Genomic DNA, 57,671 nt, shown 5'->3' on the forward strand with positions numbered 1-57,671 from the left:
TTTGCCATCCATCATGGAAGGCTTGCTCGGCCTCTTTTTTAGAACTAAATGACTTATACTTTGCATCAACATATTGATTGGTTTGTTCCTGACATTCGGCCCACGTATGATATATTCCAGGTTTCCTGCCTGCCCAGACCACATAAAATTTTTGCTTTGACACAATTCCACCTTCTCAACTTCAAAATTTGAAAATAAACTATTGCAGGCTTAGCTTCGACAGAAATCTGCTTAACTCCTTTTATTTTATAATATGAACGGTCTATATCTATCTATATACATCCCGATTGAACGAGAAAAGAGCCGCTATGATATAATTTAGTTATATTTATTCACTGGCGGGAGGATAAAACTTGAAAATGGCTATATTGAAGAATGACTGGGCGTCTGAACTGGAGCAGGAATTTTCTGAGCCATACTATTTAAACCTACGGCATTTTCTGAAGGACGAGTATCAGTCAAAAACTATTTTTCCGGATAAATACGATATTTTTAATGCTTTGCACTATACATCGCTGGCTGATACGAGGGTGGTCATCTTAGGGCAGGATCCGTATCATGGACCGGGACAGGCTCACGGCCTAAGCTTCTCTGTGAAAGAGGGTGTAAGCACACCTCCATCCTTGCAAAATATGTTCAAAGAGCTTCGCGATGATCTGGGCTGCTATATCCCTAACAACGGTCATCTGGTGAAGTGGGCGCAGCAAGGAGTACTGCTACTAAACACGGTGCTTACGGTAAGGGCGCATGAGGCGAATTCTCATAAAAGCCAGGGTTGGGAGAGCTTTACGGATAGAGTTATTGAGACAGTTAACCGGAAAGAAGAGCCTGTCGTGTTCCTATTATGGGGAAGTCATGCTCAGAAGAAGGCGGAGCTTATTACAAACCCACGGCATAAGATTTTTCGTTCGCCGCATCCGAGTCCGCTGTCTGCCCATCGGGGATTTTTTGGCAGCAAGCCGTTTTCTCGTACTAATGAATTTCTACGCGAGATGGGGCTTCCAGAAATTGATTGGCAAATACCGAACTTGTAAGAATAGGCCTCTTCTAAAAACCAACAACACTCTGACCGCAGAAGGTCAGGGTGTTGTTTTTTGTAGAGCAGAACGGAATGGTGTTCATTTCCTGGTAGATTAGCAGAAGCAGCTGGGATGGTTAGGATGTTCAGGATTTATTGGTGTTTCCTGATTCTCCGGCTTGGCCTCGTCAAATGACGGCAACAAATGAGTTGCATGGCTTAAGATTGCTCCAGCGCGAGTAGAGGTTGCAACCAGTACGGCCTCAAAGGCCTCCTCCCGTGTACCTCCAAGGGCTTTTAATCTTTTTGCATGTTCATCAATACAATAGGGACAACCTGTGACATGAGCAACGGCCAGTGCAATCAGTTCTTTCGTTTTTAAGGAGAGGGTGTTCATTTCCTGGTAGATCTCATTTTCAAAAGCTAAAAATAATTTGGAAGCTGACGGAGCAAGACGAATGAGTTCAGGTAATCTCTTAAGGTTGGAGCTCTCGTAGTAATTCATACAAGTTCACCTCAAAATTAAGATTTGTTTGTATTCATCGTAGCAGTGTCTCGTCATGTCTTCCGTAACAAAGTCACATTGCTTCGTCGCTCAGGATTTGAAGCAGGCGGCCTCGATCTACAATTTGTAGATAGCCTCTTCGTGAGACGAGGATATTTTTGTTGGCGAAATCTTTCAGGGCACGGCTGATTACCTCTCGAGCGGTTCCTAATTCGATGGCTAATTGTTCGTGAGTTATTTTTATGATCGCATCATGTGCAGTAGATTGATTTATCAGAAAATCTGCGATTCGATAGGATATGGACCTAAACGCAACATTCTCTAATAGATCCATAACACTAGTTATTCTTTGAATAATTTGCTTGAAGACAAACTGTTTCGGCGGCTCGTATGTATCGATCCATCTCTTAAATAGTTGCACTGGAACTAGAAGGACCTCGGTTTCGACCTCGATGGATGCAGAAGCTTCATAGGTGACCTCGCCTAAAATGCTGGCCATCATAAGAACACAGCTCTGTCCGTCTTGCACACGGTATAGGGTTACTTCTCGCCCCTGTTCGCTGACCTTGTATATTCGCACCGAACCTTTCAGAATGAACATGGCATGCTGCAGCAAATGCCCCTCGCGTATAGAGTGGGGAGTATTGGAAGTTACAGTTCTTATTTCGGCTTGTGACCAATCTTTTTCAGGGATGGAGGATAAGAACGGAAGGATAAGGGAAATCCGTTGGATGTCGGAAGGTAGCATCATATAACCTCCTAACTGTGGGTTCTCTGAAGAAGAAATTCAATTATAATGAACGCGAGTACCCATAATAGTGGCAGATTTGCCATAACATAAGCCCATCTAAAGGAGAGACGTTTGTAAAACATCCAGCAAAAATAAGACAGAAATGGACCGAGCGGATAACTGACTATAATCAGCAAATAGGCATTCACGTACCATTTCAGGGCTGGATCGATGGGAGCACCGGATGAAAAGGCAGCGCCGATGAGCATCATAGGATATAACAGTAGAGCCAGGCTATAGAAGATGTTTAGAATAAGCAATATCGTAAATGCTTTTTGATTTTTCAACAAGAGTCCTCCCGGTGGGAATATATATTTTAATGTTACATGCTATTATAGGGTTGCTTGGAAAATTTGACAATCCGTGCAAATATCTTAAATAAGCCATATAAAAACCACTAAACTTAGCGTTTAGTGGTTCTTTTTCGGGCAGAGATACGGCCGTAAGTTTGACTTTGTGGGAAAAGGTACGGGGCGAGTCGCGATGCAATAACTCGATGTCCCCGATCATTGGGATGGATAGGCAGCTGTCCGCTTAACGCGTCTTCTATTTTTCCATTTTGATATCCGTAGATAAGTTCTGCCTGTCTTCCTTCAAACCACTTATGGGCGGGGGCTACAGTGACATTAAAGTGCTGGGCCAGTTCGGTTATGATTTGGTTGAGCCCACTGATCGATTCGACTGCAAGAGGGCTGTTCGGAAATGGATTGTACTGCGTGCAGCAAATGACCCGAGCGCGGCATCCTTTTCTGATATAAGTAAAAATGGCGCCTAAATTACGTCTATAGCTGGTAACAAATTGTTTTACGGCTAGTGGTTTGTTGCTTTTGAGCGAAGACAGTGCCGCATTGGCCAAGTCTACGCCTCCAATCCATACAGATACGACAGAGGCAGATTGGATGATAGGGCCTCCCCGCCATATCACAGCGTCCAATAGATCATGGCTGTTCCAGCCAGGATGGGCAAGAACGAACCCGCGAACCTTGCATGAATCTGAATTCATTGCAGATACGGCCAATCTGGGATAAGCCTTAGCCAGTGAAGAGGCATTCTCCCCATAGGTGATGGAATCTCCAAGAGCTGTATAGATCATAAGAAATCATCAACCCCACTCTTAATCATATATGCAACGTGATTAGTACATCTTGGAGATATTATATTGCAACAATGAACCGGTTGTTTGGACTAACGCGAGCTTTTACCATTGTGGTGTTTGGCCTCGGAACAAGGGGATGACTATATATTGAACAGCAAAAGCGACCAATAAGGTCGCTTAGGTCACCAGCCGAAAGTTATACATATTATTAACGCGAGCAACCATAGTAGTGGTAGATTCGCGATGATACAACGGATAACTGATTAGAATGGTTGCAAAGGCATAGTCGGCCCAGCTCAAGGTTCTACCGACGGTACCATCACCTGAAAAGACAACGATGATGAGCATTATAGGATATGACAATAAAATTTGTTATTTTACATGACTTGGAGGCTCACTTGGAATTGATATTAAATCAGTCCTCGTTAAGACGGCTCGGTCCCGGGATCCAGGACTGTTGAGGAGATGCCATGCGGTGTACTGTTCGGGGTATAGATTGGCCGCAGACATTCCATCAACGGGAACCGCAACATTGTATCCACGGAATGCAGCGGCTACCGCTGTATGGAGAACAGCTCCGTTCGCTGCGAAGCCAGTGACAATGACATTCTGAATATGGTGTTTACGTAAAATATCTTCTAAGTCAGTCCCGTAGAATTTATCTACGTTCGATTTTACGATGGGATCTGTAGTGTAAGGACTTAATTGCTGATTAATGTCAGAAACATTCCCTGTATGGGTAAGACTATAGACAACTAACATTCCTGCCTGACGTGCCTTATTCAATAAGCTCTTGATTCTAGGAATGGACGCGATACAGCGATGCTTGTTACATATCGAATTCTCCATATCTAAGATAAGGAGTGCAGTACTTTTGGGATCAACGTAGATGGATTTTAACTCCGGTGCAGGTGGGGGGATTACGGCATTCCATTCGTCGATGATGGTATGGTCAACTCTCCAATTGCCGCATAAGGAACAATGATACCTCATAACAATCCTCCTAGATCGTTCTATGCATTAGCCTATGTGGCGAGTGAGAAAAGGTGTCTGGAAGGTGAACAATAGGTCTCAACGTAGCGAAGGACTCGCCGACCATATTGCTCGTTTGGATTAAGCCAATATCATATTGACCATTATAGGACCACCATTATGGTGGTCTTTTTGCGCTCTAAGAGGCCATTTTTGTGCGATTTTGAGTAGTAAATTGTTTTATTTTGGAAATAAAATCCAGTAAAGCGAAGTGGTTTTTGGTTTGTTATGTTACTTAATATATGTTAAACTTCAGTTATGTAACATTATTTCGGGGGGATACCCAGTGCAATATGTAAATCCGATTCGAGACGTTGAGATGATTCAAGCGATGAAAGAGGAGCTGAGAAAGAGTTCAATAAGAGACCTGTTGCTGTTTGTATTAGGAATTAATACAGGTATTAACCTTTTTGATTTACTGCACCTTACTGTACAGGATGTCTGGGACGGCCAGAGTGCTAAACAGTATCTTTATGTTAAGGATGAGAAGACTGGGGAAGAAAAGGCCTATTACCTAAACAGCAAAATTGCAGAGATTTTAGTGGAGTATCTGTCCAGTATGGATTGGAAGGCAGCGGATTACTTGTTCAAGTCGAAGAAAGATTCCCAACCCATTACTCGCCAGCAGGTCTACCGTATTATTAATCATGTAGCTAGGGAGGTAGGAATTTCAGAGAAGATGGGGGCGCATACGCTGAGGAAGACATTTGGTTATCATGCGTATCATAAGGGCATTGCCATTTCCATCATCAAGTCGATTTTGAATCATCATTCTACAGCGGAAACATTGAAATATTTAGGAGTCGATCGTAGCGAGAATCTGCCTATTAAAGTAGATGTGAACTTATAAGGGGTCCGTCTTTCGACATAATAAAAACTCCCCACATTGAATGATGCGGAGAGCTTGAACACAATTCCTTTTTTATTCCTCTACATTGTCTAGATTCATCGCTGGTTGGACATCCACATTTTTTAATTCGGTAACCGTTCCATCGGTAACCAGAACTTGCAGCGTTTCAGCGTCTTTCATAAAGCGGAATATTCCATTATCGAAGTCAGTATCAACTTCTTTGAAGAAGATGCCTTCATATACGGTATCTTTGTCATGATTGAAGCTAAGCTGATATTTATCTCCATCCTTCATCAAATAAGCACGAACACCCTTTTCGTAAATCCCTTCTTCATCCCGGATGTAACGGGCAACAGAAATAATGTGCAAGTCAACGAACGGGATATCACGTACTAAGGAATTGATAATCGATCCTTTTGTGATTTGTTCCCAACGACTATGGGCCGTCTGGCCGAGAACGATCTGTGTAATGTTATGGTCTCTAGCTACTTCTGCAATGACTTTGGAAATAGGGCGACTTTCATTATCCTTGATAATAAATTGTGCGGATTCATGAGAATTAGCGAACTTCTTCCATTGTTCAATATAAAGTACCTTCTCGGCATCGAGTTCATCGAACGGCTTTGGATCAATTGTCAGTATATAGAGTGGGGCCTGGAGCATGTTAGCGATCTTACAACCACGCTTGATTAGCCTCTCTCCATTTGGTCCATAATAAACGCAGACAAGAATACTTTCGTTATACAAATTATTCATTTTTGACTATTTCACCTCAAGTTTAATAGTAAGGCTCCTTTAAACTATGTAAGACTATAATTGATGTTAACCAAAGAGTCAAACCCTAATTAAGACAATAAGATTGATAAAACTCATTAGTGGGGAGGAGTACTTTGATTACGTTCTATAGCTTTGTTTTTCTTCCGTTTATTTTCGCGTTGCTTGTCCCCTTCTTGTATAAGTATTTGAATCGCCAAGTACACACGGGGTGGTTTGTATTATTAGTACCACTAACCATCTTTATCTACCTGCTGAAATATATACCTGGCGTAGCATCTGGGACAACATTTGAATATACCTTGTCATGGATTCCGAGCTTCGGGATTAGTATTACGTCCTACATTGATGGTCTCGGATTACTATTCGCTCTACTTATTACGGGTGTCGGAACCTTAGTTATCATTTATTCTATCTTCTATATGTCTAAGGTTCGGGAGGCTCTCCATAACTTCTATGTATACCTGCTCTTGTTCATGGGCGCGATGCTGGGGCTAGTATTCTCGGATCATTTATTGGTTCTGTATGGGTTCTGGGAATTAACCAGTGTCTCCTCTTTCTTGCTCATTGCCTATTGGTATGAGCGGAAGAGTTCGCGTCAGGGCGCATTGAGGGCGCTATTGATTACTGTATTGGGCGGCTTCGGCATGTTAGCCGGGTTTATTATGCTCATCATGATGGGAGATACCTACAGTATTCGGGAGATCATCGCGAATATGGATGTCATACAGGGGCATGCACTGTTCATTCCTGCGCTGCTTTGTATTTTGTTAGGAGCTTTTACGAAGTCAGCTCAGTTTCCATTTGGAATATGGCTGCCGGGTGCGATGGAGGCACCAACTCCTGTAAGTAGTTATCTCCATTCTGCGACGATGGTCAAAGCAGGCATTTATTTAGTAGCGAGAATGACTCCGATTTTTGGCGGCAGCGCTGTGTGGTTCTGGCTTGTATCTGGAATTGGACTCGTTACGCTTCTCTATGGTTCATTGACAGCGCTGAGACAGACGGATTTGAAGGCGCTACTGGCCTATTCTACAATTAGCCAATTAGGGCTGATCATGAGCTTATTGGGTATTGGCTCTTTAGCGGTCTATTTTGGACCCGGAGAGACTGGAAAGGTGTTCATGGTGGCTACATTCGCTGCCTTATTCCATTTGTTCAATCACTCTACCTTTAAAGGCAGCTTGTTTATGGTCGTCGGGATTATTGACCATGAGACGGGTCGTCGGGATATTCGCTATTTAGGCGGTCTCATGCAAGTGATGCCGATCACGTTCACGATTGCACTGGTCGGTGGCTTGTCTATGGCAGGATTACCGCCATTTAACGGATTTTTGAGTAAGGAAATGTTCTTTGCCGCGGTGAATGACGTATCCCAAGCCGGCATTTTCGGATTGAGCAAGATCGGTATGTTGTTTCCGATCATTGCCTGGGTAGCCAGCATATTTACGTTCGTCTACTGCATGATCTTCATTTTCAAAACCTTTGGCGGGGTGTATCGTCCCGAGAAGCTGACGCGACAAGTGCATGAGGCTCCTCTCGGTATGTTGATCTCTCCAATCATATTAGGCTTGTTAGTTATATTCATTTTCTTCTTCCCGAATGTGTTGGGGGAATACATTCTTACCCCGGCTTTGACTGCGATTTTACCTATGATTCCAATTTCTGACTATGATGTAAAAATAAGCGCATGGCATGGACTGAATATAGAGCTCATCATGACAATCGGGGTAGTGGTTATCGGCCTCCTTCTCTTCAAAACAGCGAAGCGGTGGATTCAGACCATGCGAAATTACCCTCATGGGCTAACGTTGAATCATTTATACAATGTGAGCTTATCGGGTACTGAGAGGCTGTCGGCTTCTCTAACCAATCGATATATGACAGGATCGCTGAGACATTATTTGATCTACATCTTTTCGTTCTTCGTCATATTACTGATGGGCTCGCTTCTGCTGCTCCATGGCATCCAGTTTGATTTCTCTAATGACGCTGCGATTAGTATTTATGAAGCTGGCCTCGTGATCGCAATGATTATCGCCTCATTAACCGTATTGCTTGCCGGTAATCGAATACTGGCGATTGTTGCATTAGGCGCTTTGGGATATATGGTTTCTATGTTCTTTGTGATCTTCCGGGCACCGGATCTGGCACTGACACAAATGGTTGTCGAGACAGTAACAACGGTACTGTTCTTGCTGTGCTTCTACCATCTGCCGAAGATGACGAAGAGGATCGAACGTATTCCTTTTAAGCTGACGAACCTGATCATATCGATCGCTGTGGGATTAACAGTAACCTTATTGGCCTTGTCCGCGAATGGGCATAAGCTGTTTGAACCTATTACATCATTTTTTGAAAATGCGTATGAGTTGGCAGGGGCCAAAAATATTGTTAATGCGATATTAGTGGATTTCCGCGGCTTTGATACGATGCTGGAGATATCCGTTCTAACGATTGCTGGTTTGGGGGTATATATCCTGGTTCACCAGCGCTCTAAAAGGAGGGAACAACGTGAAACCGAATAATGTGATTTTGAGAAGTGTAACCCGAGTCGCTGTCGTCATCATTTTAACCTTCTCATTTTACTTGTTTATGAACGGTCACCATAATCCCGGAGGTGGATTTATTGGCGGGCTGAGCACCGCAGCGGCGATTGTCCTAATGTATCTTTCCTTTGGAGTCGAGAAGGTCAGGGAGAATATACGGATGGATTTCAAGAAGCTTGCTGCCATCGGCGTGCTTATAGCCATTGGAACGGGAACAGTAAGTGTACTGTTTGGCAAGCCGTTCCTGACCCAGACCTTCGGTCATGTTGATTTGCCCATTTTTGGAGATACTGAGCTTGCTTCTGCTTTAATCTTTGATACCGGGGTTGCTCTAGCTGTTATAGGGACCGCAGTCAACATTATTCTAAGCATAAGTGAGGACCGCTAATATGGAGACGCTCATTGTCATACTTGTCGGTATTTTAGTATCCATTGGAACCTATTTAATTCTGTCGAGGCAGTTACTTCGAATTGTGCTTGGATCATCTATTTTGAGCCATGCCGTGAATTTATTGATTATCACTTCAGGAGGTCTGAAGACGGGGAGTCCCCCTCTTCTTGGAGAGAAGGTGGCCACCTATACGGATGCGATCCCGCAAGCATTGATTCTAACAGCCATCGTCATCAATTTCGCTGTGACAGCGGTAGTACTAGTTTTGTGTTATCGTACCTATCAGAACTTCGGGACGGATGACATGGAGCAATTAAGGGGAAATGAGCATGAATAATTTATTGATTACTCCCGTCGTCATTCCTCTGTTTATAGGAATGGTGCTCATCATTTTTCAGAGAAATATTAAGCTTCAGCGGGTGCTTAGCTTGGTTGCCTTACTAGCGACAAGTGTTATATCCGTTCTGTTAATGAATCAGATTAGAAATGACGGTATCCAAACCCTACAGCTGGGTGGTTGGGAAGCGCCGTTTGGCATTAGCTTCGTCGGTGATATGTTCAGCGCGTTGCTGCTGTTGGCAACCTCGGTTGTCTCGATATGCTGTCTGATCTATGCCTTCTCATCGATAGGCCGCAAGCAAGAGAGGCTGTATTTCTATCCGTTATTTCTGTTCTTGGTTACAGGCGTCAACGGCTCGTTTTTAACGGGAGACTTATTTAATTTATATGTCTTTTTTGAAGTGTTCCTGGTTGCCTCTTATGTGTTAATCACGATGGGTGGAGATAAGAGACAGCTTGGGGAGTCGCTCAAATATATTTTTACGAATATTATTTCGTCGGCCTTCTTTCTAATAGGTATTGCTTATTTATACTCTATGACAGGTACACTCAACCTCGCCCATTTGTCGATCCGGATCGCTGAGGTGGGCCAGGACGGGTTAATTACAACCGTCGCCTTTCTATTCTTGATTGTTTTCGCTTTAAAAGCCGGGTTACTGTTGTATTACTGGCTGCCAGGATCTTATAGTGTGCCGCCAACGGCCATTGCGAGCATCTTTGCTGCGCTGCTCACCAAGGTTGGGATCTACGCCATTTTCAGAATGTTCACGCTGATCTTCTATCACGAGCCTCAGATCACTCATCTCCTAATAGGGATATTGGCCGCGATTACAATGGTTTTAGGCGGGCTCGGAGCGATTGGTTATTGGGATTTGCGAAAAATATTAACGTTCAATGTGGTCATCAGTGTCGGATTTATTATGGCTGGACTCGTCACATTAACACCGGCCGGCATCACGGGATCTATCTATTATTTGATTCACGATATGCTGATTAAGGCACTTGTATTTTTGATCGGCGGAACCATTATCCATTTGACGGGAACAAGTAATCTGAAGGATATTAGCGGCTTGATTCGCCTTCATCCCCAGCTAGGCTGGATGTTCTTCATTGCCGCATTGTCCATGGTAGGGATACCGCCGTTAAGTGGGTTCCTGGGTAAAGTGTTTATCACGCAAGGGACCTTTGAAGCCGGTTATTTCTGGCTCGGTGGAATCGGTCTGCTGGCAAGCTTGTTCATTCTGTACTCCATGATCAAGATCTTTATGAATGCTTTCTGGGGGGAGACAACCCTGAGTGCAGAGGAAGAGAAGGGGACAACGAAAGGCTTGCTGCTTCCCATTGCTCTATTGACCATTGCCAGTCTTACTTTAGGAATTGGTGCCGAAGGCCTTGCCGGATATGTGGCTCAAGCCGCAGAGGAATTGTTGAATCCGAGTCTCTATATCAATGCAGTGTTTGACTAAAGGGGGGAGATCACTTTGCCCGTTCAGGTTCTACTCAATATATTTATAGCCTACTTATGGATGTTTCTTCAGGATAGCACGAGCATTATTAACTTTATCAGTGGCTATTTTGTCGGTTTGTTAGTTCTGTTCTTCATGCGTCGGTTCTTTCAAAAGCCGTTCTATCCCTTCACACTGGCTGCGGTCGGCAAGCTGTTAATTATTTTTATTCATGAACTGGCTACTTCCTCGTTGATGGTTATGAAGCATGTACTCCGTCCTAAACTCGATGTTAAACCGGGGATTTTCAAAGTGGAGACGGATTTGGAAGGGGATTTGGAGATTACACTCCTGTCCTTATTGATCTGCTTAACGCCAGGCTCGGTCGTTATGGAGATCACCCCTGATGAGAAAGTGTTGTACGTTCATGGCCTGAATATGCCTGAGTCCAAGGATTCGGTGTTAAAGTCAAAATTAGTGTTTGAGAAAGCGATAAAGGATGTGACGAGAAAATGATCTTTGAAATCATATTAACAATCGCTTTATGTCTGTTAATGCTGGCGATTATGGCTAATTTATATCGGGTTATCAAAGGACCGTCCAGTGCGGATCGGGTTCAAGCCTTAGATTCGATCGGCATTAATCTAATCGCTAGTATTGCCGTGTTCTCTGTGCTATTGCATACCCATGCCTTCTTTGATCTTATTTTGTTGATCGGAATCCTGTCATTTATAGGAACGGTGGCCTTTGCCAGGTTCATTGAAAGAGGTGTTGTCATTGAGCGGAAGCAGTGAAGTCGTCGGTGCGGTCTTTATTCTGATCGGGGCCATCATTAGCTTGATCAGCGCCATCGGGAATGTTCGACTGCCGGATGTGTATACGAGATCTCATGCTGCATCTAAAAGTTCTACGCTTGGGGTGCTATGTACGTTGGTTGGAACATTGTTGTACTTCTTGATTTCCGACGGTTATTTCAGCATCCGCCTTATCTTGGGTATCTTCTTTGTATTTCTAACAGCTCCGGTGGCGGCTCATGTGATCTGCCGGGCAGCCTATCGCCATAAAGTGCCGTTGGCAGAGGAGTCCGCTCAAGATGAATTGAAGGACTATTATATGGAGAATGAGAATCTGGGTACAGATCATAAGGCGAAGTTGATCGAGAAAGAGGCTGGGGTGTAACGTTATAAAAACCACTAAACGTAAAGTTTAGTGGTTTTTATATATGTGCGCCCGACGTCGGCGCCCCGGTGGTGCTACTTCTTCATCCACTCCTGCACATTCCATACTTGCGTGACCCAGTCCTCGTAGAAGTCTGGCTCATGAGAGACGAGCAGGATCGTGCCGGCGTATTTCTTGAGCGCGTCCTGAAAGGCGTCCTTCGCGCGAACGTCAAGATGGCTGGTCGGCTCATCCAGCACGAGCACATTGCTGTCGGTCAGCATCAGTTCGCACAGCCGTACCTTGGCCTGCTCCCCGCCGCTCAGGAGGCGGATTTCCTTCCGGATATGCTTCTCGGTCAGCCCAGACTGGGCGAGCAGGCGCCGGAAGTCCTTCAACGTCATATCCGGGCGCAGCGCCGATAAATGCTCCAAAGGGCTATGATCGGAGGGCTGCTCCTCCTGGGCGAAATAGGCCGTCTTGACGCGGTCCCCGAATTGCACGGTGCCGCCCAGAGCCGGAATATGGCCGAGCAAGGTCTTGAGCATCGTCGACTTGCCGATTCCGTTATAACCGACAATGGCAATCTTCTCTCCGCGCTTGACCGTCAGATCGACCGAAGCGAATAACGGCTCACGATAGCCGATCTGAAGCCGTCTTGCTTCAATGACCGTGCCTGCCGGATCAGCATGCACCTGGAAGGCGAAGCGCGGCTGCAGCCCGGAGGACGGCCTGTCGATCCGCTCCATTCGCTCCAGCATTTTTTCCCGGCTCTTGGCCTGCTTTGCCTTGCGAATGCGGTTCTTCTGAATGAATTCCTCCATCCGTTCGATCTCCCGCTGCTGCCGCGTGTAAGCGGCTTGCAGCTGCTCCTGGTTCAATTCATAGCTGCGCTTGAACTGCTCGTAATTGCCGGGGTATCGCCGAATCGATTGGTGATCCAGGTGAAAAATCGCCGTCGTGATCGCGTTCAAAAACCGTTCGTCATGGGACACGACGAGGTAGGCCTGCTCGTACCGGGTCAAATACCCGGTAAGCCATTCGATATGCACGTCATCCAAATAGTTGGTCGGCTCATCGAGCAGCAGGACATCGGGCTGCTCCAGCAACAGCTTGCCCAGCAGCAGCTTAGTGCGCTGTCCGCCGCTCAGTTCGTTCACGTCGCGATCCGGGTCGAGCGCAAGAATGCCTAATCCGGCGGCGACCTCCTCAATCTTCGTATCGATCAGATAGAAGCCGGAATGCTCCAGCTGCTGTTGCAGCTCGCCGTAGCGGGTCAACAAGGAATCGAGATCATCCCCGCCCTCGGCCATCTGGGCAGCGAGCTGATTCATGCGGGTCTCCATCGTATACAGATCCGCATAAGCAGTGCGCAAATACTCGATAATGGTCATTCCCGCCTGCAGATCGATATGCTGCTGCAGGTAGCCGGCGCGGATGCCCGGCAGCCAATCGATGGTTCCTCGATCGGGAAGCAGTTCACCCGACAGGATGCGGAGCAGCGTGGACTTGCCTGCGCCGTTGCCGCCGACCAGGCCAGCACGCTCTCCCCGCACGAGGCGGAAGCTAATATTGTAAAATACGTTTTTGTCCCCGTACGTATGGGACAGTTGTTCAACCGTAACAATGCTCATATAGGTTCTCTCCTTTGTTCGCTTCAAGATAGGAAGCCAACCGAGAGAACAGCAAAATAAAGACAGTTTTCAATTGTGGCTGTGAAGGAAAAATATACAAAAAATGGGTGGGGCCAACGTGCACCTCACCCATACAGATCTATATGCATGAAAGGAAATCGGCTCTTTATCTTCTGTTCTTCGGTTGGCTTAGAGCTAAAAATGGGCAGACTTCTCCCGTCTTAAGCCAAATTCCGTTGAAGAACAGTCGATAAATGCAACATTTTCCTTTCCACCTCATTTAATAGTTAATTCCTTACAGTGTGCAGTATACGCACCATTCGTCTGCATGTCAAGTTATACCCATACGCCCTTCCGTTCGGACGGTCTTAATCTGCGCTCGCTCAAAGCCTGGGATGGAGGACATTATTATCAACTTATGGTATCCTCATTTTTAATGAGCATTTGTGATGGAAATTACTTAACGTAGATATATAAGCTCCAAATATAACGTTAACTGGAATGGGAGAGAGGCTGCTTGTTTTCTTATGCGATAAGAGATCCTAAGGAGAGACGAGTCCTGTACGGGCTTATGTCCTTTGTGTTGGTGCTGTCCGTATCGATCGTGTTGTCCTATGGCGACTACTTTTTTCTGGGCGATCCGGACAAGCCTAATAATGATGATGTGAAATATATTCAGACGGCGAAGATTTTGCTGAACGAAGGGACGCTTGCCTACAATACCGGAACAGAACCCACTTCATTTATTATGCCGGGCTTCCCTCTGATCTTGGCGGGATTTCTGGCAGTCTTCGGACAGGATGGCGGAGGGGTAGTGGCCTTTCGGCTGTTTCAGTGCTTGCTCCAAGCTGGTTCTCTCTATTTAATTTTCATTATTGCACGCTATATATTTAATTCGAGGATTGCCTTCATTGCTTGTATATTAAGTGCGCTATACCCTCCAGACTACTTCTCTTCGGGCGTCATTCTCTCGGAGACGATATTTCGGATAGTTGTGCTGCTGTTGGTCTGTGCGCTTATCACCGCCGTGCAGTCCAAACGATGGGAATGGTATGTACTTATCGGTGTGCTTACTGCCGTTGCGGCTTATTTTAAACCACAGGCTTCTTTGTTCCCGGCAGTTCTACTAATTCTATGGTGGAGAGAGAAGTACACGTGGAAGGAAATGCTGCGTTTCACATGTATGATCGGCATGGTGTATATTGTTCTGCTGTCTCCATGGTGGATCCGCAATATGATTACATTCGGTCACTTCATTCTGTTCACAGAATCGGGGGGCAGCCCGTTTTTGCTGGGAACTCAGATTTTTCATCTCATGCCGCCTGATGGGTTCTTTGATGCTTATCCGCAATATAACCCTGAGACTCTCTTTCAAGGGCACGATGCTGCTGCGGCAGCCAAAGGAATCGACATATTAAAATATGGTTTTACCCATCAACCACTTCTGTACCTGTTATGGTATACGCTTGGCAAATTCATCGGCCTATATTTCGAAGCTTATTACTGGCTACCGATTTTCGGTTTAGATCTGGTCTCCGCGCATGTGATTCAAGCGCTGCTGATCGGGTTAAGCATTGCCGGAATGGTAATGTCGAGAAGATCAGATGACCGACGGCGTCGGTTGCCTGTTCTGTTGACGATCATATACTTTACGGGGATTTATGTTCCGTTTATTGCTTTTTCGAGGTATGGTTACCCGACGGTGGTGCTCCTCCTAATGTATTCGGCGTTGGCCGTGGATCGGATCATTCTGAAGATCAGGTTGAGAAGACAGAAGAAACAGGTTGCGACACATTAAGTGGAAGGTTAATGGGAGGGGCGTTCGGATTACCGGAGGCCCCCTTGTAGTAGGAGAAGGAATAAAATAATGGTTACAACCGTACATCCGGTTTTTCTCCAGTACTTATAATATAAATAAAGAAATATATGGCGGTAGTATTGATTTTCGTTTTTGTTCAGCGCTGTATCGTTAGCGGCTTGACTAATGGAGTCGTTAAAGGGTGATGGGTAATCAATCTGTTTTTTTCTTGCTTTAGAGTTCAGTCTATACAGCAGCATTGCTTAATGAATATGCTCTTTATATCTGGAACTAAGGACAAGAGAAGAGGGTTCAGTGACTATGGGGAAAATGAGAAATTATAGGGGAATGTTACAGAATCGTATCTTGCGTCCGCATTTACCTGAAACTCATTGGTTGACGGATGCAGGAACATTGCGGATGCTAAGAGCCTATTCATCTGTCTTTATAAAACCTGACCTTGGAAGTGGTGGTGACGGAATTATCCGTGTCAGGAAATTAAGCAGGGGATATGAGGCTCGTTCCGGCCCAAGTCTTAGGATTGTTGGAGCTGGATCTGTCTTGAGAGCAGTCCGTACATTTAGAAGGTCAAACAATCGGTATTTAGTGCAAAAGGGACTGCAAATCGCAAGGTATCGGGGCGAAATTTTTGATATCCGAGTATACTTGCAGAAGCCGGAGCACAAATGGGTGATTGCTGGTATGGTCGCCCGTGTGGCTGCGCCTCATAAATTTGTGACAAACTATCATCAAGGAGGGCATGCAGAACCCTTGCAAAAGGTTCTTTTAAATCAGTTTAAGAATAACCAAGCCAAAGTGAACGCATGTCATCGTAAAATTGAACAGCTGTCAATGACAATTGCTGGAATTGTTGGCAAATGGAGTTCAACTCATGAACTAGGGATTGATCTTGCCTTGGACAAGAAGGGATATATTTGGATACTTGAAGCTAATTCGCATCCCGGCCATAGGTTGTTCACTCAACTCACTGATCGCACAATGTACAGAACCATTATAGAAAACAAACGAAAGATGGCAGTACAAATTCCATGATTATTTTAAGGATAAAGAGAAAAGTCCAATGTATAAAATCAGGTAGAAAACCCGCTATGGAGCGGGTTTTTGTTTGTGTGCCATGCATGGCCAGTTGGGTGCTTTATCACCACTCGTTGACAAAGGTAAGTTATCGTTTTATTATAATACCCATAGGGGTATATGTATAAAAGGAGGAGACAAGATGTCTACAGTAAACGTAACTGACAGTTCTCTTGAACAGGTCATTCAAAACAATAAATTGGTCCTTTTGGACTTTTGGGCTCCATGGTGCGGTCCTTGTCGTATAATTGGTCCAATTCTTGAGCAATTGGCTGATGAACTAGGAAGTGAGGTTCTAGTAGCAAAATTGAACGTTGATGATAATCAGTTGTCAGCGGCGAAATACCGGATTCAAGGTATCCCTACGTTGAAGCTGTTCCACAATGGGAAAGAAGTCGAGACCTTTGTTGGAGTTCAACCTTTGCAAACACTCAAGTCAGCGATCAAGCAGTACGTGTAATAACTACGAATAAGGAGCGTTTTATCATGGCTGGTAAATACTCGAAGGAAATTATGCCTGAAGACGTTAAAGCTAGATTAGAACTGGGCGAAAAGCTAGGCATCCTGGATGTCCGGGAAGTCGATGAATGGGAATCAGGGCATATCCCCGGCGCAAAGCATATTCCTCTTGGCTATTTGACTCAAAGACATAATGAATTGGATAAGAATATGGAAATGATCGTGGTTTGTCATAGTGGTAGTCGCAGCAGTCTTGCCTGCGAGCTTCTGGAGGGAATAGGTTATAATGTTACTAATATGCTCGGCGGTATGTCCCATTGGACGGGTCCGAGGGTATAAAATTGTCAACAAACTCTGCAAAAGCGGACACATCAAGGTGTCCGCTTTTATGTACATTGTAATTCGTAAAGGTTAAGCAAAATATTTTTAATACCCACATGGGTATAGATAATATAATAGGAACAAGTAAGGTTGTCCGATGATCGATTTTCACACATAATACATTTTATAATACTAAGTTGAATGGAGGGAGAATCAGAATGAAGAAATATGATGAAGATGTGATGCGGCGGCTTAAGCGTATGGAAGGACAAGTAAGGGGTGTCCTGAGAATGATGGAAGAGGGCAAGGATTGCAAGGACGTCATTACGCAGCTTTCAGCCGTACGTAGCGCCGCAGATAAAGCCATGGCCTACATCGTAGCATCTAACCTCGAACATTGCATTCTGGAGGAACAGGAGAAAGGGCAGGACTCTGGAAAGCTTGTTAAAGAAGCCGTAGAACTTCTATTGAAGAGCCGTTAAAGCATCCGGATGATCGGATGCTTTTTCTTTTAGAGGTTGTTTAAAAAGTCCGGCTTTGATCACGAAGTAAATGTAATGAGTCTAAGTATTGACAAACAGAAATATTCATATTAGTATCCTTATATACCCTATGGGGTATACGACAAACCGCCGCAAGATCATAAACAAAGAAATTTTTTTGCTTTAAAATATACCCCTATAGGTATTCAAATGTCTGATTACATGCAGTTCACCATCACGAATAATAATAAAAAAAGCAGGGGGAAACAGGATGAATTATGGCCTTTATGCATTAATCATTGTTCTGATCGCTTGGATGCTGTACAAACGATTTGTTCCGGTGAAGGGAATGAGAAATCTAAATCTGCAACAATTCAAAAGTGAATACCAAGGACATAGATTAGTTGATGTCCGGGAAGCTCAGGAGTTCAAACAAGGTCATATCGCTGGAGCCGTAAATATACCACTTAGTCAGATTGAGCGGCGTCTGAATGAAATTCCGAAGGATAAGCCTGTGTATCTTTACTGCCGCAGCGGGATGAGGAGCAAGCAAGCAGCGAAGCTGTTGAGCAGACACGGCTACAACCAAATCGCCCAATTAAACGGCGGAATCTCTGTATGGGACGGTCCAACAACGAAAAAGTAAAAATCGTAACTTAGTAAACCAGTGAGGAAATATTTATTGCCTAAATAATACCCGCCGGGGTATTCGAAAAAAGAGGGGGAATTGTTATGAGTAACAAGATACTCATTGTCGGTGGAGTTGCTGGCGGAGCGTCAGCGGCTGCGAGACTTAGAAGATTAGACGAGAATGCGGAAATCGTTATGTTCGAACGGGGTGCCTATATTTCGTTCGCCAACTGCGGGCTTCCTTATTATATCGGAGAGACGATTAAGGAGCGCTCCAAGCTGATGGTGCAAACTCCTGAAAATTTGAAGGCAAGATTCAATATAGATGTCCGTATTAATAGTGAGGTCATCGAGGTTGACACACAGGCTAAGAAGGTTAGGGTTAACAGCGCGGATCAAGGGACGTACGAAGAATCTTATGATTACTTGATTCTGTCCCCAGGTGCGAAGCCGATTAAGCCCCCAATTCCGGGTATCGACAGTGAATTCATATTTACGGTACGTAATATTCCGGACACAGACCGGATTAAGTCTTATGTCGATCAAGAAGGTACCCGAAGCGCTATTGTAATTGGAGGCGGATTTATCGGAATAGAAATGGCTGAGAGCTTGAGGGAGCGTGGATTAGACGTTTCGTTGATTGAAGCTGCGCCTCATATTCTTGCGCCTTTCGATTCCGAAATGGTTGCATTCGCAGAGAAGGAAATGACCGACCATGGAGTGAAGCTCGTCCTTGGAGATGGAGTTGAAGCGTTCCATGAGAAGGAGCAAGGGATTGAAGTTTCGCTCAATAGTGGGCTGCATTTGTCTGCCGATTTGGTGATCCTGGCAATTGGTGTAACGCCAGATACCGGGTTTATCAAGAGCTCAGGAATAGAGTTGGGCGCACGGGGCCACATTATCGTGGGCGAGTATATGCAAACAAACTGTGATGGTGTATATGCTGTAGGGGATGCCGTAGAAACGACAGATTTGGACGGACAAAGAACAACCGTACCACTCGCCGGTCCCGCAAACAAACAGGGAAGAATTGCCGCGGACAATATTAGCGGGTTGAACACCAAGTACAAGGGGACACAAGGAACATCCATTATAAAAGTGTTCGGTCTTACAGGTGCAAGCACGGGATTCAACGAGAGAACATTACAAAGAATGAATATTCCATATCGTACGATCTATGTACATCCGAACTCACATGCCGGATATTACCCTGGCGCGAAGGCAATAGCGATGAAACTGTTATTCAACGACGAAGGTAAAATATTAGGGGCACAGGCTTTTGGTTCCGAAGGAGTGGACAAAAGAATTGATGTCATCGCTACGGTACTTCGCTTGAAGGGGACTGTTGATGATTTGGCGGAGCTTGAGCTCGCGTATGCACCTCCGTTCTCTTCTGCGAAGGACCCGGTTAACATGGCTGGTTACCTGGCGCAAAACGTTCTTTCGGGACAATTGGATATCTTCACGGTGAAGGATCTCGAGACGCTGCAGCCGGAAGAGCAGATCCTGCTGGATGTAAGAACCGTCGAGGAGTATGAGCAAGGACATATCGATGAAGCTGTTCACATTCCGGTTGATGAGCTGAGGGAGCGTCTTAACGAGCTCGATAAGGATAAAGAGGTCTATGCTTACTGTGGTGTAGGAATCAGGGGTTATATTGCAGCCCGCATTTTGAAACAAAACGGTTTTAAGGTTAGGAACTTAACTGGCGGTTATCGTACGTACGACATGTCGAAGTATTCCCCTAAATAAAAGAGAGTGAAGAAGATCGCCTACCACCTAAAAAAGCAGGTGGGATAGGCGATCTTCTTAGTTCTGTATGATTTAGGCGATTTGCTCACAATTTTATAATTTTAGTTCCATTCCATCTTCAGCGATGTAAAACGCTCTATTTTGAACAAGCTGTGCGAAGGCACTTGCTTGATTGTTGACAGGGTTCGTATGATTGAAATGCGTAAAATAGATTTCGGTATGCTCTGCCAATCCCTGTAGTCGATCCATCGTCTCTGTCATGACGGGATGGGGAATCTCTTTATAATTGCGTCCCATCTGTTCAATCTCTTCAATAGAATGGAAGGTACCGTCTAATAAGCAGATGTCCGCTTCCTTGGCCATGTCATAAATGTCGCGATCCCACTCATCCCAACGGTCAATATCTGGGATATAGAGCAGCTTGCGTCGCGGTCCTTCAATCCAGAAGCCGAAAGTCTCCGATAGCTCATTGCGATGAGGCACTTCAATTGGCGTGATGCGTACAGAAGGGGACAACTGTTCCTGTTGCTCGTGCCCAATGCTGTTCAATTGAATATTGTGGAGCTCCACCAACTGTGACCAGGGCGCATTCGTTTCAAGCATCTGTTTCATGTGATCCCCGCAGAAGACCGGAATTCCTTGTGCTCCGATTGCCTCTCTTCCCAGAAACATCAATCCGGGGTAGTGACCGATATGTGCATGGGTCAGCCAAATGCTGTTCATGATCTGACCTTGAAGACAGTATTTCATTTGAATTTTTGCCATCTGCTCGCGCATGTCCGGTGTTGCATCAACAAGATGCCATCGCTTCCGATCGGACTCAATAATGGCTAAGGAAGCAGCGGACCTGCGCGTCCCATTCTGCATGGCGCTCATGCAATTCTGACAAAAGCAGTTCGGATGCGGCACGCCCGCATCTTGGGCTGTTCCGATAATATTAATGATGACTTCATTCATGACTCATTCCTCCTACTGCCGCATTCCGTTGTTTCTGGAACGAACGCGTTGGGTATTCCTTCTTCACGATCGTCCAACCCGTAATCCCATAAATAATATTGATAAGCGGAACCAAGAAGGCAAAGAAGATGTATGGGATGAATTGTTCCGGGCTTACGCCGAGCATACTGGCTGCGAATACAGCAGGAACTCCCCACGGCACTAATGTAATGCCGACCGTACCAGCCGCCTCGACGCATCTCGATAAGTTTTTCGTATCTATATTCATGTCCTTGTAAGTTTGGACAAAAGTTCTCGACGGCAATATGATCGCAAGAAACTGTGCACCGCTAGCGAACGCGACAAGGAAGGTCGATGCAATCGTTGTCGCTATAAGTGAGCTTGGAGTCTTGATTCTAGCCACGATAGGCCGAACAAGAGCTTGGAAAATTTGAGTTCCTTCCAGTAGTCCGCCAAGCGCAGTTGCGATCGTCAACAAACCAATCGTACCCAGCATGGAGAGAAGACCACCTCGATTCAACAAGGAATCGACCGCCTCTACTCCAGATTCCGCATGGAACCCGTTCGTCATTGTGTTAACCATCGATGTGATGGAATCTCCTTGTACCACGATGGAAATTACCCCACCGATGATGCCTACCAACAGCAATGTCGGCAATGCCGGTAGTTTCTTGATCATTAGGAAAATCGTCAGTACCGGCAGCAACAGCAGTAGCGGGTGAATAATAAACGTATGTTGAATCCCATTCAATATCATATCGATATTAGCAGTATCCACCGAGCCTTGTACCGAGCGGGTACCGAACAGCGCGTAGAGCGCAACGGCAATGGTGAATGCAGGAATCGTATCCCAGAGCATATGTCGTACATGGCTGAACAAATCTGTTTCCGCCATTGCTGGCGCAATATTCGTTGTATCGGATAACGGCGACAGCTTATCGCCAAAGAATGCGCCGGATATGACCGCTCCCGCAATCAAGCCAGGGGAGAAGCCCATTCCTTCACCAATGACCATGAATGCCAACCCAATCGTCGCGATCGAAGTGAAGGAGCTGCCAAGCGTAATCGCCACGATGCCGGTTACAACCGCAACTGCCGGAACAAAGAAAGAGGGATGAATAAAGGACAAGCCGTAGTAGATCATGGTCGGAATAACTCCGCTTGAGATCCACGTTCCGACGATCATCCCAATGACAAGCAAGATGAATATCGCAGGCAATGCTTTAGATACGCCGCTAACCATCATTTCTTCAAGTTCCTTCCAACTATATCCGCTCATCACCCCTACGAGAACGGTGACGATGATGCTAATTATTAATGGGATAAACATGCCAGCCTTCCAAATGAAGATAGAGGCAGCACCTGCAGCAATAAGCGCCAAAATAGGCAAGAGCGCTAAGCCAATTGATACTTGTCGTTTCATGTTCGTTTCACTCCTTTATGTCGTAGTTGTAATGGTTCATGTTCATCAGTCGACTTGTTGAACAATCTCTATAAAATAAAAAAGAACCTCCATCCCCAAATAGGGACGGAAGTTCCGCGGTACCACCCTGATTAACAAAAATAAGCTTTTGTTCACTCAATTATTTAACGGCATTGCCGGACGTTAGTCAGCTCCCTAATTGTAATTCACTGCATGCCCCGGCTTAGTTCACACCAACCACTAAGTCTCTGATTTTCCGCCACAGACAGCTACTGTATTAGTTCAACACTTGTATGATATTTACTTTTATACATCCATGCTTTTTGGCTTTCTTGCGTTAAAAGACATATTAGTCCTCCTGAAATTGCTTGTCAACAACTAATTTGATGGAAGGCGATCGTATTTCCAAATCCTACCTGCGTATGTACACCCAGCAATGGTACGCCATAGTTCTGTATGCCCGATAAGTTTTCCCTTAAACATCAATGTCTGGTTGTATCGTCTTAGGAGGTTAGGAGGGGGGGAAGACGTTAGACGTCGTTTTTCTGGGACTGGTAAATAAATGTATATGCAAGGTCATGATTTATCTATTTGAATTCAGGGCTAAGTTTCTTACTGTAACAGTAGGCCTATTTTAGGCTGTTCAAACATGTGATGAGATCATGGGAAGGAGGTTGGGGGATCGAATTCAGCTTGTAAAGCGATACATGGTTGATGAAGTTTCTTGATGGATGCAAAAGGATAGGGAGCAAAAGAAAGGGGCTAGCATGTATGAGAAGGAGTAAACGATGGTTATCTATGGTCATAATTACAGTCATGCTATTCACACTTATTCCGGCTGCGCATGGGGAAGAGGCAGCGTCGTTACAAGCGGGCAAGCAGACTGGCGTAAATGAAGACGGTCATGTAGTCCTGAATTCAGAGCAGATTAATCAACCAGATGGCCAAGTGCCAGTAGATCAGGAAGGTGAGGTTCAGATTGATCCAGTAGACGAGGCCACCCAAAATCCGGATCAGGCTACTCCCCCTGCTGAGCAGGTCCTTGAGACAGAGCCACAAAGCGTGACTTCGGCGGTATACGATGAGCCGTACAATTTGGCTCTTGGCCTCTCTTACGAATGGTCGGAAGCACCAGAGGCAGCATATTCAGATGATAACAGCAAGCTGACGGATGGCAAATACGGGGCGCTAGATATTTCCGATCCAGCATGGGTTGGACATCTCAAGAAGAAGACGCGCGAAGTCATATTTGATCTTGGCGACCGGAAGTCGATCACGAAGATTAAGGCAAATTTCCTGCAGGACTGGCCAAATAATAATGTACTCATGCCACTGACAGTCTCGATGTATGTCTCCGATGATAAGCAGAACTGGGGTCTGCTCTCGCATTATGCGACCCAGACGCTATGGAAGGACGGACAATATAAGGAGAACTATGAGTGGGATGGAAGCAAGGACGGTATCAAGAGCATAGGTCCCGATGCGCAGATCGCTTATGCCCGTTATGTGAAGGTCATGTTCTCGATGCACACCAAGGCGATGAGCTTCGTGGATGAGATTGAAATTTGGGGTAACGATGGGCAGACCACAGGTGCGGTAACCGTTCCGACGCAGCAGCCGGCATTCCTAGCTCCAGGGAAGGCGACTGCCGGGATTAAGCATCTTGGATTGCTCTATAACGGACATTACAGCAATGATCTGGGAACCTGGAAGAAGGAGCGGATCATCCCGAACATCAGTTACGTTGATAAGGCCGGAGTGCCGACCGATTGGCTCTTTGACGGAGTTCTGTATCTTGGAACCTTCTCGGATAAGGGCCGGGGGTTTGGTGCCGGATCAGATATGCCGTCACTTCAAGAGGATTGGCAATGGTATTTGGATAAGACATTCGCTCCCGAAGGAGACATGTACCAGCTTAATGAAGCAACCAAGGAAGTCGGCGCCAAGCTGAACCAACTGAATCAGAAGGAGAAGGTTGTCCTGATGATTCCGTATCCAGATGAGGGAGTAAGCAATTTTGGCGATGTAGACGGGGATAATAAATCCGAAAATTTTAAAGCGCTTACAGACCGGGTGAAGGCGGTTCAATGGTATTTGGAAGAAGTGAAGCAACGATGGGAAGCAGCGAATTATTCTCATCTTGAGCTTGTAGGGATGTACTGGCTAGAAGAGCAGATCGGTACCGATCAAGATGGACCGGAGTTGGTCCGCTTGGCCAGCGATAAGGTTCATACGATGACGGTCTCTGGCAACAGCAATATGAAATTTTTCTGGATTCCTCATTCTCTGGCCTATAAGAGTTTTATGTGGAAGGATGTCGGGTTTGATGCCGTAGCCTTTCAACCGAACTATTTCTTCGAGCCAATGGATTATGACCGGCTGGAAGACGCTGCGAACATCGCGAAGCGGTATGGGATGACCAATGAATTTGAGTTCGATGATCGGATGCTGACCGACGGGGTGTTCCGTGAACGGTATATCGATTACTTGAACAGTGGTGTTGAGACAGGTCTGATGACCGATGGCTTCAACGCATACTACCAAGGAAATAACGCCGTATATAACAGTGCGGTGAGCACGGACCCAAGCAACAGGGTTCTATATGATTGGTTGTATCAATATGTACAAGGAACATATCAGATTAATAATGCGGCACCTTCTGAAGTAGACGTGTTGATGAATGGAGAGCCGTTCCAAAGCGGTGTTGTTCTGCCGGAGACGGAGTCTGTTCAGTTCACTTGGAAGCTGAGAGAGGATGACGGACTGACCAAAGTAAATGCTCTGTTCGATGGGAAGGCTTATGCGGCCGGAACAGTCATACCTCTGGCTGGCAAGCTGGGGAAACATGAGCTGCTCATCACGGTAACCTCCGGCAAATCGATCAAAACCTCATATGTAGTAGAAGCATCCACGAATGCAGCGGGAGTCAGAGCATACGTTGACCGTTTCGCACAAGAACAGAAAATTACAGATGCTACAGCAGTACACTCCTTGAATAACTATTTGGAAATGATGAAGCGCTATGAAGGTAAGGATGCGGCACAAGCTGCCAAGTATCTCAAAGGCTTTAACGCTAAGCTGGATCAATTTACGAAGGCCGGAATGATGAAGACTGAGGCCTACAACACTTTGAAGGAGATCGTATATTATCTCACAGGCAACTTGGCGCAGGATAAAGCCGTGGAAGCATCTTCAACCGAGGGCGGCAATCCAAATTATGTACCGGCAAAAGCCGTCGACGGATTCCCGGCCTCAAGATGGGCAAGTGACTATGTAGACAATACCTGGTTCCAAGTCGACTTGGGCGCAGCACGAGAGTTCAATACGATCCGAATCGATTGGGAATATGCCCGAGCTAAGACCTACAAGCTACTTGTATCCGATGATAAAAAGACCTGGACTAATGTCATGCCAAATGACGGAGTTATTACAGCGCAGGATGGGAAGGAAACGGTGCAATTCTTCCCAGTAACTGCGAGATATATCAAATTCCAAGGGATCGAGCGAAATACGGATTATGGCTATTCCTTCTACGAGTTCGGAGTATATAACCTCTCCGGCGACGCCCAGGTGCAGGCTATTGACGGCTTACAAGCCACAGTGGATGCGGCAGCGAGAAAGGTAACGATTGACGGCCTACTAATGAATGGCGATGATCAGGCTGCAGTAAGATTGAAGGTATTGGATCCGAAAGGCAAGGTTCATTATGAAGAGAAGAAGATAAGTGCCGTAGAGGGGAAACTCCAATTCGTATTCACACTAAAGGGTCAATTGGAAGGAACCTATGTGGCTTATGTATCGACAGACGGCATGGCGACACCTGCCAAAGTCAGCTTTAACTATAAGAAGGCAAAACCGGGCAATGGTAATGGAGACCAGGGAGGTAATGGCCAAGGCAATAATGATCAGGGTAACGGTAATGGAGGCCAGGGCCATAACGATCAGGGCAATAACGGTAATAATGGCAATGGTAATAGCCAACGGTAGTTGGAGTTATAGCAAAAACGGAAATAATAATCAGGGTATTAATGGCAACGGTTGAAGCGGCCGTCTCCTCGCATTGTCTGTTGAATAACTTGGCGACAGTTCAATAAACAGCACTAAGGACTTGGCTAATGCCAAGTCCTTAGTGTATATCAGATCATAAGTGCTATTATGCAACTATATGGGCCCGTTATTTCATTTACAGGGGAAATAGCTGCTTCTATACAACTATTTAGATGGACTATCCCTAAATTAGGGCCGAAATCAGGAAATAGTTGCATACATGCAGCTATTTCCTGATTTCAAGGCAATTTCCTAAGAATAATTGCATTTCTGCAGCTATTCATGAAATACAAATCGCCTAAGCCAATCTCATTCTGAAGTCCTCGTAGCCGAATTCATGGACGACCTGGTAGTCGCCGTTCTTATCACAGAGGACGAGGGCGGGCAGCGGCATTCCATTGAAGGTCGTGTTCTTCACCATAGAGTAGATCGCCATATCACCGAAGACGAGGCGGTCGCCGTTCTTCAGCGGCTGATCGAACGAGTAATCGCCGATGTTGTCGCCCGAGAGGCAGGTAGGTCCGCCAAGTCGGTACGTATAAGGCTTCTCACCAGGTTCCCCGGAGCCAAGCAGCGGCGGACGATAAGGCATTTCCAGTACGTCTGGCATATGGCAGGAAGCGGATGTATCCAGGATAGCGATATCCATTCCGTTCTTCATGGTATCGAGCACCGTAGTAACCAGGAATCCGGCGTTCAGAGCGACAGCTTCTCCAGGCTCTAGGTAGACCTCCAGGCCATACTTATCCTGCATACGGCGGATACATTGCTCAAGCAAAGGGATATCATAATCTTCTCTCGTAATATGATGCCCTCCGCCGAAGTTGATCCATTCCATTTGCGACAGCCATGGTCCGAATTTCTCCTCTACTGCATCCAGCGTCGTCGCCAGATCATCGGAGTTCTGCTGGCACAGTGTATGGAAGTGCAGTCCGGAGATTCCCTCTAGCAGATCCGGGCGAAAATGTTCACGGGTCACGCCGAATCGGGAACCTACGGCACAAGGATTGTAAATGTCATGCCCAACCTGGGTCGAACATTCCGGATTGATGCGCAAACCGTACTTCTTGCCTGTGGCCAGTACTTTATGACCGAACTTCTCTACCTGGGAGAAGGAGTTGAAGATAATATGATCGCAGAGCTCAATGATCTCGTCGATCTGATCCTCCCGGTAAGCCGGGGCAAAGCAATGATTCTCTTTGCCCATTTCCTCATGGCCTAACCGGGCCTCGTACAATCCGCTCGATGCTGTTCCACTCAAATAGCGGCCGATCAGCGGATAGGTCGAATACATCGAGAAAGCCTTCTGCGCCAGTATGATCTTGGCTCCGGTGCGCTCCATAATACCGCCTAAAATCTCAAGGTTTCGTTCAAGTAGAGCTTCATCTACTACATAGCATGGGGTAGGCAGTTCTTCGAAGCGCATCTTAGCGAACCAGCTCCGTTTCACGCTCTTTGGCAGCTGTTGCTTCGTCTTCTGGATAAGCATCAACGAGATCCGGATTGAAGCTTTCTTGCCATGGGAGTCCCCATTTGTTCAGTGCATCCATGAATGGATCTGGGTCGAATTCTTCGATGTTGTAGACGCCCGGTTTGTTCCACTTGCCGGTCATTACCATCATAGCGCCGATCATAGCAGGAACGCCGGTTGTATAAGCGACAGCTTGCGAACCAACTTCTTTATAGCACTCCTCGTGGTTGCACACGTTGTAAACATAGTACATCTTGTCTTTGCCATCTTTTTTGCCTTTGAAGATGCAGCCGATATTCGTCTTGCCCTTCGTACGTGGACCGAGGGAAGAAGGATCCGGCAATACAGCCTTCAGGAATTGCAGAGGAATAATCTGCTTGCCTTCGAATTCAATCGGCTCGATCGAAGTCATGCCGACATTTTCAAGGCATTTCAAGTGAGTCAGGTAGCTCTGGCCAAAGGTCATGAAGAAGCGGATGCGCTTCACGCCCGGAATGTTCAGGGCCAGCGATTCGATCTCTTCGTGGTGCAGAAGATACATATCTTTCTCCCCGATTTCTGGGAAGTCGTATGCACGTTTGATCTCCATCGGTTCAGTCTCAACCCATTGACCGTTCTCCCAGTAGCTGCCGTTAGCCGTTACTTCACGGATATTGATCTCAGGGTTGAAGTTGGTAGCGAACGGATACCCGTGGTCGCCAGCATTGCAGTCGAGAATATCGATGTATTCAATTTCATCAAAATGGTGCTTCAAAGCATGGGCGGAGAATACGCCGGTCACTCCTGGATCGAAACCGCTGCCCAGCAAGGCGGTAATCCCAGCTTGCTCGAAGCGCTCACGATATTCCCATTGCCATTTATATTCGAATTTCGCCGTATCTTCCGGCTCATAGTTAGCGGTATCCATGTAGTTGGTCTTGGTAGCCAAGCAAGCATCCATGATCGTCAAATCTTGATAGGGCAGAGCCAGGTTCATCACGATATCCGGCTTCACTTCATTGATCAGAGCAATCAGCTCGTCGACATTGTTGGCATCGACTTGAGCGGTTGTAATTTTCGTCTTGCCACCATCAAGTTTAGCTTTTAGTGCGTCACATTTGGACTTCGTACGGCTTGCGATGCAGATTTCTTCGAAAACCTCACTGTTTTGGCAGCATTTGTGGATGGCCACCGAAGCCACACCGCCACAACCGATAATAAGCGCTTTTCCCATTGTTCATATCCCCTATCGTGAGTGTTTTTTTGTGGTCAATCACGCAAAAAAAGCAAGTGAATACATGCGCCTAGCGCACACATCACTTGCTTCTGATATATCGATATGAAGTATCTCCAATAAAAATCGGACATATATCGTTATGCCATCGCAAAATACACACAAAAAATACGCGAAGCATAAAGATCCCTCAATATTCAAATATATCCTGCTTGATCAGAGTCTATATAGCAAATAATCGCCTTTACCACTCTTATTGACCGTTTCACAAGTTGATGTGCATAATGCACTGGTTGTAAAGTAACCAACTTATAAAATTTGAGCTTTTAACTCAATCAATAAGGCAACGCTAGGTTGCCGATCGGCATTTGACCCGGCTGTCCGTATGGCCTTAACTCCCCGGGAAAGGAAGTGGTCAAAAAATTATCTGCTTGGAAAGACTCGCAAAATATATTGAATACCGACTTTCCAAATTGCTCTTTTATATTAGCAGGAGTTTATTCATTCGGCAATATAAATTTTAAATTTTATTTACAGGTATTTTGTGGGCCTGTTTCATAAGACATTACTGAGAATGGACAAACAGCCTAGCATCGTTAATGAAGTATATGCCAGTAAACGCTGGAGCCAGCTGAAGAGAAGTGTCTCTAACGAAACTACAGATCGCTATTTCTACAAAAACGATACTTGTTTAAATCTAACGAAACACCATAACGTTATTTGGAGGAAAAACAAGCTAAAGGTCACTATTTTGCTTAAATAGCGATACCCTGTTTCGTTAAAATTTGAGACTGCTCTTTTTAGCGCAAATAACGATACCACGTTTCGTTAGACATTACTCGAGCGAGCGGCTTGCTTCTCCCATCGAGTCCTGCTGAGTAACATCGATATCGATTTTTGGCATGCCATCGCATCTTTATAAATTCCTTAGAAATTGTTGTTACGATGACCTGGAAGGTTGATACGAGAACAATTCAATGGATTTTATAGGGAGGAAAAAACAATGAAAGCAAGCAAACGATTTACAGGTATCGTGGCAGCGGGACTGGCCTTGACGATGCTGTTGTCGCCGATAAGCGCCTCTGCGGCCGGGCAGGAGGATACGGGATTTAAGGACAATTTTCGCGAGATAAAATCAACAGCGTCAGAGGATTATACGGACTTGGAGTTTCTTAAGCCGCTATTGAAGGATAAGACTGTCGTAAGCCTGGGCGAGAACTTCCACCGCGTTGCGGAATACAGCAGCATGAAGACGAGACTGATTAAGTACTTGCATGAAGAGCTTGATTTTGACGTCGTTATGTTCGAGTCAGGGCTGGGCGATTCCTTCATGGCTTATGAGAATGCGGATGTTCTACCCGCCAAAGGAATGATGGAAGGATCTATCTTCCCGATCTGGCACTCCAAGGAGACACTGGAGCTGTTCGATTATATCAAGCAGCAGAAGAATACAGAAGATCCCCTGTATCTTGCAGGATATGATATGCAGTTCACATCAGGTTACTTAACTCAGTTTATTGCCGGTTGGCTTGCCAAGGTAGATGAGAAGCAAGGTAAGGATTACTTCAATTTCGAAATGCAGGCGATGACTGACTTCTACGCGGTGATCAACCAATATGGTCTTGACTTCGACAACAATCCTCAAGCCAAGCAGGACATCCAGAAAGTATTGAATGAATATGAACCGAAATATAGAGCCCTCATTCAATTCATCCAAGACAACAAAGAGCAGCTTGCAGCCGCATTTCCGCAAAATGAAAAAATGGTCGATATTGCCCTGAAAACATTGGAGGGTCGGATTAGCTTTATCAAAATGGGACTGTACGGCACGAAGGAGAGCTATGAATTCAGAGATCGCATCATGGCCGATAATGTCGAGTGGCTGATGCAGGTGATGTACCCGGGTAAGAAGGTAATTCTATGGGCGCATAACGATCATCTGGCCAAGAATACGTCAGGAATGATGACGAAGGAGCAGGGCAAATGGATCCACAGCTTCACCAGCATGGGAGAACTGCTTCATAAGAAGTTTAAGGACAAGGGATATGTGATTGGCTTCTATATGAATAGCGGAAGAGCGAGCACGATCACGACGCAGCAGCTCTTCGATATTCAGCCGATGCCGAAGGGCAGCCTAGAGCAGATCGTAATGAGCAGCGGTTATAAGATTGCCTTCGCTGATCTGTCTCAGCATAAGACGCCGAACAAGAGCAACTCCTGGATGTTCAGGATGAACTATGCGGCTGAGGATGGAATGACCTCCGAGATCATAGCCCCGAACGCAATGAGATTTATCCCGAGAGAACAGTATGATGGCATTATCGTCTTCGATGAAGTAAAGGAGCCGACAACGGAGTATTAAAAGTATTTTCCCCCCTGAAGTGGCAGCGATGTTACATTTCAGGGGGATTTTTGACGTGTGAACATGTACAATAAACGGGATAGAAGTTGAAAGGATATCTACGAAAATGAGAGAAAAGATTCTGATTGCCGACGATGAGCGGGAAATTGTAGAGTTCATGCGCGACGCGCTGGAGGACGAAGGCTATGATGTGCGGATCGCATATGACGGCAGCCAGGTGCTGGACCGGCTTGAAGACCATGAGCAGCTTGATCTGATCATTCTTGATATTATGATGCCCCATCTGGATGGTCTTGAGGTGTGCCAAGTGATTAGGGATCGGGTATCTTGCCCGATTCTATTCTTAAGCGCACGATCTGCCGAAGCGGATCGCATCCGGGGACTGGCTGTTGGGGGGGACGATTATATCGTTAAGCCCTTTAGTATGCAGGAGCTGAAGGCGAGAATCAGGGCGCATCTTCGCCGCGAGCAACGGGTTCACTTGGGCCGTCAGCCGAAGCTGTTGCATCACAGACACCTGACTATTGATCTGGACAGTCTGCAATTATTTTATAAGAACATCCCTATCCCTCTAACCAGCCGGGAATTCGAATTGTTCCAGCTTCTCTTCATGCATCCGAACCAAGTATTCTCCCGCGAGCAGATGTATGAGAAGATTTGGGGTTATGATGCCGAGGGAGACTCGGCTACAGTGACAGAGCATATCAAGAACATTCGTGCGAAGTTGGCGGTGGCTGCCCCTGAGCAGACATTTGTGACGACGGTATGGGGGGTAGGATACAAATTCAACAGACAGTAAAGACGAGTAGAAGGTCGTTGCGCAGACAGTTTATGAGTGCGTTTGTGCTTGTCCTATTTTTTAGCTTCCTAAGCTCGCTGGTGGTATGGGGGGTTACACTTTATTTTCTGATTAATCAGACGGGTAAGGGAGTTCTTCCAGCCAATCATTACGAGCGGCAAATTCCGCAGATTCTAAAATATGCGGCCAAGCAGCAGGATGCCTTGTTATCTCCTCAGATGCAGGATGAACTGGAGAAAGTGATTCCACTTCAGGGTATCCAATATCAAGTTATCGACCTCGAGGGGAGGATTGTCTACGGATGGAAGGGAGAGAGCTACGTCAACGGTCCGGAGGACTTGATCGGGAAGCTGAACAGGACAGATAGTTATAGTGGCAAATTTGTTAAGTTCAATCCTATTCTTGATGCACAGCAACGGCTGAAGGGGATGCTCTTGCTCCGCTACAGTCTTAATGTGACTGTTAATAATCCTAGGAATGGGATGCTCGTTAGTCTCCTATTTGGCAGCCTGATTGCCCCATTTGTATTTATTATTCTGTTCTCTGCGATCTTCGCCAGGAGACTAGGCAAGCGGCTCGAACCGTCGATAACCCGGATTATTGGGGGAGCGCGGCGAATTCAGCAGAATGATCTTAATTTCTCTGTCGCTGGAGAGGGCGGATCGAAGGAATTGACCGAGCTCTCGAATGCTTTTGAAGAGATGCGCAGTGCGCTGGAGCAGTCCTTGAAGCGCGAATGGCGATTGGAGCAGGAGAGACGCGATATGATCTCGGCGATTGCCCATGATCTGCGGACTCCGCTGACGATTATCCAGGGACATGCCGATAACCTGATCGAGAATGGTACACGCCATCCCGAGCGGCTGGAGCGGTATCTACTAACCATTCGGAACAGTACCCAGCGCGCCGATAAAATGCTGACCGAGCTGCTGTTCCTGAATCGGATCGACACGCCTGACTTCATCCTGCAGTATATGCCGACGGATTTAGCCGCCTTCTGTGAACGGAAGAGACTAGAGTTCGACCTATTATGCCAGGAGAAAGGGGCCACGTTTCAGTACTCACGCGAACAGTGGCATCGTCATGCAGAGCATATGCTTCTCCTTGATACTGCAAGACTGGAGCAAGTTCTCGATAACGTGATTACGAACGGATTGAGATTTACACCAATGGGTGGAGAAATAGAATGGACGATCTCTGTAAATGAGCAGCATATTATTTTCGAAGTGAAGGATACGGGGCCGGGTTTCAGCGAGCAAGATCTACGCCTCATGTTCGATAGATTCTATTCCGGGGATACCTCCAGATCTCAGGATCAGGGGCACTCCGGACTGGGACTGTACACAGCGAAGCTGCTAGTGGAGAAACACGGCGGAAGGATCGAAGCCGAGAATCGTGTCCAAGGCGGTGCAGGGGTAAGAATTACTATACCCTATGAGTGTGCTCCATAGTGTTCATATAAAGATAAGAGCCACCAGAATCCGGTGGCTCTTTGGCTATCACTCAGCTGTTATATGTGGTCCTGCCTGTTACTTCTCTCTCAGGAACTCTTCGATTCGTCTATCGGGCAAGAACCAGATGATAGCAACGAGGACGATGAAGAAACCAGATACCCACGGGCTTATATAAGCAGTTAACACCGTTAGAAGGTAAAGGATCGGCGAGAGCTTCGCCTTCCAGCTCCTTCCTATAGTGTGGAAATGGGAGTCCCTTGGGTGTTGGTTAATAATCGATCGTTGTAGTAACCAGTATGACATAGATGCCAGGGTAAGGATGATGCCATACAAGGCCATCGGAGTCGGAGCAAAGTGGCTCTCTCCCATCCAGGCGGTGGTGAATGGAACCAGGGACAGCCAGAAGAGCAGCAGCAGATTGAGCCACATCAGCCGACCGTTCATCGTTCGAACCATATGCAGCAGATGGTGATGATTGTTCCAGTAAATACCGACGTATACGAAGCTGAAAATGTAACTGAGAACCTTTGGAAAAAGATAGACTAAGGATTTCCAATCATGGCCTTCAGGCAACTTGAATTCCAGCACCATAATGGTAATGATAATAGCCAGTACTCCGTCACTGAAGGCTTCCATCCGGTTTGATTTCACCAAGATCCCTCGTTTCCGCTGCGTGTGTTATTTTCCTTATAATAATATTTCTTGAGCGACATTAATACATGCATAATACTCAGGATTAGGAGATATTCATGCTTCCGCAATCACCAATTTGGTGTCGGTCTTCTTGAACTTCGCTTGATAGCTGCGGTCAACATTCGCATCCGTCACGATGGTGTCGATTCGCTCCAGCGGTGCGATGGAGACCATGACATCTTTACCGAATTTGGTACTATCTGCGGCGACGTATACCTCACTGGCGAGTTCAATCATCTTCTTGCGTGTGATGGCCTCTTCCATGTTGTAATCCGAGATTCCTCTCTCCATGGTGATGCCGCTGCAGCAGATGAACGCCTTGCGGATATTCAACTCGTGAAAATTGAAGATATAGTCATAGGCCACCACGGACTGCTCTTCTTTTCGAATTTTTCCTCCAATAATAATAAGATCCACTTCACTATGGACAAGCTCCTGGATGACCGGGATGGAGCTCGTGATTACCGTGAGCTTCTTTCTATGTTTCATGTACTTGGCAATTTGATAAGTCGTGGACCCGCTATCAATGTAGATACAGTCGCCATCCTCAATGAATTCACAGCACTTGCGAGCAATCTGTTCCTTCTCCTCCAGATGATTGATCATCCGTTCCTCCATCGAGGATTCCCCGAACCGGCCCGCCAGCTTGATGCCGCCGTATATTTTTTCAATCTTCCCCTGTCTGGTGAGTAGATTGATATCCCTTCTTAGGGTGTCGATAGATATATCCAGCTCCTCGGTCAGCTCATTGATTTTGAGTACCTCTCTGACGGTTAACAGATCTAGCATTTTCTTTTGCCTTTCTAATGGCAGCATCTTCTCACCTGCTAAATACAGATTTTTACGCTTTTGATCACGAAGTGAACCAGTGGAGCTAATTCGACATCGAATCTTGAATTCACCCGGGCCTTCCGGTGCTCACGTACAAACTACGTACGCTGCGCTCCTCAGTCCCTAGCTTCATCCAATTTTCTCGGTGCTGAAAACCGGCCTTTTTGAGCACGCATTAGTATTAGAACAATTTCAGTGTATCGGCTACCTATTCAAGATTCAATAGAGTTTACAAAGATCGGCATGTTCATATACCTAATATGGGCTAAAGTTATGCAAAAGTGATGAATAAACTATGCAAGATTTACTCAAATTTTACATAGTCGCTTATTCCGGATGACATACGGTTTCTATACTGGGATTGTGTTGAAGGAGGTGGGCGGCTTGCTGAAGCTGCAGAATATTAGCAAACAATTTGACGGCAAAACAGTTCTTGATGACATCAGCTTCAAGATTGGCTCAGGTGAGATTATGTCGCTCCTCGGTCCAAGCGGAAGCGGGAAGACAACCCTGCTCCATCTGATTCTTGGCCTGACAGGAGCTGACCGCGGAAGCATCGTCTTCAGTGAAGAGGATCTGACCCATGTGCCCATGAAGAAGCGCGGATTCAACATCGTGTTCCAGGACTACGCCCTGTTTCCGAACTTGAGTGCGTATGACAACATCGTATACGGTCTTCGCAATAAGAAAGGTACCGCAAGTGAACAAGAGGTTAAAGAGTATATCGATTTTCTTGAGTTGACTCCGCATTTGAATAAAAGAATAGGCGAGCTGTCCGGTGGACAGAAGCAACGGGTGGCCTTGGCAAGAACGTTGGTTACGAAGCCGAGAATCCTACTGCTGGATGAGCCGCTGAGCGCGCTGGATGGGGTCATTAAGGAATCTATCAAACAGCGAATTCAATCGATTGCTAGAGAATTCAAGCTGACGACGATTATTGTAACGCATGATCCTGAGGAGGCCTTAACACTGTCTGACAAAATATTAATCATCAACCAGGGCAAAATCTCACAATTCGGATCACCGCAGCAGATCATCAATCAGCCAGACAATGAGTTCGTGAAGCAATTCATTATTAAGCAGTTACTGATCAAGAGGCAGAACATCTATAACCTGTTCGGTGAGATGTATGCACATGCATAGAGTCAAGCCCGAGATGCGGGCAGTCTTCATCCTGATTCTGCTGTTGTTCGCTGCGTTTCTGTTCTTACCGTTGATCATATTATTGATTCGTTCCTTCGAGACCGATCAAGGAGTCTCTCTTGCGAATTATGTCTCAGTCTGGAAGGAGCAAGATATGCTCGGGGCAGCCTGGAACAGTATCAAAGTTTCAGCTACGGCAGCGATAATTGCTACGGTTCTAGGTTTCATTCTAGCTTACTCGATTCACTGTACTAGAATATACAGCCCAATCAAGGGTGCGCTGCGAACGGCGATTATTCTGCCGATGCTACTGCCGACGATCACTTACGGCTTTGCCATTATGTACTCGTTCGGCAACCAGGGCTTGCTGACCAAGCTCTTTGGCAGAAACCTGTTCGAGATTTATGGCTTTAACGGCCTGCTGACAGGCTATGTCATTTATACACTGCCCTCGGCATTCCTGCTGATCCATAACGCCTTCGGCTATATCGATAAGAAGTTCATTATTGTCTCTCGGCTGATGGGCGCTGGAACGGTGAGAAGCTTTGCCAACACGATTGTGCGGCCACTCGTTGGGGCGCTGGGCGGGGCGTTTGTACTCTCTTTTATTCTTAGCTTCACGGATTTCGGTATCCCGGCTTCAGTGGGAGGGACCTATCCGGTCATTGCTACCCAGCTCTATCAAGTCATGCTCGGCTCTATCCCAGACTTTAACCAGGGAGTGGTTATTGCTGTGCTGATGCTGATTCCAGCGGTGTTCGGGATCTGGCTGCTGAATTACCTGGAGCGGCTTAACTTCCATTATGACAAGATCAGCGACATCGAGCTGCCGAGACATCGCATTCGTGATACTGCATTGGGAGTGATCTCATGCGCGATTGTACTGGGATTGCTATCGATCTTCGCGATTATGTTCATCGCTCCGTTCTTGAACAGCTTCCCGTATGATCTTCACTTCACCTTCAAGCATGTCAGTGATGTGCTTACATCCCGTGACCTGACGGGAGTATATAGGAATTCGCTATGGGTGGCGCTGTTAACGTCCCTGTTCGGGACATTGGTTGCCTATGGGGCAGCGCTGCTAAATGTGCGGACTAAGCTGAAGGGAAGAGGAGCGACCGATATCGTGTCGATGATCACCAATACCGTGCCAGGCATGGTGCTTGGTATCTCGTATCTGCTTCTATTCAACGGCAGCAGCTTGAAGGGAACGTTCACGATTATCGTACTATGCAATATCGTCCATCTGTTCACGACGCCATATCTTATGGCCAAGAACTCCTTATCCAAGATGAATCCTTCTTGGGAGACGACAGGAGAACTGCTGGGTGACAGTTGGTTCAAGACCGTATGCCGGGTCGTTCTACCGAACTCGATCTCGACGGTACTCGAGATGTTCAGCTATTACTTCGTCAATTCGATGGTGACGATCAGCGGGATTATATTCCTCGTATCGGCCCAGACATCTGTCATGGCCAGCAAAATCAAAGAATTGCAGCACTTCGCCAAGTTTAACGAGATTTTTGTGCTGTCCCTGCTGATCTTCCTCACCAATCTAGTTATAAAGACCCTTTGCGATTGGATGCAGAGAAGAAGGGCGGTGTCCTGATAAGCCCTATCTGAATATGGCAAGCCATGTAGTTGCAAATCGTTCTTCATATTCATCCATAAAAACTATGAAAAGAGAGAGGGATTATACTGTGTTCAAATCAATGAAAGGTATATTGCTTACACTTCTGGCGGTTGGTCTGATTCTTACAATGGCGGGCTGTGGCAGCGGTAGCGGCAAGGCGGAGGAAGCGAAGAAGGTAGTTATCTATACGAATGCTGATGAAGAGGCGGTAACCTCCGTGGAGACCGCGCTGAAGAATGCAGGCTATGACGGAAAATACGTGCTGCAAACGTTCGGTACCTCGGAGCTTGGCGGCAAGCTGATGGCTGAGGGAGACAAAATTGAAGCCGATTTGATCACAATGAGCTCTTATTTCATCGAGAGTTCGCAGAGTCAGCACCCGATGTACAAAGACTTCTCATTCAAGACGGGTGCATTAGAACAGTACCCAGCCTACGATACGCCAATCTTGGCGAATACGGGTTCAATCTTCGTGAACACGGAAGTGTTGAAGGAGAAGGGACTGCCGATGCCGACATCCATCAAGGAGCTGACTGCGCCGGAGTTCAAAGGACTCGTCTCCATCCCGAATATTATGGACTCTTCTACGGCATGGCTGCTTGTTCAAGCCATTATTGGCCAATATGGGCAAGACGAGGGCAAGACGATTCTGCATGATCTGATCGCGAATGTTGGGCCGCATCTGGAGAGCTCGGGTTCCGGTCCACTGAAGAAGGTTCAAGCGGGTGAGGTTGCTGCCGGATTCGGTCTGCGCCACCAGGCGGTTAGGGCGAAGGCAGCAGGCGCGCCGATCGATTATGTGGACCCGATTGAAGCGAACTTCTCACTGACAGAATCCCTCGCTGTAGTGGATAAGAAGAATGCTACTACAGATCTGGCTATGAAAATGGCGGAAGTCATTATCAAGGATGCACGTAAAGATCTGATCGCCAACTATCCGGTAGCTCTGTACAACGGCGAGAGCGTAGACGATGTGAACAAGCCGGCTCAATCGTTGAAATTCGAGCAGCCGCTGACGGTGGAACTGCTTAAAGAGCATCAGGACTTCTTCAAGAGCGCTCAGAATAATTAATAGGCGTTAAATCCATCTAACAAGGGAGTAAGGCAAAATGAATGCATACAAGCTATTAACCCCAGGACCGCTGACTACGACTAGCACCGTTAAGGAAGAGATGCTTCTGGACCGCTGTACATGGGATGATGAATATAAATCAATTACGCAGAAGATCAGATCTCAGCTCTTGAAGATTGCCGGGGCTGATTCGGAAGAGTATACAGCTGTGCTGATGCAGGGCAGCGGTACCTTCGCGGTGGAGTCGGTTATGACCTCGGCTGTGTCTAAGGAAGATAAGCTGCTGATCGTCACCAATGGAGCTTATGGCGAGCGGATCGTGCACATGGCGAAGTATATCGACCTGGATTATTCCGAGCACCGTGTCAGTTATGATAAGCAACCAGAGGAAGCGGCGCTTAGGGCTCTGCTGGAGGAAGATCCAACGATTACTCACATCGCTATGGTTCACTGTGAGACGACGACAGGTATTTTGAATCCGCTTGAGATGGTGGCGGGGTTGTCCCGGGAGTATGGCAAGACCTTGATCATTGATGCGATGAGCAGCTTCGGCGGGATTGAGATCGATGTAGCCGGACTCGGAATCGATTATTTGATCAGCAGTGCCAATAAATGTATCCAGGGCGTGCCTGGCTTCGGCTTCGTCATTGCCAAGCTGGAGCGGCTGAAGGCCTGCCAAGGGATAGCGCGCAGCCTGTCACTTGATCTTTACGATCAGTGGAAGGGGATGGACAAGGATGGCAAATGGCGTTTCACGTCGCCAACGCATGTCGTAGCTGCTTTCGCTAAGGCCATTGACGAGCTAATCGAGGAGGGCGGAGTATCCGCGCGGAATGCACGCTACAGCGGGAACAATCGTATCCTGCGGAGCAAGCTTGCCGAAATGGGCATTGAGGCTTATATTTCAGAGGATAAGCAGTCGCCGATTATTACGACCTTCCTATTCCCGAATTCAAGCTTCGACTTCGCTGAGTTCTACGAATATGTGAAGCAGCGGGGATATGTGATCTATCCAGGTAAGCTGACAGATGCGGACACGTTCCGGATCGGCAATATCGGGGAGATTTACCGGCAAGACATCGAGCAATTATGCAGCATCATTAGCGATTACATGGGAGGAACTGAACAATGAATCAAATTGAGGGCGTTATTCTAGATTGGGCGGGGACTGCGGTAGATTTCGGATGCTTTGCTCCGGTGAATGTATTTGTTGATATTTTCAAGAAGGCTGGCATTGAGGTTGCGATGGAGGAAGCCAGAGGTCCGATGGGGATGCTGAAGATCGATCATATTCGCGCGATGCTGTCCATGCCGAGAGTATCGGCGTTGTGGGAAGAGAAATACGGTAGAGCTTTTAACGAAGAAGATGTGAATCGTTTGTATGGCGAATTTGAGCCTGCGCTTATGGCCTCCCTGTCCGAATATACAGAGCCGATTCCAGGCGTGATCAGCACGGTAGAAGCACTGCGCTCCCAAGGTTTGAAGATCGGGTCTACGACAGGCTACACCAATTCCATGATGGAGGTTCTCATCTCTGGCGCCAAGGCTAAAGGCTATAGCCCGGATCATGTCGTAACACCGGATGACACGAATTCCTATGGAAGACCTTATCCTTATATGATCTATCGAAATATGGAAGCTTTGAAGCTATCCGCGGCATGGAAGGTCGTGAAGGTAGGAGATACCACCTCCGATATTAAGGAAGGCGTTCAGGCTGGCGTATGGTCCATTGGCGTTGCGGTTGGAAGTTCGGAGATGGGGCTTAATGAGCAGGATTACCAAGCCTTGTCCGATGCGGATAAAGAGGCGGTTATTACCAGGACGAAGCAAGGCTTCATGCAGCAGGGAGCCGATTTCACGATCAATACGATGACGGAGCTTCCGCAGTTGATTGAGCGTATTAATGGGCTGCTGGCGGAAGGAAATAGACCTGGAAATGTAAATGCGTAATTGTAGCAAGAGCCAGGGCATGTATATCTAAAAATTCAAGTAGCTTGACACCCTTTAAAGCACCTTCAAGGAATGAAGCCATGTCGCAAGAGATGGTGAAGCCTTGGGGGTGCTTTGTATTATTTCAGGGAGACAGGTTCCCGATAAATAGGCACCCGCATAGGATGACTACAAAAAGTTATAGGCTATGAGAGGAGAATGAATGTTGAACGACAAACCATGGGGCCCGCAGCAATGGGTTAATCCTGGACAATACGGCTGGAATAGTTACGATTGGAGTCATGGCGGAAATTCGTACTATAACTCGAGTAGTGCGAGTGAGCATAGCTGGAGCCCATTCTACAGAGCCAATAAGATTGAGGATTATGGACCAAGGCCGTTCGTCATCAATATTGAAGAGGCCACGAAGCGGAACAACAATTACCGTACAGCTCTATGGACTGGGAACCATCTGCAAGTAACTTTAATGTGCATCAATGTCGGCGAGGACATCGGTCTGGAGGTCCATCCGGAGGTCGATCAATTTCTGCGCATTGAGGAAGGGGAAGGACTTGTCCAGATGGGGGACAAGAAGGAACACTTGAATTTTCAAGAAAAGGTTCATGATAACGATGCTATCCTAGTCCCTGCCGGAACCTGGCATAATGTGATCAATTCAGGTAAGAAGCCGCTTAAGCTCTACACGATCTACGCCCCGCCTAATCATCCTCATGGAACTGTCCAAGCGACCAAGGCCATTGCCATGGCTGAGGAAGGGGCAGAGAAGTAATTTGCATCCATAAGTAGAACAGCCAGTTGCCCGTGAATTGCGGCGACTGGCTGATTAAATGTATTAGTTACTATTTAGCCGTCTTAAATTGACTGCGCATTTGATCGAACAATTCTTGAGACTCAGCATTCTCGGATGCAGCATAACCAAAGCCTACTTTATTATCGATAATCAGCACAATCATTTCTTGATTGTCTGCTGCCTGAATGAGTACTACTGATCCTTTTCCGTCTTCGTCATCGTATGGCACAGATTCTGCCACCTTCGGATCCTTCAACTTCTTGTCCTCCGAAGCCTCAGACGCAGCTCCTAAGCGGAATAGGGCTTGAATTTCAGGATGCACACTCTCCTCAACAAACTTCTCCCTGTCTTCCTTCGTTCCATTGTAGAAGTCCGTGACATAGGATAATGCCAGCTTCTCATCCGCAGATAGCTTCTTTGAGTCGGCAGAATTATTACTGGAGCATCCAGATAGTATAATCACTGCGGCGAATAAAATAGATAGAAATTTTGCAAAGTTCTTCATGGTTTCCTCCTAGGTATATATATGTACAATTGCTAGTCTATCAGGTATTGGAAATACTAGACAGGAAGGTAAAGGATATTTTTATTTTTTGAGTATTGTTTTGAAAAATATGATAAATATGCTAGATTTAAGTAAGAACTAGGCTTAGATCCCGAGGAGGTTGTATATTTGAGAAAGTATCTGAAAGTTGTGTTACTTCTACTATTATCGACCATGTTAACATCATGTTCCCTCATGAGTTCACAGGACCTGTCAAACATCCCCGAAGAAGTCCAATTATTGGATACGACCACAGGCCATACTTTATATATTGGCATGAAGAAGAAGGAGATTAGTTCTAAGAAGCTGGTTAAGGTTAAAGATATTGTTGAATCAGATAAGCTATTGAAATCTTATCAATATGAAGGCATTAACATGAAGTTTTATGACAATATTCTAGTCTTTATGCATATCTCGGATACATCTGAGAAGGGAAGGTTCGAGACGAAGGGATTAGGGATTGGAAGCGATGTATTAGAGATTAAGTCAGTATATAGGCATATGCCCCTTTATAATCCAGCATTCAATAACCATAGCTATGTTATTTCCAAAGAGGATCTCCATTACTTCGAATCCCTTACGGAGCTCCAAGAGCAGGATCGTTCAGATCCACAATTCTATATGCTAGATTTCAATATCGATGAGCATAACAAAATCAGAAGCTTCAGCCTTTATGATGACAAATATGTTGTAGGAACGATGGGATACATAGAATAAGGCTGGGACAAGACCTTCCATATGGTTAAAGAAAATAACACCGATTCATGATTGAATCGGTGTTATTTTTAATATCTGCGTGAAACCCATATTGAACTATATTTGCTGCTTTGCTTACATCACAGGTTCCAAACATGGTACAGGATCACTGCTACTTCGGCCCGCGTAACCAGGTCTTGAGGAGCGATCTTGTCATTCTTGCTACTTACAATTCCGTTGCCAAGCAGCGTAGTGGCGCTGTCTAAGGCATAACTGGATATGCTCGCTGCATCCGAATATGCGTCGAGCCCACCGCTGCCTTCCAACTGTATGCCGGCTGCAGCAAGCGCACGTGTCGTCATGACCATCATATCCTGCCGGGAGACTGTACTGCTTGGTCTGAATGTGTTGTCCTGATAGCCACTGGCAATGCCTAGTTCCTTGGCAATAGCCAGTTCCTTACTATAATAAGCACCAGCAGGAGTGTCACTAAAGGTCGCTTCATTGCTGCCGTTTCCTTGCAACTCAAGGGTTCTCACCAGAAGTACAATAAGGTCGGCTCTTCTGATCGGAGATTCCGGGGATAAGCTATTCTCGTTCATGCCCTTGATAATATCGCGGGCTGCCAGCGTCTCGATCGCTTGTCTATCCGAAGCAACACCAGATAGATCCTCGAAGGTCTTGGATACGTAGGCTATAGCATACGTGCTGAAATGGGCTGTATGGAAAACAACTGCTTTACTTGCCGCATCATATCGTCCATTTGGGATAGGTGTGACCTTGCCTTCTCTATCGATATGCCAAATAACGAGATTGTTCAGATGACTTGATTCATCCGCTGTCGGTGTATAAGGGATGGATACCGTGACAGGTGCAGCAGGGTTATTCCAGGCGATTACACGATCTCCGGCCGATATGCTCAGGTCGATCATCGGACGATCGCCAATTCGCTCGCGGATAGAACTCGATAGACCCTCTGCAGAGGATTTGCCGATGCGGAAGGTTACTTGTTCTCCTTCCACCGCTGTATTGGATAGCATTTGGCTTGGAATTCGAACGGATGCATGCTCTATTTGCAACAGCAGATCAAAATCTACTTGACCTGTCAAATATTGAGACGGCAATTGCACTTCGTAAGATTCCGCATCCGTTGTCTTCGGCACATCGATGACAATTTGCTTCTTGCTGTTAGCTCCGTTTGCAGCCAGCTCAAGCGCCTTGCTCAACGTCTCCTTGGAGATCGTAATCCTGGCTACTCCATTCGCGTTCTTCACCTGCGGTTTGATCGTAACAACTCCGTCTTTGTTCTCTAGGGCAGGCGCCGATGGAACAGAACTACTGTTACTAGAACTGCCGCTATTATTGCTGCCACCGTTATCGCTGCCATTACTCCCGCCGCCATTGGAGCCCCCGGGCTTGCCGGTGAGAGTAAGAACACCAAAGACAGAGGTGTCCTGGAATCCGTTGCCTGTCGTATCATTCCAAGCTGCGACACTCTGACGGGCGCCGTCCTTGGCGTCGTTGATCTGTGCATCGAAGCCTACTTTTGTATTATTAGCTGGAGTGATCGTCTTGAACGGGATCTTCATCTCTACCGTATAATTGGAACCTGATACCTTGGTCGCTGATTCGAACCCTTCGGCGATACTTTCAGGATTGAAAGAAGTCTCGTTGTCGAAGTTCACTCTATATTGTCCATCATCATCCTGATAGAATGAGGTCTTCTTATTATTCTCGTCAAGGAAGACTTCGACCGAATCTTGCTCCCATGCATTAGCACTTGATTTATCAAGCTGTGAGTCGCTTACCTGGATCAATACATACAGGTACTTATCGTCCCATAGTGCTTTAGCTACACCGGTAGCTCCCTGCCAAGCTGACTGATACCGGTTGATTGGCATCTCTGGGGCACTGTTCCAGGCTGCATCTACTGTTCCATCAATGGTAGGTGTAGCATACTTCGCCGTTGAATGATTGGCATCAGTCTCTTCAGGCTGATGTTCTTCGATAAATTGATCTGGATTAATGACGCCATAATAGGCTGGCTTGGCTTGCAGACTTTTATCGAACAGTAATGGATTCGTTGAGGATCTCCAGCTCGTACCGTCATCTAGTCCCCAGAATGTAACACGCTTGATATGATCGGAATGCTCTTTGTAAATGTTGAATAGCTGTGCATACAGATATCCTTGAGCATTTGCAAGATTGGCAGGAAGTTGATAATCGCTTCCGGCCTGGATGTCTAGCTCAGTGATGCTGATCTCGACGCCGAGCGAGATGAATTTCTCCAGCGACAATTCCACATTTACCGGGTTGGTATTTACTGAATAGTGCGCCTGCATACCAACACCGTCGATCAGCAGCTTGCCAGGATGAGCGGTGGCGTAATTGTCGTTGATCTCTTTTACCATTTGGTAGATGGCTTCGGCTTTATTCGGGTTATCATCATTGTAGTCGTTATAATACAGCTTGATATCCCAGCCCTTCTCATCGAGCACTTCTCTGGCTGCAAGGAAGGCTTGCTCGATATAGTCTGGACCGATGGCTTGATACCAAGGAGACTTGCGCTGTGCTCCCTGCCAGTCGGAAGGATTAGTCGGGTTATCGTTCATCGCTTCGTTAACGACATCCCAAGAGATCACCTTGTCGCCGAAATGCTCCATCACGGTCTTGATATGAGTCCGCATATTCTCAAGAGCCTCGTCCCGACTTAGTGGTACGGTATTTCCTTCCGAATTCGTAGTTGTATTCATCCATGTCGGCGATTGCTGATGCCACACAAGGACATGTCCGTGCATTTGCATTCCTGCATCCAGCACTTGATTCACCATGTCGTCCGCGGCGTCAAAAGTAAATTTGCCTTTCTCACGCTGCAGCGCATCCGGCTTCATCGCATTGCCAGCGGTAGCAACATGATGATGCATGCTCAGCAAGTCAAGCCGCATGCCGCCCAGATCCTCTGCCGAAATAGCGTTGCCGATCAGGAAGTCATTTTTATATACATCCTTGATTGGGGTTAGATCCCTCTGGATATCGATCGGGCCTGAGGTTTTCACGAAGCTGATATCATCAATATAGAAAGAGGCCGTCGCATTATTCGAGCTCTCAACGTAGATCGTCAGATATTCGCCACCGACGCTGTTATAACGGTAGCTTCCTTCGAACTGCACCCAGCCGTCATTGGTACTGATGGTTTTAGGAGAGAGGGCAACATAATTCGCGCTGCCTCCATCGCCAATCTGCGTGGACAATTGAATTTGTGAGCTTGCCGGACTGATCAGCTTGACCCATGCTGACACCTTATATTCACTGCCCTTGTCGACATACTGCTCAACACGCAGTGACGGGCCATGCCAAGTCTCTGTTCTGCCAGCGACCTTCAAAGCGTTAGATCCACCCTCGGTATGATTGGCTTCATCTGTAATGGTCAATGTTTCTTTGCCTGACCTGCCTCCAAAACCGCCCATCTCCAAATCTTCAAAGGTAATCGTAGTGAATTCCTTCGCTGGCGGTCTAGGCAGTTCTGGTTCAGTACCACCGGAATCCTCGGTGATCAGGATATCTCCGATGTAGAAGGGGACTGTGGCACCGGGATCGTTGGATTGGACTCGAAGAGCCCGATCTTTGGATGTATCCACGGTAAACTTTTTGGATAGGGTTAAGGCCTTCCCTGATTCAAACTTTGCGCCGTCAAGCCATGCATAACTATCTACCGTTTGTAAGAAAGCTTGAGCATCACTCGGTACATTCACATCAGCATCAACATATACAGCTGCGGTCACCGTGTAGGTCTTACCATCTTTCAGCCCAATATCGGCGAATTTGAAATCAGCGGCATCATAGTTTGCAGTTCGGTTGCCTACATATAAGGCCCCGCCGTCTTCATTTCCTTCAAAAACATTACCCGTAACATGCTCTAGCGTGGCGCCGCCCGATTGTGTTGCAGCACCTTTACCGTTAGCAAAGTCCTCATGATATACCATTACCGGTTCCGAAGCTCCATCAGTATCAGCCTTTGCTCCAGTTGCTATCCAGCCCGAAGGGATGAACAGGATTGTCGCGAGCAGGATCGCGATGGATCGTTTGATCATTTTACTCATTCGTTCTTTGCACCCTCCCTTATAAATATTATGGTTAAGCGCTTTCATATTTGGTCGAACAGGTCCTCCTTTCAGAATCAAATCATATTATTTATCCAATCATGCATCTAGCTCGGAATTAAAGGAGGTTCCGATATTATTACATATCATTATGAAATGTAGATTTTCTCGTGATCTAGCACCTATTTGCGAGAATAGCTACATCTATTTTCCAGAAAAAGAGTTATTCTATTTAAATAGAGATCATGCATACCGAGAGCAGTGTTATAAGAGGTACCCTGGTTAACAAGACGAAAAACGAACTTATATTGGAGGGAGTCTATGCGCTGAAAAACAGGACTAGCAGCGGTCATACTATAGGTAGGGAATTTATGATCATTCGGAAGAATGGGAACTGAATTCCTGTGAATACTAAGAATATGAAGACTTGGTGAACGGGTTTGACATTGAGAATGATTAATATATAATAATTATTATAAATAAGAAATTAGTATAGCTTACTTGAGAAATGTGCATGCACTGCTCGAATGTCTCTATGCTAATCTTCATTAAAACCAATATACCTGGGAGGTACGAAAAATCATGTCATTGATTGGAACAGAAGTACTACCATTTAGAGCTGATGCTTATCACAACGGTGATTTCATCGAAGTCACTGATGCGAATTTCAAAGGAAAATGGAGTGTAGTATGCTTCTACCCTGCAGACTTCACATTCGTGTGCCCTACTGAGCTTGAAGATTTGCAAGATCAATATGCAACATTGAAGGATCTTGGTGTCGAAGTATACTCCGTATCTACGGATTCCCACTTCGTACACAAAGCTTGGCACGATAGCTCCGAAGCCATCGGCAAAGTTACTTACATTATGATTGGCGACCCTTCACATACAATTTCCCGCAACTTCGACGTATTGATTGAAGCAGATGGCATGGCAGACCGCGGTACCTTCATCATCGACCCAGACGGAGTGATTCAAGCGGTTGAAATTACTGCCGGCGGCATCGGACGTGATGCAAGCATTCTGATCGACAAGATCAAGGCTGCTCAATATGTTCGTAACCATCCGGGTGAAGTTTGCCCTGCTAAGTGGAAGGAAGGCGGAGAAACTTTGAAGCCTAGCCTTGACCTTGTAGGCAAGATTTAAGGAGAGAGATTATGAAACTGGATGCAGACATCAAATCACAACTGGCGCAATATCTCCAGCTCTTGGAAGGCAATGTTCTGCTGAAGGTCAGTGCAGGATCCGATTCGGTATCTAACGACATGCTGGATTTAGTGAATGAACTATCCGGCATGTCTGATAAAATTACGGTAGAGCATACTACATTGCCTAGAACTCCAAGCTTTAGCGTAAACCGTGTAGGTGAAGACACTGGCGTTACATTTGCTGGGGTACCATTAGGTCATGAGTTCACTTCGTTGGTGCTCGCTTTGCTTCAAGTTAGCGGTAGACCGCCTAAGGTTGAGCAGAGCGTCATTGATCGGATTAAGGCAATTCAAGGTGTATATCACTTTGAGACTTATGTCAGCTTGTCCTGCCACAACTGTCCTGACGTTGTACAGGCGCTGAACATGATGAGCGTGCTTAATCCTAACATTACTCACACCATGATTGACGGTGCAGCCTTCAAGGAAGAAGTCGAGAGCAAGGACATTATGGCCGTGCCAAGTGTCTATCTCAACGCTGAATTCTTTGAGAGTGGCCGTATGACGGTAGAGGATATCTTGAATAAAATGGGCAGCTCGAAGGATGCTTCCGAGTTTGATAATAAAGAGCCATACGACGTGTTGGTTGTTGGTGGCGGTCCAGCCGGCGCGAGCGCAGCGATCTACGCAGCACGCAAAGGCATTCGCACAGGTATTATTGCTGAACGCTTCGGCGGACAAGTGAATGATACGCTGGGCATCGAGAACCTGATCGGTACGAAATATACAGAAGGTCCTAAGCTTGCTGCCAGCCTTGAGGAGCATGCGAAGGAATACAACATCGATATCATGAAATCTCAACTTGCGAAGCGTCTTGAGAAGAAGGACTTCGTTGAGGTTGAATTGGAGAACGGTGCTATTCTGAAGAGTAAGACCGTAATTGTGTCTACAGGTGCTCGTTGGCGTAACCTGGGTGTACCTGGCGAAGCTGAGTTCAAGAACAAGGGCGTGGCTTATTGCCCGCATTGCGACGGTCCTCTGTTCGCTGGTAAGCATGTTGCCGTTGTTGGCGGCGGTAATTCTGGTATTGAGGCAGCTATTGATCTGGCAGGCGTCGCCGGCCATGTTACTGTCCTCGAATTCATGTCAGAATTGAAGGCTGATTCCGTTCTTCAAGAACGTCTGAACAGCTTGCCGAACACAACCGTCATCAAGAACGCTCAAGTGAAAGAAATTACCGGAACCAATAAGGTTGATGGTGTGACTTACATCGAGCGTGAGAGCGGTGAAGAGAAGCATATTGATCTGCAAGGGGTATTTGTCCAAATCGGGCTTGTTCCGAATACAGATTGGTTAGCTGACACCGTAGAACGTACTCGTATGGGTGAGATCGTCGTAGACAACCGCGGCGCAACGACCGTTCCTGGCGTATTTGCCGCAGGCGACTGCACGAACGCTCCATTCAAGCAGATCATCATTTCGATGGGCTCTGGTGCTACTGCAGCGCTTGGCGCATTCGATTATATGATCCGGAATCAATAATCTTTATACGATCATGGAGCAAGGGCCTAAGTTCACGACAGCACCGTGAATGTACCTGCTTGGGAGTACACTTGTACGTGTGTTCCTAGAAGGATGGCTCCTGCGTCCATTGAAGAACCCCAGCCCGGGTGTGGGCTGGGGTTTTTTTTACATATGAAGCTGCTGGATTCTAACGGAACTCAGCGACGTTATTCTGCGCTAAACGTGGTGTTTTGAAATCTAACGGAAATGAGTGCACTTATTTGCCTGAAAAAGGGCTGACAGTCCGATAAAACTGACGAATAAGGTCTGCTATTTCCTTTACATTGTTAGAATGCCTAATTTGGTGGAGAATAGCGGCGTTCATTTCCGTTAGAAAACGGCTGGTGCGAATGGGGAATTGCCACAGGGCATCCCGAAATGAACATGGCATCAGCCGTGTTGCTTGATTAATCTCCCGCCTTAGCTGTTGACTGGCGGAAGATCGGCTCGAACGGCACATGGATCCGAATCGGCAGCGGATACGGATCGCGAATGCATTGCAGCATCGTCTTCGCAGCTATGACGCCAATCTCGAAGGTTGGAATGCGGATCGTAGACAACGGCGGCACAGTATAGCGAGAGGGCTCATTGTCATCAAATCCCATGACAGCAAAATCATTCGGGATGCTGAAGCCTTTCTCGGAAATAGCCCGCATGCTGGCCATCGCCATAATGTCGCTCGCTGCAAAGACAGCCGTCGGCAAATGCTCAGCATGCTTCTCCAAATATTGCAGCATAAGGCGATAGGCATTATCCGGCTCCCAGGATGCGTCCAGGACGCGGTCCTCCCGCACCGACAAGCCAGCCTGCTCCAGGGCGAGCTTATATCCCCGATAGCGTTTTTCCTTCTCGAAGCGGCCCGACAACCCCGTCCCGCCAATAAACATAATGTCTCGATACCCCTGATCAATCATATGCGTGACGGCAACTCGTGCCGCTTCTATCCGGTCATAAGCAATACAAGGGATTTCCGGATCGGACACGTCAATTCCGACAATCGCTTTCACATGCTTCTTGAAATGCTGATAGATTTTGTTGTCGATTCCCTCGATAACGATCAAGCCGTCAATAGGGCTGTCATGCAGCGCGCTGCGCAGCACTTCAGGCTTTTGGAGCTCCTCTTGTGTATAGGTATAAGCAATCTTGTAGCCGTGCTTGGACAGTTCCTTCTCGATCCCGTCAAAGATCACGGAGAAGTACGGGTGGTAGTGGCGCTTTTGCATGGTCGACACCACACAGCCAATCTGCCTTACAGCCTGGGAGGTGTTAGACGACGGGGACTTCACCTGGTAGCCTAGCTCATTCGCAACATCCCAAATTCTTTGCTTGGTATCTGTGTTCACGAGCCGGTTGGAATCGTTGGCCAGCACGCGGGAGACCGTGGAGACGGACACTCCTACCTTGACCGCAATATCTTTTAAAGTCGCCATATCATCAACCGTCCCTTTCTAGTTGCATATGGTGCATGTTGCACTAAAAGTTGCAACTGCTTTTTCCATATGCCTGCAACTCCTCACCTTTATATGTTAAGCAAAAAAAACGACAAGGTCAACTGAAATATTGCGAAAAACAATGTGAAAATTTGCGCGCAAAATCAGGGTTTGTTTGCCGCAAAATAATGAAAAATATGCATTGACATTTGTCTAGAAAAAAGTTACATTCTACACGATGAAAGCGGTTAAACATAAAAATAGGGAAGGGGTTTGCAATGAAAAACGTTAGAAGTACGGTTGTTTTTTGCTTGCTTGCCGCTATTTTTGCAGCTTTTGCCCTGAGTGGTTGCTCTAATGCAAAAGATGCCAAAGATACCGGCGGGGCAGGGGGCAAGGATGAACAAGTAAAGCTTGTGTTCTGGAGCCATCAGGCAGATGCCTTTATCAAAAGCTATCGTTCCATGATCGATCAGTATGAGCAGGATCATCCGAATGTGAAGATTGACTTTCAGAACTATCCTTATGATGCATACAACCAGAAGCTGAAAGCGTCATTTTCCGCAAGCCATCCGCCTGATATCGCTGAGGTGTTCGGAACCTGGGTTCCAGAATATTCGAACAATGGGCTGCTGGCTGAGGTGCCGGACGGCGAGAGCAGGAAGGAAGAGTATTTTGAAGCGCCGCTGGGTGGATTTATGCATGATAGCAAGCTGTACGGCTTGCCGATGGAATATAACATTGAGAACGGCGGGATGCTGATTCATCCGCAGATGTTCAAGGACAAAGGGATTGCTTATCCGCTGTCAACATGGCCTGAGCTTGTGGAGGCCGCCAAGAAACTGACGGTAGCGAACGGGGACAGCCTGAAGGTCAAAGGCTTTGATTTTGCGTCCGGTGACAACATTACCTTTACCTTCTTGTCCTTTATTTTGCAGCAGAAGGGCGATTACTGGGGAGAGAACGGCCATGTCAATTTCCAGACGCCTGAAGCCGTTAAGGCGATGACAGAGCTGAAAAATCTGATCGTAGAGGATAAAGTAGCTGATTTGACGACCTTTGGCGGACAGCTCGATACCTCGGATTACTTCTTCAAGGGCGGATCGGCGATGGCCTATCGCGGGCCCTGGACGATCGCCACGGGTCTGGATAGCTATAAGGTGAACGATTTCGAGTATGTTCCCGTGCCCTCTTATACATCAGAGCCACCGTTTTTTGCAGCGGAATCGGGATGGGGGCTCGTCGTCTCTAAGAAAAGCAAGCATGCCAAGGAAGCCTGGGATTTCATCAACTATGTAACAAGCAAGGAGCAGCTCCGCAAGTGGAATCTGGACACGTTTACTGTGCCGGCCAAGAAGGAGGTTGCCAGCGACCCGGATTTTGTGAAGGAGAACCCGTACATGAAGACGTCCATTGATATTTTGGAGTATGGCCGCTGGATTGGCCCGATCTGGGATCGCGACTATCTGTTCAAACAGATTAATGATCATTTCCAGCTTATCGTTGCCGGTAAAATCACGGTGGAGGACGGCTTGCGCAAGATCGAAGAGGCGGTCAATACGAGTCAAGACCAACATAAGTAAACCGGGAGTGTTCACATATGGAAATCAGCAGTTTGAAGCGGGAGCGTGGCGCGGGGCGGAGGCTCCGCCCCCATGCCGTCCATCGCAAGCAGCGTCTGTTCGTAACCGCGTCCCTGACGCCCATCTTTATTTTGTTTACCGTATTTGCATTTGTACCGATCGTCTGGAGCTTAATTTTATCCTTCTACCAATACAGTCCGCTGCGTGAGGAATCGCCTTTTATTGGGCTGGAAAATTACATTCGATTGTTCAGCGATGAGCTGTTCCTCAAATCGCTGGGAGTCACATTCAAATTTGTCGCAGCGGCGGTCATTGCGAACATCATCATCACGCTGCTGATTGCGATTGCGGTCAACAGTGTGCGCTTCCGTGGTCTGCGCAGCCTGTTCCGCACGATCTTCTTCCTTCCGGCGATTGCGCCGCTGGCAGGTACAGCAGTTGTCTGGAGCACCATGTTCAATTATGATAACGGGCTCTTCAACATGATTCTGGCCCAGTTCAATCTGGCGCCGATCAACTGGCTGGGCGACCCGGCTTATGCGCTTTTTTCCGTTATTATGATGACGTTATGGGCAGATATCGGCTACAACGTGGTCTTGTTCATGGCTGGCCTGGATTCCGTGCCGGATATATATTATGAAGCCGCGCGGCTTGAAGGCGCGACCCGGCTGCAGACCTTTTGGCATATTACGCTGCCGCTTTTGAGCAGAACGACGCTGTTTGTTTCGGTTACGACCATCGTGTCCTATTTTCAGGCGTTTCCGCAATTTCAGATTATGACCAAGGGCGAGCCGTTCAACGAGACGAGGGTGCTGGCACTCCATATCTATGATCAGGCCTTCTCCAACTCCAATATGGGCTATGCGTCTGCGATGGCAGCGGTGCTGCTGCTCATTATTTTGCTGGTTACGATGATCCAGCTGAGAGCAGGGCGTTCCCAATGGGAACATTGAACGGAAGGAGGGGATTAGGATGACCAGGCGTTTTACATGGCTTGAAGGAGTAATCATTGCTATCCTGCTGGTCTGCGCAGCGATCATGCTGCTGCCGTATTTGTGGATGGTGCTGTCTTCCTTCAAGAGCAATCTGGAGATTATTTCGTCGGCAACTTCTTTTGTACCGCAAAACCCGACATTGGATGGCTATAGAGCCGTGTTTGAAGAGGCGCCATTTCTCACCTGGCTGCTTAACAGTGCCATAACGGCCGTCATTATTACGGCTGCCACCTTGTTTACGAGTGCGTTGGCCGGCTATGTTTTTGCTAAATTCACGTTCCCAGGCAAGAGGCTCATGTTTCTGCTTGTACTGGCGACGATGATGATTCCGTTTCAGGTGATCATGATTCCAACGTATTTGATTATTTCCAAGCTTGGTCTCATTAACAATTTGGCGGCCATTATTGTACCCAGCTTAATCAGCTCTTACGGGGTATTTCTGGCGAAGCAATTTATTGAAGATATTCCAAGGGATTTGCTTGAGGCAGCACGCATCGACGGCGCGGGCGAGCTTCGTATTATGTGGCGCATTGTCATGCCGTTGATTTTACCGATGCTTTCGGCTCTTGGCATCTTTACCTTTATGGCCGCGTGGAACAACTATTTGTGGCCACTCATCGCCATCAATGATATGGATCGAATGACGGTACCGATGGCGCTCGTCTTCTTCAATGGTGCGCATCAGGTGAATTACAACGTAGTCATGTCTGCCGCTGTACTTATTACACTGCCTGTTATTATCGTGTTCCTTATTTTCCAGAAGCAGTTCATTAAAGGGCTGACCATGACAGGCATGAAATAGGAGCGGGAATAGATACCTAATAACCAGGAATGGAGAAATTACTTATGACCAAAATTTCGATTATCGGCGCTGGAAGCGCATTTACCCGGGAAATTATCGTAGATATTTTTAAGATTGAAGGCCTTGAGGAGGGAACCATCGCTCTGGTCGACATCGATCCAGAACGGCTCGCGATTGCCCGTGACTTGGTGAACAAGATTATTGAAATGACCGGAAAGAAGTGGCAGGTGCTAGCATCTACCGATCGCCGTGAGGTGATAGCTGGGTCGAATTTCGTGATCAACCAGATTGAGGTTGTTGGGCTAGAGACGGTTCGCTACGAGTACGAAATTCCGCTTAAATACGGGGTTAATCAGTGTATTGGCGACACGCTGGGCCCGGGCGGATTATTCAAAACGCTGCGTACATTACCGAGCTGGATCGAAATTGTCCGCGATGTGGAGGAACTCTGTCCGGACTGCATCATTCTGAACTATACCAATCCGATGTCCGCGGTTACGCTGCTTACTTCCCGGATTACGGACCTGCCGGTGGTAGGGCTCTGTCATTCCATTCAGAATACTTCCAGGCAGCTGGCAAAATATGCAGGCGTTCCTTACGAAGAAATGCAGTGGCGCGCAGGCGGCATTAACCATATGTCATGGTTTGTCGAGCTGACACATCAAGGCCGGGATCTGTATCCTGTCTTATTGGAGAGGATCGCAGATCCAGAGCTTCTGGCCAAAGATCCGGTGCGATTTGATGCGATGAAGTATTTGGGCGCTTTCGTCTCGGAATCCAGTGGACACTTCTCCGAATATATTCCGTATTATCGGAAGAGGCAAGACTTGATTGACCGCCACTGCAGTACAGGTTATAACGGTGCTACGGGCTATTATGCGGATAACTGGCCGATCTGGCGCCGTACGAATGATGAGGAGATCAAGCAGCAGCTATCGGGAGAACGGCCGATTGAGCTGAAGTCAAGCCATGAATACGCGCCCATCATTATTGAAGCGATGGTAAAAAATGAAGTGAAGACGATCTACGGAAGTGTTCCGAATGGCGGATTGATCTCGAACCTGCCGCAGGACGGCGTAGTGGAAGTCGCCTGTATGGTGGACCGTAACGGGGTAAATCCATGCCAATTCGGAGCGCTGCCTGAGCATCTTGCCGCGTTATGCCGCAGCAATATGGCTTTCTTTGAGCTTGCCGTATCCGCGGTACTGAATAAGGATAAAGAGATGGCGATGCACGCGCTGATGGTTGATCCACTGACCTCAGCAGTATGCTCGTTGGAAGAAATCAAGAATATGTTCGAAGAGCTGTATGAAGCGGAGCGTCGCTTTATGCCGGAAATGAAGTAAGGGGCGCAAAGCGCACGATAGAAGATTGATAGAAGCAAACAGCTCAGAGAGCAATATATTCAAGGAGTGGATTGAAGCGATGAAGGTAGCTGTATTGGGTGAATTGAATGTGGATATGATCTTGACGGGTTCGGATATTATGCCGGAGATGAATCGGGAGAAGCTGCTTGACGGCATGGAGCTGGTGCTGGGCTCATCCTCGGCGATTACGGCCTGCGCTCTGGCCTCGCTTGGGGCAGAGGTGGAATTCGTCAGTCTGGTCGGCGAGGATGATTATGGCCGGTTTTGTCTCGCCGAGCTTCAGAGAATGGGGGTGTCGACACGATTCGTAACCGTTGATGCCAGACTAAGGACAGGGATCACCTTGTCGTTCTCGGCAGGAGGCGACCGCAGCCTGCTCACCTACCCGGGGACCATTTCGCTTCTTGCCCCGGAGCATATCCCTGAAGCGCTGCTGTATGAAGCGGATCATGTTCATTTTGGCTCTTACTTCTTGCAGACGCGGATGAGGGAGGAATGGGTCTCTTTGTTTGCCAAGGTTCAAAGTTTGGGGAAGACAACTTCTTTTGATACAGGTTGGGACGTATCGGACGAGTGGCGCCATGAAGGGATCGACCGCCTCCTTCCTGTAACGGATCTGTTCATTCCAAGCGAGGAGGAGCTGATGCATCTGTACCGGGCTGAGGCGCTGGATGACGCCTGGACAGCGCTGCCGTCTGATGCATTAGCCGGGACGGTGGCTGTGAAATGCGGCTCGCAGGGTGCGGCCCTGTTCAAGCGGAATCAGCCTCTAATCAAGGTGCCGGCCTATTCTGTAGACGTCAAGGATACGACAGGGGCAGGGGACTGCTTCAATGCAGGACTGATCTACGGTTATGGAACAGGACTTCGGGCTGAGGAACTGCTGCGATTTGCCTGTGCCTGCGGCGCATTGTCGGTTCAGGCGATTGGGGGAACGGGCAGTCTGCCTACTGTTGCAGGAGCTGAACGCTTAATGCAGCGCTGAAGCAATCGGAAGTTTGTATTTCATAACAAAGGAGAGGATACGAATGTTAACAACAGCAGCTCGCAAGACGGCTTGGGGAAAGCTGAGAATGTGTGGAACGGTTTTGATGCTTACGGCAAGTATGGTGCTGGGAGGTATTGGCTTGGAGGGAGCAACAACCTATGCTGCGGGTGCGAACTACTATGTATCTCCGACCGGAAGTGACAGCAACTCAGGCACAAGCACCAGCAAGGCGTGGAAAACCTTGCAGCATGCGGCTGACAGTGCAGGTGCGGGCGATACCGTATATGTCATGGACGGCGTGTATCAGCAGAAGCTGAAGATTACGCATTCCGGGTCGGCAGCGGAGGGGCCGATTACGTTCAAGAGTTATGCTCCTCAAACTGCTATTTTGGATGGAACAGGGCTATCTGTAGCGGATTCAGAGGGTCTGGTTGAAATTACTGATGCCAGTCATATTGTTCTTGAGGATTTCGAGATTCGCAATTTTAAAACCACTACC

General features: G+C 46.9%; 52 protein-coding genes and 1 other annotated feature (2 of these 53 running past the window's edge). Of the genes, 35 read left to right on the top strand and 17 right to left on the bottom strand.

Going from position 1 to position 57,671, the window contains the following annotated elements:
• Positions 1–163, bottom strand: the start of a protein-coding gene (rnhA, locus tag EI981_RS01230) for a ribonuclease H (protein ID WP_126994726.1). The gene continues 482 nt to the left of window position 1, outside the view; only the first 163 of its 645 coding nucleotides appear in the window; its start codon is at positions 161–163; its stop codon lies off the left edge, out of view.
• Between the two features lie 196 nt (positions 164–359).
• On the opposite strand from rnhA, the gene EI981_RS01235 reads away from it, so the two are divergent.
• Positions 360–1,034, top strand: a complete 675-nt coding sequence (locus EI981_RS01235) for a uracil-DNA glycosylase (protein WP_127004233.1) — start codon at positions 360–362, stop codon at positions 1,032–1,034.
• Between the two features lie 99 nt (positions 1,035–1,133).
• On the opposite strand, the gene EI981_RS01240 is transcribed toward EI981_RS01235, so the two are convergent.
• The 5 genes from EI981_RS01240 to EI981_RS01260 form a co-directional block, all read right to left on the bottom strand.
• Entirely contained in the window at positions 1,134–1,523 is a 390-nt protein-coding gene (locus tag EI981_RS01240) for a carboxymuconolactone decarboxylase family protein (RefSeq protein WP_126994728.1), read from the bottom strand.
• 73 nt (positions 1,524–1,596) lie between these two features.
• Positions 1,597–2,271, bottom strand: a complete 675-nt coding sequence (locus tag EI981_RS01245; RefSeq protein WP_227011641.1) for a Crp/Fnr family transcriptional regulator — start codon at positions 2,269–2,271, stop codon at positions 1,597–1,599.
• 11 nt (positions 2,272–2,282) lie between these two features.
• A complete protein-coding gene (locus EI981_RS01250; RefSeq protein ID WP_126994732.1) occupies positions 2,283–2,600 on the bottom strand; it encodes a hypothetical protein in 318 nt (105 codons plus the stop codon).
• A 116-nt stretch (positions 2,601–2,716) separates the two neighbouring features.
• The gene (locus EI981_RS01255; protein ID WP_126994734.1) at positions 2,717–3,406 is read right to left on the bottom strand and encodes an SGNH/GDSL hydrolase family protein; all 690 of its coding nucleotides are present in this window, start codon (positions 3,404–3,406) and stop codon (positions 2,717–2,719) included.
• 375 nt (positions 3,407–3,781) lie between these two features.
• Complete coding sequence (locus tag EI981_RS01260) at positions 3,782–4,402, bottom strand: cysteine hydrolase family protein (protein WP_126994736.1); 621 nt, start codon at positions 4,400–4,402, stop codon at positions 3,782–3,784.
• A 325-nt stretch (positions 4,403–4,727) separates the two neighbouring features.
• On the opposite strand from EI981_RS01260, the gene EI981_RS01265 reads away from it, so the two are divergent.
• Positions 4,728–5,291: a tyrosine-type recombinase/integrase gene (locus EI981_RS01265; protein WP_126994738.1), complete on the top strand. Its 564-nt coding sequence runs from the start codon at positions 4,728–4,730 to the stop codon at positions 5,289–5,291.
• A 72-nt stretch (positions 5,292–5,363) separates the two neighbouring features.
• Here EI981_RS01265 and EI981_RS01270 read toward each other — a convergent pair whose 3' ends face one another.
• A complete protein-coding gene (locus tag EI981_RS01270) occupies positions 5,364–6,047 on the bottom strand; it encodes a universal stress protein (protein ID WP_126994740.1) in 684 nt (227 codons plus the stop codon).
• Positions 6,048–6,181: 134 nt separating this feature from the next.
• Between EI981_RS01270 and EI981_RS01275 the strand changes: the two genes are divergently transcribed.
• The 7 genes from EI981_RS01275 to EI981_RS01305 are packed head-to-tail and all read left to right on the top strand — an operon-like array spanning position 6,182 to position 11,968.
• Positions 6,182–8,593, top strand: a complete 2,412-nt coding sequence (locus EI981_RS01275) for a Na+/H+ antiporter subunit A (protein WP_126994742.1) — start codon at positions 6,182–6,184, stop codon at positions 8,591–8,593.
• Positions 8,580–9,002: a Na(+)/H(+) antiporter subunit B gene (locus EI981_RS01280; protein WP_068779223.1), complete on the top strand. Its 423-nt coding sequence runs from the start codon at positions 8,580–8,582 to the stop codon at positions 9,000–9,002. Before EI981_RS01275 ends, EI981_RS01280 begins: the two co-directional genes overlap by 14 nt.
• A 1-nt stretch (position 9,003) precedes the next feature.
• The gene (locus tag EI981_RS01285) at positions 9,004–9,342 is read left to right on the top strand and encodes a Na(+)/H(+) antiporter subunit C (RefSeq protein WP_126994744.1); all 339 of its coding nucleotides are present in this window, start codon (positions 9,004–9,006) and stop codon (positions 9,340–9,342) included.
• Complete coding sequence (locus tag EI981_RS01290) at positions 9,335–10,810, top strand: Na+/H+ antiporter subunit D (protein WP_126994746.1); 1,476 nt, start codon at positions 9,335–9,337, stop codon at positions 10,808–10,810. The genes EI981_RS01285 and EI981_RS01290 overlap by 8 nt, the downstream gene beginning before the upstream one ends.
• A 15-nt stretch (positions 10,811–10,825) precedes the next feature.
• Positions 10,826–11,305: a Na+/H+ antiporter subunit E gene (locus tag EI981_RS01295; protein WP_068779226.1), complete on the top strand. Its 480-nt coding sequence runs from the start codon at positions 10,826–10,828 to the stop codon at positions 11,303–11,305.
• Positions 11,302–11,583: a Na(+)/H(+) antiporter subunit F1 gene (locus EI981_RS01300; RefSeq protein ID WP_068779227.1), complete on the top strand. Its 282-nt coding sequence runs from the start codon at positions 11,302–11,304 to the stop codon at positions 11,581–11,583. Before EI981_RS01295 ends, EI981_RS01300 begins: the two co-directional genes overlap by 4 nt.
• Positions 11,567–11,968 carry a Na+/H+ antiporter subunit G gene (locus EI981_RS01305; RefSeq protein ID WP_126994748.1) on the top strand — a complete coding sequence of 134 codons (402 nt, stop codon included), beginning with the start codon at positions 11,567–11,569 and terminating at the stop codon, positions 11,966–11,968. Before EI981_RS01300 ends, EI981_RS01305 begins: the two co-directional genes overlap by 17 nt.
• Positions 11,969–12,042: 74 nt before the next feature.
• On the opposite strand, the gene EI981_RS01310 is transcribed toward EI981_RS01305, so the two are convergent.
• Positions 12,043–13,581, bottom strand: coding sequence for an ABC-F family ATP-binding cassette domain-containing protein (locus EI981_RS01310; protein WP_126994750.1), 1,539 nt, complete (start codon positions 13,579–13,581; stop codon positions 12,043–12,045).
• Between the two features lie 571 nt (positions 13,582–14,152).
• Here EI981_RS01310 and EI981_RS01315 point away from each other — a divergent pair.
• The 7 genes from EI981_RS01315 to EI981_RS01345 all read left to right on the top strand — a co-directional run bounded on the left by EI981_RS01315 (position 14,153) and on the right by EI981_RS01345 (position 20,118).
• Complete coding sequence (locus EI981_RS01315; protein ID WP_227011642.1) at positions 14,153–15,379, top strand: ArnT family glycosyltransferase; 1,227 nt, start codon at positions 14,153–14,155, stop codon at positions 15,377–15,379.
• Positions 15,380–15,694: 315 nt separating this feature from the next.
• The gene (locus EI981_RS01320; RefSeq protein WP_126994753.1) at positions 15,695–16,432 is read left to right on the top strand and encodes a YheC/YheD family protein; all 738 of its coding nucleotides are present in this window, start codon (positions 15,695–15,697) and stop codon (positions 16,430–16,432) included.
• A 184-nt stretch (positions 16,433–16,616) separates the two neighbouring features.
• Positions 16,617–16,934 carry a thioredoxin gene (gene trxA, locus EI981_RS01325; protein WP_126994755.1) on the top strand — a complete coding sequence of 106 codons (318 nt, stop codon included), beginning with the start codon at positions 16,617–16,619 and terminating at the stop codon, positions 16,932–16,934.
• Between the two features lie 26 nt (positions 16,935–16,960).
• Positions 16,961–17,272, top strand: a complete 312-nt coding sequence (locus EI981_RS01330) for a rhodanese-like domain-containing protein (protein WP_126994757.1) — start codon at positions 16,961–16,963, stop codon at positions 17,270–17,272.
• A 200-nt stretch (positions 17,273–17,472) separates the two neighbouring features.
• Positions 17,473–17,736 (top strand): metal-sensitive transcriptional regulator, encoded by a 264-nt coding sequence (locus tag EI981_RS01335; protein ID WP_126994759.1) that lies wholly within the window; start codon positions 17,473–17,475, stop codon positions 17,734–17,736.
• Positions 17,737–18,007: 271 nt separating this feature from the next.
• Positions 18,008–18,382 (top strand): rhodanese-like domain-containing protein, encoded by a 375-nt coding sequence (locus EI981_RS01340; protein ID WP_126994761.1) that lies wholly within the window; start codon positions 18,008–18,010, stop codon positions 18,380–18,382.
• A gap of 86 nt (positions 18,383–18,468) precedes the next feature.
• Positions 18,469–20,118, top strand: coding sequence for an FAD-dependent oxidoreductase (locus tag EI981_RS01345; protein WP_126994763.1), 1,650 nt, complete (start codon positions 18,469–18,471; stop codon positions 20,116–20,118).
• A 93-nt stretch (positions 20,119–20,211) separates the two neighbouring features.
• On the opposite strand, the gene EI981_RS01350 is transcribed toward EI981_RS01345, so the two are convergent.
• Positions 20,212–21,075, bottom strand: a complete 864-nt coding sequence (locus EI981_RS01350) for an MBL fold metallo-hydrolase (protein ID WP_126994765.1) — start codon at positions 21,073–21,075, stop codon at positions 20,212–20,214.
• Entirely contained in the window at positions 21,068–22,498 is a 1,431-nt protein-coding gene (nhaC, locus tag EI981_RS01355; protein WP_126994767.1) for a Na+/H+ antiporter NhaC, read from the bottom strand. The genes EI981_RS01350 and nhaC overlap by 8 nt, the downstream gene beginning before the upstream one ends.
• A gap of 98 nt (positions 22,499–22,596) precedes the next feature.
• Positions 22,597–22,793: a binding site (T-box leader), on the bottom strand.
• A gap of 476 nt (positions 22,794–23,269) precedes the next feature.
• Between nhaC and EI981_RS01360 the strand changes: the two genes are divergently transcribed.
• The gene (locus EI981_RS01360; protein ID WP_126994769.1) at positions 23,270–26,485 is read left to right on the top strand and encodes a DUF4855 domain-containing protein; all 3,216 of its coding nucleotides are present in this window, start codon (positions 23,270–23,272) and stop codon (positions 26,483–26,485) included.
• A gap of 358 nt (positions 26,486–26,843) precedes the next feature.
• On the opposite strand, the gene nspC is transcribed toward EI981_RS01360, so the two are convergent.
• Both nspC and EI981_RS01370 read right to left on the bottom strand, forming a co-directional pair.
• Positions 26,844–27,971 carry a carboxynorspermidine decarboxylase gene (nspC, locus tag EI981_RS01365; protein WP_127004235.1) on the bottom strand — a complete coding sequence of 376 codons (1,128 nt, stop codon included), beginning with the start codon at positions 27,969–27,971 and terminating at the stop codon, positions 26,844–26,846.
• A 1-nt stretch (position 27,972) separates the two neighbouring features.
• Positions 27,973–29,229, bottom strand: coding sequence for a saccharopine dehydrogenase family protein (locus EI981_RS01370; RefSeq protein WP_126994771.1), 1,257 nt, complete (start codon positions 29,227–29,229; stop codon positions 27,973–27,975).
• Between the two features lie 1,003 nt (positions 29,230–30,232).
• On the opposite strand from EI981_RS01370, the gene EI981_RS01375 reads away from it, so the two are divergent.
• From EI981_RS01375 to EI981_RS01385, 3 genes are all read left to right on the top strand, one after another.
• Positions 30,233–31,591, top strand: coding sequence for an erythromycin esterase family protein (locus EI981_RS01375; protein ID WP_126994773.1), 1,359 nt, complete (start codon positions 30,233–30,235; stop codon positions 31,589–31,591).
• 106 nt (positions 31,592–31,697) lie between these two features.
• Positions 31,698–32,390: a response regulator transcription factor gene (locus tag EI981_RS01380; RefSeq protein ID WP_126994775.1), complete on the top strand. Its 693-nt coding sequence runs from the start codon at positions 31,698–31,700 to the stop codon at positions 32,388–32,390.
• Between the two features lie 32 nt (positions 32,391–32,422).
• Positions 32,423–33,841, top strand: a complete 1,419-nt coding sequence (locus EI981_RS01385) for a sensor histidine kinase (RefSeq protein WP_127004238.1) — start codon at positions 32,423–32,425, stop codon at positions 33,839–33,841.
• A 78-nt stretch (positions 33,842–33,919) separates the two neighbouring features.
• Here the strand turns inward: EI981_RS01385 and EI981_RS01390 are convergent, their stop codons facing one another.
• Together EI981_RS01390 and EI981_RS01395 are read right to left on the bottom strand one after the other, a co-directional pair.
• Positions 33,920–34,495 (bottom strand): TMEM175 family protein, encoded by a 576-nt coding sequence (locus EI981_RS01390; RefSeq protein ID WP_126994777.1) that lies wholly within the window; start codon positions 34,493–34,495, stop codon positions 33,920–33,922.
• A 96-nt stretch (positions 34,496–34,591) separates the two neighbouring features.
• Entirely contained in the window at positions 34,592–35,353 is a 762-nt protein-coding gene (locus EI981_RS01395; RefSeq protein WP_126994779.1) for a DeoR/GlpR family DNA-binding transcription regulator, read from the bottom strand.
• Positions 35,354–35,752: 399 nt separating this feature from the next.
• On the opposite strand from EI981_RS01395, the gene EI981_RS01400 reads away from it, so the two are divergent.
• The 6 genes from EI981_RS01400 (at position 35,753) to EI981_RS01425 (ending at position 41,935) form a co-directional block, all read left to right on the top strand.
• Positions 35,753–36,511 (top strand): ABC transporter ATP-binding protein, encoded by a 759-nt coding sequence (locus EI981_RS01400; RefSeq protein ID WP_126994781.1) that lies wholly within the window; start codon positions 35,753–35,755, stop codon positions 36,509–36,511.
• Positions 36,504–38,120, top strand: coding sequence for an ABC transporter permease subunit (locus EI981_RS01405; protein WP_126994783.1), 1,617 nt, complete (start codon positions 36,504–36,506; stop codon positions 38,118–38,120). The genes EI981_RS01400 and EI981_RS01405 overlap by 8 nt, the downstream gene beginning before the upstream one ends.
• A 103-nt stretch (positions 38,121–38,223) precedes the next feature.
• Positions 38,224–39,216 carry an extracellular solute-binding protein gene (locus EI981_RS01410; RefSeq protein WP_127004240.1) on the top strand — a complete coding sequence of 331 codons (993 nt, stop codon included), beginning with the start codon at positions 38,224–38,226 and terminating at the stop codon, positions 39,214–39,216.
• A 37-nt stretch (positions 39,217–39,253) separates the two neighbouring features.
• Entirely contained in the window at positions 39,254–40,348 is a 1,095-nt protein-coding gene (phnW, locus tag EI981_RS01415; protein ID WP_126994785.1) for a 2-aminoethylphosphonate--pyruvate transaminase, read from the top strand.
• Positions 40,345–41,166, top strand: coding sequence for a phosphonoacetaldehyde hydrolase (gene phnX / locus EI981_RS01420; protein ID WP_126994787.1), 822 nt, complete (start codon positions 40,345–40,347; stop codon positions 41,164–41,166). The genes phnW and phnX overlap by 4 nt, the downstream gene beginning before the upstream one ends.
• A 205-nt stretch (positions 41,167–41,371) precedes the next feature.
• On the top strand, positions 41,372–41,935 hold the full coding sequence (locus tag EI981_RS01425) for a cupin domain-containing protein (protein WP_227011643.1): 564 nt from the start codon (positions 41,372–41,374) through the stop codon (positions 41,933–41,935).
• A gap of 70 nt (positions 41,936–42,005) precedes the next feature.
• Here the strand turns inward: EI981_RS01425 and EI981_RS01430 are convergent, their stop codons facing one another.
• Positions 42,006–42,461, bottom strand: a complete 456-nt coding sequence (locus EI981_RS01430; RefSeq protein WP_126994791.1) for a hypothetical protein — start codon at positions 42,459–42,461, stop codon at positions 42,006–42,008.
• A gap of 168 nt (positions 42,462–42,629) precedes the next feature.
• Between EI981_RS01430 and EI981_RS01435 the strand changes: the two genes are divergently transcribed.
• A complete protein-coding gene (locus tag EI981_RS01435) occupies positions 42,630–43,217 on the top strand; it encodes a hypothetical protein (RefSeq protein WP_126994793.1) in 588 nt (195 codons plus the stop codon).
• Between the two features lie 119 nt (positions 43,218–43,336).
• On the opposite strand, the gene EI981_RS01440 is transcribed toward EI981_RS01435, so the two are convergent.
• Entirely contained in the window at positions 43,337–47,296 is a 3,960-nt protein-coding gene (locus EI981_RS01440; protein WP_126994795.1) for a glycoside hydrolase family 10 protein, read from the bottom strand.
• A gap of 582 nt (positions 47,297–47,878) precedes the next feature.
• On the opposite strand from EI981_RS01440, the gene ahpC reads away from it, so the two are divergent.
• Both ahpC and ahpF read left to right on the top strand, forming a co-directional pair.
• Positions 47,879–48,442, top strand: a complete 564-nt coding sequence (gene ahpC, locus EI981_RS01445; protein ID WP_126994797.1) for an alkyl hydroperoxide reductase subunit C — start codon at positions 47,879–47,881, stop codon at positions 48,440–48,442.
• Between the two features lie 11 nt (positions 48,443–48,453).
• A complete protein-coding gene (ahpF, locus tag EI981_RS01450) occupies positions 48,454–49,986 on the top strand; it encodes an alkyl hydroperoxide reductase subunit F (protein WP_126994800.1) in 1,533 nt (510 codons plus the stop codon).
• A 428-nt stretch (positions 49,987–50,414) separates the two neighbouring features.
• Here the strand turns inward: ahpF and EI981_RS01455 are convergent, their stop codons facing one another.
• The gene (locus tag EI981_RS01455) at positions 50,415–51,437 is read right to left on the bottom strand and encodes a LacI family DNA-binding transcriptional regulator (RefSeq protein WP_126994802.1); all 1,023 of its coding nucleotides are present in this window, start codon (positions 51,435–51,437) and stop codon (positions 50,415–50,417) included.
• 278 nt (positions 51,438–51,715) lie between these two features.
• On the opposite strand from EI981_RS01455, the gene EI981_RS01460 reads away from it, so the two are divergent.
• The 6 genes in view from EI981_RS01460 to EI981_RS01485 are tightly spaced (at most 44 nt apart) and all read left to right on the top strand, a layout consistent with a single transcriptional unit that may run on beyond the window.
• Complete coding sequence (locus EI981_RS01460) at positions 51,716–53,020, top strand: ABC transporter substrate-binding protein (RefSeq protein ID WP_126994804.1); 1,305 nt, start codon at positions 51,716–51,718, stop codon at positions 53,018–53,020.
• Between the two features lie 17 nt (positions 53,021–53,037).
• Positions 53,038–53,973 carry a carbohydrate ABC transporter permease gene (locus EI981_RS01465; RefSeq protein ID WP_126994806.1) on the top strand — a complete coding sequence of 312 codons (936 nt, stop codon included), beginning with the start codon at positions 53,038–53,040 and terminating at the stop codon, positions 53,971–53,973.
• 19 nt (positions 53,974–53,992) lie between these two features.
• Positions 53,993–54,817: a carbohydrate ABC transporter permease gene (locus EI981_RS01470; protein ID WP_126994808.1), complete on the top strand. Its 825-nt coding sequence runs from the start codon at positions 53,993–53,995 to the stop codon at positions 54,815–54,817.
• A gap of 44 nt (positions 54,818–54,861) precedes the next feature.
• Positions 54,862–56,163, top strand: coding sequence for an alpha-galactosidase (gene melA / locus EI981_RS01475; RefSeq protein WP_126994810.1), 1,302 nt, complete (start codon positions 54,862–54,864; stop codon positions 56,161–56,163).
• Positions 56,164–56,188: 25 nt separating this feature from the next.
• Positions 56,189–57,169, top strand: coding sequence for a carbohydrate kinase family protein (locus EI981_RS01480; protein ID WP_227011644.1), 981 nt, complete (start codon positions 56,189–56,191; stop codon positions 57,167–57,169).
• A gap of 43 nt (positions 57,170–57,212) precedes the next feature.
• Positions 57,213–57,671 carry the beginning of a right-handed parallel beta-helix repeat-containing protein gene (locus EI981_RS01485; protein WP_227011645.1) on the top strand. It continues 1,119 nt past the right edge of the window, so 459 of the gene's 1,578 nt are visible here — the first part of the coding sequence; its start codon is at positions 57,213–57,215; the stop codon falls past the right edge of the window.

Origin of the sequence: Paenibacillus lutimineralis (assembly GCF_003991425.1) — a bacterium.
Classification (GTDB): domain Bacteria; phylum Bacillota; class Bacilli; order Paenibacillales; family Paenibacillaceae; genus Fontibacillus; species Fontibacillus lutimineralis.

Coding starts and splice junctions, on each gene's coding strand:
- EI981_RS01440 (WP_126994795.1), bottom strand. CDS start 47,296: ATGAGTAAAATGATCAAACGATCCATCGCGATCCTGCTCGCGACAATC.
- ahpF (WP_126994800.1), top strand. CDS start 48,454: ATGAAACTGGATGCAGACATCAAATCACAACTGGCGCAATATCTCCAG.
- EI981_RS01340 (WP_126994761.1), top strand. CDS start 18,008: ATGAATTATGGCCTTTATGCATTAATCATTGTTCTGATCGCTTGGATG.
- EI981_RS01470 (WP_126994808.1), top strand. CDS start 53,993: ATGACCAGGCGTTTTACATGGCTTGAAGGAGTAATCATTGCTATCCTG.
- nspC (WP_127004235.1), bottom strand. CDS start 27,971: ATGCGCTTCGAAGAACTGCCTACCCCATGCTATGTAGTAGATGAAGCT.
- EI981_RS01410 (WP_127004240.1), top strand. CDS start 38,224: ATGAAAGGTATATTGCTTACACTTCTGGCGGTTGGTCTGATTCTTACA.
- EI981_RS01235 (WP_127004233.1), top strand. CDS start 360: ATGGCTATATTGAAGAATGACTGGGCGTCTGAACTGGAGCAGGAATTT.
- EI981_RS01255 (WP_126994734.1), bottom strand. CDS start 3,406: ATGATCTATACAGCTCTTGGAGATTCCATCACCTATGGGGAGAATGCC.
- EI981_RS01315 (WP_227011642.1), top strand. CDS start 14,153: ATGTCCTTTGTGTTGGTGCTGTCCGTATCGATCGTGTTGTCCTATGGC.
- EI981_RS01380 (WP_126994775.1), top strand. CDS start 31,698: ATGAGAGAAAAGATTCTGATTGCCGACGATGAGCGGGAAATTGTAGAG.
- EI981_RS01370 (WP_126994771.1), bottom strand. CDS start 29,229: ATGGGAAAAGCGCTTATTATCGGTTGTGGCGGTGTGGCTTCGGTGGCC.
- EI981_RS01375 (WP_126994773.1), top strand. CDS start 30,233: ATGAAAGCAAGCAAACGATTTACAGGTATCGTGGCAGCGGGACTGGCC.
- EI981_RS01285 (WP_126994744.1), top strand. CDS start 9,004: ATGGAGACGCTCATTGTCATACTTGTCGGTATTTTAGTATCCATTGGA.
- nhaC (WP_126994767.1), bottom strand. CDS start 22,498: ATGAAACGACAAGTATCAATTGGCTTAGCGCTCTTGCCTATTTTGGCG.
- EI981_RS01290 (WP_126994746.1), top strand. CDS start 9,335: ATGAATAATTTATTGATTACTCCCGTCGTCATTCCTCTGTTTATAGGA.
- EI981_RS01430 (WP_126994791.1), bottom strand. CDS start 42,461: ATGAAGAACTTTGCAAAATTTCTATCTATTTTATTCGCCGCAGTGATT.
- EI981_RS01350 (WP_126994765.1), bottom strand. CDS start 21,075: ATGAATGAAGTCATCATTAATATTATCGGAACAGCCCAAGATGCGGGC.
- EI981_RS01455 (WP_126994802.1), bottom strand. CDS start 51,437: ATGGCGACTTTAAAAGATATTGCGGTCAAGGTAGGAGTGTCCGTCTCC.
- EI981_RS01405 (WP_126994783.1), top strand. CDS start 36,504: ATGCATAGAGTCAAGCCCGAGATGCGGGCAGTCTTCATCCTGATTCTG.
- ahpC (WP_126994797.1), top strand. CDS start 47,879: ATGTCATTGATTGGAACAGAAGTACTACCATTTAGAGCTGATGCTTAT.
- EI981_RS01260 (WP_126994736.1), bottom strand. CDS start 4,402: ATGAGGTATCATTGTTCCTTATGCGGCAATTGGAGAGTTGACCATACC.
- EI981_RS01245 (WP_227011641.1), bottom strand. CDS start 2,271: ATGCTACCTTCCGACATCCAACGGATTTCCCTTATCCTTCCGTTCTTA.
- EI981_RS01360 (WP_126994769.1), top strand. CDS start 23,270: ATGAGAAGGAGTAAACGATGGTTATCTATGGTCATAATTACAGTCATG.
- trxA (WP_126994755.1), top strand. CDS start 16,617: ATGTCTACAGTAAACGTAACTGACAGTTCTCTTGAACAGGTCATTCAA.
- EI981_RS01240 (WP_126994728.1), bottom strand. CDS start 1,523: ATGAATTACTACGAGAGCTCCAACCTTAAGAGATTACCTGAACTCATT.
- EI981_RS01270 (WP_126994740.1), bottom strand. CDS start 6,047: ATGAATAATTTGTATAACGAAAGTATTCTTGTCTGCGTTTATTATGGA.
- phnW (WP_126994785.1), top strand. CDS start 39,254: ATGAATGCATACAAGCTATTAACCCCAGGACCGCTGACTACGACTAGC.
- EI981_RS01335 (WP_126994759.1), top strand. CDS start 17,473: ATGAAGAAATATGATGAAGATGTGATGCGGCGGCTTAAGCGTATGGAA.
- melA (WP_126994810.1), top strand. CDS start 54,862: ATGACCAAAATTTCGATTATCGGCGCTGGAAGCGCATTTACCCGGGAA.
- EI981_RS01465 (WP_126994806.1), top strand. CDS start 53,038: ATGGAAATCAGCAGTTTGAAGCGGGAGCGTGGCGCGGGGCGGAGGCTC.
- EI981_RS01345 (WP_126994763.1), top strand. CDS start 18,469: ATGAGTAACAAGATACTCATTGTCGGTGGAGTTGCTGGCGGAGCGTCA.
- EI981_RS01395 (WP_126994779.1), bottom strand. CDS start 35,353: ATGCTGCCATTAGAAAGGCAAAAGAAAATGCTAGATCTGTTAACCGTC.
- EI981_RS01460 (WP_126994804.1), top strand. CDS start 51,716: ATGAAAAACGTTAGAAGTACGGTTGTTTTTTGCTTGCTTGCCGCTATT.
- EI981_RS01385 (WP_127004238.1), top strand. CDS start 32,423: ATGAGTGCGTTTGTGCTTGTCCTATTTTTTAGCTTCCTAAGCTCGCTG.
- EI981_RS01300 (WP_068779227.1), top strand. CDS start 11,302: ATGATCTTTGAAATCATATTAACAATCGCTTTATGTCTGTTAATGCTG.
- EI981_RS01330 (WP_126994757.1), top strand. CDS start 16,961: ATGGCTGGTAAATACTCGAAGGAAATTATGCCTGAAGACGTTAAAGCT.
- phnX (WP_126994787.1), top strand. CDS start 40,345: ATGAATCAAATTGAGGGCGTTATTCTAGATTGGGCGGGGACTGCGGTA.
- EI981_RS01310 (WP_126994750.1), bottom strand. CDS start 13,581: ATGAGCATTGTTACGGTTGAACAACTGTCCCATACGTACGGGGACAAA.